Below are 57,671 nucleotides of genomic sequence, written 5' to 3'. Positions count from 1 at the left end.
GCCCGCCAAATCGGATATTTATCATTTTGCCCATGGAACGGATGCTGCTAACGGTATTTTTGCGGCTAAGATCACGGAGGCAGGATATGACAACGGACGAGACTATCTTGATGGAGAACGCGGTTATTGGAGCATGGTTTCAGATAGTGATGATTCGACTTGGTATACCCTTGATTTAGGCGAAAGATGGCTGATTAATGAAACTTACATCAAACACTGGCCTGCGAATATGTGGGTGCAGACACCGTTAGAAATTATTGATGCAATCTATAAAGAGCATCCGTTTACGGCAGATCAGGTAAAGAAGATTTCCTTGTCTCCATATAATACACTTACAGGTTCCGATTATCTTGCCTCGACAAAAACAACATTGGATGCACAGTTCAATGCGGCATTCTGTATTGCTGCCTATATTTTGAATCCGGTTTCAGATGCAAATTGGTTTGCGGAAGATCAGCTTGAAAGAAAAGAAATATTGGATTTGATTGCCAAATTTGAAGAAGTGGGAGAGACAATCACTCCAAGCACTAATTTTGCGATTTTTCAGAAAGGCAGCTTTCCGGAGATGACGATGAGAGTGGAACTTAATGACAAAACTGTACTTGAAAAAACAATAGTATATCCTAAAGGCCATCCAAGGAACAATACAACACTGGAAGAAGAGTATGAGTTATTTGAGAGAATTACAACTCCTGTAATCGGTAAAGAGAATGCAAAAGCATTTATTCAGGCTGTTGATAATCTGGAGACTCTGGGAAATATAGGCGAGGCTGCTAAATATCTTATAAAGTAATAAATGCGAGCCGGAATAAAGTGTAGAATACAGAAAGAAGGATTTTAATTTGAGTAAAGTTTATCATAACATTATAGAATTAATTGGAAATACTCCGTTATTGGAATATGAGAGAATCGAAAAGGAGTTGGGTACAAAGGGAAGACTGTTTGGTAAGCTGGAATGTTATAATCCTGGTGGAAGTGTCAAAGATCGAATTGCAATAAATATGATTGAAGCTGCTGAGAAAGCAGGAGAACTAAAACCGGGAGGGACAATTATAGAGAGCACGTCGGGCAATACGGGAATTGGTTTAGCAGCCATCGCGGCTGCAAAGGGATACAAATCTATTATCTGCATGCCGGAGAATATGTCAAAAGAAAGAGTCAGCCTACTGAAGGGATATGGTGCTGAGGTAGTTTTAACAAAAGCAGAAGACTATATGCCCGGTTCCAATAAAAAAGCAGAAGAAATACATGCTGAAACAGAAAATTCAGTGTATATCAGACAAGGGGAAAATCCCAATAATCCTGCAAAACATTATTGTACGACAGGTCCTGAAATCTGGGAAGCTTTGGACGGAAAGGTGGATGTGTTTTTAGCAGCAATAGGAACGGGAGGAACAATTACCGGAACGGGACATTTTCTTAAGGAAAAGAATCCCAATATTAAAATTATTGCTGTTGAGCCGGCGGCATCGCCCATCTTATCCGGAGGCAAACCGGGAGTACATAAGATACAGGGAATCGGGCCGGTAGCGCCTCCGGCGGTGCTCGATTTAAATGTATTTGATGAAGTCATTGACGTATCGGATGATGAAGCGTATGAGATGGCAAGATATTGCACCAGGACAGAAGGATTCTCGATTGGAATATCGGCGGGAGCAATCTTGTGGGCGGCTGTTCAAATTGCAAAAAAAGATGAGTATAAAGACAAAAACATAGTGTTTATACAGCCGGATAAAGGAGAAAGATATTTATCAAGCGGTTTGTATGACTAATATTCACTTTACATATCATAATGACAAAGTATATGGTTGATTTCCAGTTCGGCAGGAGATTTTTATAAGATAGTTAACGGTTATAGCGAATCGGCTTAGGCGTCAGGTTGACCTCATCCAGGGAACCACGCCTAAGCTGATTCGCTTTTCCTCATTGGATCACAATAATAAATGCTGGCATGCTGTATTGCTTGTCTGCGCCGAGCGCTGTATGTATTGTTTGACTTTAAGCCTTAAACAGAGCTATAATTTATTCAGTTATTAGTATGAAAAATAAGGAGTAATTAAACTGCTTAGTTATAGAAGGTGAAAGATGAGGCCGATATGGTTAAGCGGGAAGTGTTTCAAACGCTTTATATAAGCATTGATTCACAAGGCATGAGATAAGACTAATAGCTATGCATATCTGCTTGAAAATATAAATTTATGGAGGGAAATACAATGTTGGAATTTAAATATGATACACAGTTATTGATCGAAGGAAAAAATCTCGATGAAGATATCATTACTGATTATTTTACAAACAATTTTAATGGGGATTGTCTCTTGGCAGTGGGAGATGAAGAGCTCATTAAAATACATTTTCATACAAATGAGCCTTGGAAGGTATTGGAGTATTGCTCTTCGTTAGGTGAGATATATGATATTGTCGTTGAGGATATGGATAGACAGTCAAGGGGATTGCAAGGTTAATAGCTGCCGGTTTTATAAAAGTGAGAATAAAAAGGCATGGAAATAACTCAGAGTTGATAAAAAGAAGGTGTAAAGATGCCAGAGGGAATTATTATTTTCGGATCAGCCGGTTCTCCATGCATGAAGACACATAAAGAATGGGCCGATTCACTGCCTTGCAAAGTAATTCGTCTTAACGGAGAAGAGGAGTTAAATAAGAGCGCAGAGATAATAGTCAGGGAATTTTTTCTCATACTAAAATGTTGTCGATGAGGGTGAAATAGAGGCTTATGAAATCGGGATTTTTCCGGAGGAAATCAGGATGAGCTACGAGAAACTTGAAAAAAATATAATTGACATAATAAAAGAGGAGCAAGCCAAATTAGGATACCGGAAGGAAACGGTGCGGCTGTACTATCCGCTGCGCTCATTGAACCATTTTTTTGATGGAGAATACGACATTCGGCGAATGAAAGAATTATTGCAAGACTTTTGTGAGCGGGTAAAAGATAAATTAGGTGATATCCAAGTCACAAATGAAAAGGAAAGATTTTGCTTTGCCATTCCCGAAAAAGGAGTTGAATGCATCCATGATAACATGGGGAAGAACGAGTTTATAAGGGATTTGGTGGAAGCTGTACAAAAACATGGATGTACCATAGAAGATGTCGTACACGTGTTTTATAGCTATTCCCAAGATATTCATTATGAAAAAACGAATAACGGCGAATTCGATTATCTCATTTATTTCAAAGGCCAGCATCCGGACAGCTATTATTATTGCTTTACGGTAGAGGAGAACCATATGATATATCATCGATTTCTGCCGGAGGATTATGAAGATTTTGAATTTTAGACGGAGGATTACCTATGAAGGATGAACTCGAAAAATGTCTGAACGGAGAATGGTACGACTGCCATGCACCTATTTTTTTTGAATATAAGGAAAAAGCAAGGCGGCTGCTGAAGGAGTACAGTATTCTTGAATACAGCCAAAAGAAAGAAAAAAGAGCAGTGTTGGAACAGTTATTTGCCGGTATAGGTGAAAATGTTTCCGTCGGACTGCCGTTTATCTGCGATTACGGGCGTAACATCAGCATAGGAAGTAATGTTTCGATTAACATGAACTGTACCTTTGTCGACTGCAATAGGATAACGATCGGAAGCAATGTACTTATTGCCTCGAACGTTCAGATATATACAGCGTCTCATCCGGTAGAGCTTAGCGATAGGCTCACTCCGGATTGGAGCCCTGAAAGCGAAGAATATTTCTGCCGTACCTATGCACTTCCTGTTATTATCGGCGATGGCTGCTGGATTGGGGGTGGCGTCATTATTTTGCCTGGTGTTACTATCGGAGCGGGAACCGTTATTGGTGCAGGAAGCGTAGTGACAAAAAGCATACCTGATAATTGTGTTGCAGTGGGCAACCCTTGCAGAGTGATACGGAAAATAAATGATGCAACTGAGAGTGATACTAGTGTTGACATTTAATCAGAACTTCATTAGGAATCTATTAGAAAATAGAAATATGAAAGAGACTACAGAATGTGCGAATGTATGGTATGTGAGCGAATCAAGTTGATTTTGCAAGGAAATAATCCTAATTTTGTGCGAGAGCTTCAAACAGGATATGTGGTTATAGGTGATTATCAAAGATTTAAAGGCTATACGCTCTTTCTATGTAAGGAACATGCGACAGAGTTGCATTTCTTAGATCGGAACTTTAGGTATCTGTTTTTGCAGGAAATGTCATTGGTTGCAGAGGCTGTATACAACGCCTTTCATCCCCATAAACTCAACTATGAATTACTAGGCGCGGGGAATGCGGTCCATATGCATTGGCACTTTTTTCCGAGAAGAGGAGGAGACACGCCAGAGGCTGGCCCGGTATGGAAACTAAGTAAAGCGGAAATGTATGGGGAGGAGTATCTGCCGGACGAGCAAGAATTATTTGAGCTGAAAAAGAAGCTGGATGAAGAATTGACCAAGCTGCTCGACAAGCAGTAAATCAACTGAGCTGTTTTAGTTTTGTGTTATCACAATCGATTATGCCTCATATCATGTAGTAGAGGTGTTATTATGAATTCTTGTGAATTGGTTACTTTTATTTCTGCCGCTGCCTGCGCTATAAATAATTGCTGCGACAAGGATGAGGTCACAATGTTAGCGGCCATTTTTTCTCAGCTGGGCGATACGCTGTCCACAATACTTACCCATGATGAAATATGCAGTCAAAAGGAATGATCGGCCTTTTGGGCTGCATTTTTTGTCGAAGGTGTATTTTTGCGTTTTTCTCCGTCCTATGGTAAAATAAATCAAAGAATGACCGCAGAGGCTAATGCGGTCTCAGGGAGGAGAGTATGCGAGAAGGCAATACTCTGATTTAGGGAGTGAAGTAGAGTATGAAAAAGAGAAAATGGATGACACTGGCAATGCTGTTTGTAGGCGTGACATTTGCGGCGTGCGGCAATTCCGATAATTCCGAGGAGGCCGTCCCGGAGGTAATGCAGGCGGAGGATTCCTCTGCTGTGTCACCGGAGGAGGTAGGAGCCGAAGCCGGAATGGGAAGCATCGTGGATGAGCTTATAAGCCTCAGAGAAGATGTTCAGGCACAAGAGCAGGCTGCGGCTTCAGAAATGGAGCAGACAACAGATGAGACGATACCGCAGAACGAAGCGCAAAGCGGAGAAGCTGGACGCAGCGGCAAAGCGGCGGATTTACAAAGTGCGGTCGAATACGAAAATGATGTAACCGACTCACAGAATTTGCAGGAGCTGGTAATTTATTACAGCAACAGCAAGGCGGACGGTTTGGAAACCGAGACAGTACTTGTAGAGGAAGTAACTCCTGATGCCATCATAGGCTATCTGGCGGGACATAACATCGTTTCCATAGATACACGCGTGAACGGCTTTGAGGCGGAGGAGGAAAGCGGTCTCCTTCAGTTGGACCTTTCGAAAGCCTTCGGGGAATATTTAAAGACCATGGGCAGCAGCGGAGAAGCTGTAATTATGGCAGCGCTTACAGATACCTTCTTGCAGGCATATGAAGCGGAATCCATTCGAATCACAGTAGAGGGGGAAACGATAGAGACCGGCCATGCAGTATACGATGAGCCGCTGACATTTACGGAGTCCAAGCTTAGTACATCGTTTTCAAATTAGCTAGACCGATGAAAATTTATCCAAGGAGATAGCAGATGGCAGAAATTACGGAAAGAGAACAGTTGATTTTTGATATTGTACAAATTGAATGGGATATGTTTCAGAATGTCTATAATACCGGAGGAAGGGCTTCCTGCCAGGAGGATCCGGATACATTCTTCCGTATGAGAATGAGCCAGTGGATGGTCTATGCTGACGAAATACTACTGAGTTATATGGAGGATTTGAAAGCAGCTTACGAAGAAGGAAGGAACCTTCTGTTCGAGAAATATGCGAGAATGATGGAGGTTACATATCCGGAGGAATACGAGAGGGTAAAAGAATATATACCGGAAGTTTCCGAAAGCAAAAAGGAGATGGTGGAGGAGATGGTGGCAATCCATCTGGAATGGGATGATTATATGACTTCTCATTATCCTAATCTGAGGGAAAGAGGAAGAGTGGCTAAGACGCAGGAGGATTCTCTGGCAAGCGGTTCTTCCATGGAAAGCTATTTCAGAGGAGAGCTTCTGACCTATTCCGAGGAAACGGTAAGCTTGTTATGTGCCCAGACGAAAGAAGCCTATAAAAAGGGCGAAAATCTGGAGAAGCAGATTATTGAGAACGAAACGAAATTCTATGGTTATAAGAGCATCGAAGAGGCGGAGAAAAAGCATGGATTTTCATAGGAATTCATACGGAATTTCCTATGATATTTAAAAGTGCAGCCTTCTTCTGACCTCATCGCGCAGACGCCTCTTGGATAAAAGCGTAATGAGTGCAATAACAATAATGCTGCATGCGGTCAGAACCACGGCGGACCATGACAAGCCCAGCGGTTTTTGCAGGAGTCCGTCAATGAGAAGTTCGATGCCTGCACATAGAACTGCGACTTCTGCGAAAAAGTATAGCGTCGTAGTAATGAAAGAATTGGGAAATATACGAATCAGGAAAGTAAATATTTCGACCAACAATGTTACTAATGCCGTAATCGGCAAAGCGAGCAGCCAGAACCAGTCCGGAGAGGGGGTAAGGTAGGTAATCATGTACAAATACCCTCCGACAGCAATTCCGTCAAATAAAAGTGATAGATAAATGGGCAGCTTCGTGTATATGACGGCCGGAATAGCGAGTACGAAAAGAATAATACATATACCGATAATCAACAGCGACCACATGCTGCTATTGAATACCAGCAGATTAAGAAGCGCACAGCTTACAGAGGCAGCGCCGAGGACTACCGACAAAAGGATTCCCAAATCCTTTCTTTTTACGACCTCCACCTGCCCTTTTTCATGAGGGTAAGAGGAGGGGCGTTCCATTACCTTCAGCTCGCTTGGGTTGATGACTGGCGTATGGCAGAGCGGGCACTTTGGCAATTCCGCGTCCAATTCCACGCCGCAATTTACACAATATGACATATAATGACCTCCTATCGGTTGCTTTCTATTTTAACATGAATTCCATCCTGAACCAGCTTGCGGAAGAAGTACCTCTCCACGTCCGCCTCGATGATGCTGCTGGCGAAGTTGATAGTAAGGGTATCTTCGAAACTGGAAATAGCGCAGTTGGTACGGGAGGAAAAGGGTTGTCCCATATAAATATCAAACCGCTCGATATGCTGCTTCATATCTTCCGGTACCCTTAAGGCACCCATATTGGTTAGCCCTGCCGAAGAATTCTTATCCTGAATCTTCATGTAAAAAAGGCGGACGGTAAAATCTTTGATAAAAAGAGGAACGACGCGTATTACCGGATTCCGCTGAGTTGCCGCATTCGTGGTAATATCTCCCCTCAAAAATTTCTCATTGATATAATAACGCATATAATTGTGTACATGTACGACGATTTCATCGAAGGTATATTCCCCAAGCCTCGGGTCGATGGAGGGATATACCATGGTTATGAAATTACGCAGGGTCTTGGAAGGGAAAAAGCGCCTTAGATTGACGGGCATGGCGATTTTTACCGGACGCAGCTTCCAGTGCCATTCGTCCGCCTGCTTTTGCAGCAAAGCGTATAAAAGTGCGGAATTCAGATATTCCGTAATCGTAGCATGATATTTGGATGCAACATTCATGACTTCCTTCACGGACATGATACCGTCAATGATATTAAGCGTATAAAAGGGTTCCTTTGTGCCGCGTATCCGGTAAGTCTTTTCTCCGGGACGAGGCGGACATACCTTCGCATTGGCGTAACGCATGTAAGCGTCCTCCAGCTCTTCGGGATCAGGCTCCCCATCCACATCCAGAACGAAGCCGCCGCAGGAAATCTCATGCCCTAACAGACGTAAGTAAACCGCAGTAATGGTCTGCAGTACGCACATGCCGCCGCTGCCGTCCCCTAAGCTGTGATGTGCCTCCAGCGCGATGCGGCATTCGTGATAATAGATTCGGATCAAATAGCGATTATTGGCCTTGAAAGGCATGGGCATGCAGGGATTTTTGATGTCGGGCTGGACGAAGGGTCCAGGCCTGTTGTTCGGCTCCAGGTAGCGCCAGAACAGCCCCTTTCGGATTGCTACCTTGTAGGTGGGAAAGCGTTTCAGAGCAATATCCACCGCCTGCTGCAACACATCGGGACGTATAGTCTCCTTCAGCACCACGGAAAGCCGGTAAACAGAAGAGAAATCCTTACGCTGAAGGGTGGGATATACGATGGCGGACAGATCCAGCTTATACCAGGTCCGTTTCTCGCCTTTTTTATGCAGTGTGGTTTTGTTCTTGCGTACGGTCATACATATCTCCCGAAAATAGTGATAAGATTTATACTCTAATGTATAGAGTATACCACAAAATGCAAATTATGTGATAGAATTGACTTAAAAAAATGATAGATTATGGTTGCTATGAGTTACTGAGAACGGAGTGAACAGTAACAGACTATGAGAAAGGTATGGCGATTCATATGGCAAGGACGGAAAAAAGAAATCAGAATCTGATGAATCTTATCAAGCGTGTTCATAGTGTGGTGGAAAATGCGGATATCGAGAAGCATAGGCAGTCACAGGATTATTTCGGCGCTCTTTTGGGAAACAGTAAGGAAACTACCGTGAAGGCGGTTCGTGTCGGTGAGATGTACGGAGAATGGATTGCTGTAAATAGAACCCATATGAAAAAACATGTGATACTATACTGCCATGGCGGAGGTTACTCTACAGGCAGCAGTCAGTATGCCAGAACCTTGACTACAAAGCTGGCTATGTCAACCTCGATGGATGTGTTCAGCTTTGACTACAGGCTGGCGCCGGAGCACCCTTATCCTGCGGCAGTGGAAGATGCTGTAGCTGCATGGGACTATCTTATGCTCTTAGGTTATGGAGCCCGGGACGTGGTGATAGCGGGAGATTCGGCGGGAGGGAATCTGGCTCTCGCCCTTACCTTTAAATTAAAAGAAGAAGAAAGACTTCTGCCCAGAGGACTTGTTCTGATGTCTCCCTGGACAGACCTTACGTCTTCCGGAAAGTCCTACGAGAATAAAAAAGAGGTAGACCCTGTACTGGGCGAAGAGTATATCGGGCAGATGATACAAAATTATGCCTCCGGCCAGGATTTGGAAAATCCTTTGATTTCTCCGGTTTTTGGAGATTTTGAAGGTTTTCCCTCGACTTATATACAGGTGGGTGATAATGAAATGCTGCTAAACGACGCCACCTTGCTCCATAAGAAGATGGTAAAGGCCAATGTCCCTGTGAAAATCGATATATTCAAAGGGATGTGGCATGTGTTCCAAATGTCGCCCTTTAAGACAGCATATGAAGCTATGGATAAAAATGCGGAATTTATTTATGATATATGCCGTTAAAGTGCAAAACAAAAAAATAACTGTAAAATACAGAAAAAATAAAGGAATTTTTAAACGGGCCGAGAATATTTAATACAGTGGACGTTTTTGGTGTGACAGTGAAAGGTAGAGGTAAAAGCCGGGTGACCATTTTGATTCGAGAGAAAATGGAACAGTGGGAAAAAGAATATTTAAGTCCCTATGCATCATTAAGCATGAATTCCAGAGGCAGGCTGAGGGAGGAGGAGCAGTGTGACATCCGTCCGGTCTATCAGCGGGATAGGGACAGAATACTGCATAGTAAGGCATTCAGGCGTCTGAAAGATAAGACACAGGTCTTTTTAACGCCGGAGGGCGATCATTATAGAACGAGACTGACCCATACACTGGAAGTATCTCAAAATGCCCGCACCATTGCCAAGGCCCTTCGTATGAACGAGGATTTGGCAGAGGCCATTGCTTTAGGCCACGATTTGGGTCATACACCCTTCGGCCATGCGGGAGAGCGTGCCCTTGACAGAGTGTGCCCGTACGGTTTCTGTCACAGTGAACAAAGCGTCCGTACGGTTGACTGCTTAGAAAAGGATGGGCAGGGGCTTAATCTGACGGAGGAGGTCAGAGACGGGATCCGCAACCATCAGACAAAGGGAATGCCCTTTACATTGGAAGGAAAAATTGTCCGATTTTCGGATAAGATTGCATATATCCATCACGATATGGACGATGCTATTCGTGGCGGGATTTTGAAGGAGTCCGATGTTCCCGGGGAAATCGGAGAAGTAATCGGAAAGACCACGGGAGAGCGTCTGGACCATTTCATTCACGATTTGGTAACCACCAGCTATGACAGAGACGATATCATGATGTCGCCTCCGGTAGCCGAGGCTATGAAGAAGCTGAGAGAATTCATGTTTGAACGAGTGTACAAGAACAAGGAAGCTAAGAGCGAGGAGAAGAAAGCAGAGATGCTGATGGAGTCGCTTTATGAATATTATCTTCGTCATATGGAGCTTCTTCCGGGGCATCTTACCGCCCGGATGGAGGAGTATGGGGAGCCTGCTCAGATTATCGTGTGCGATTTCATCGGAGCAATGACGGACCGCTTCGCCATTGCCAAATATGAAGAGTTGTTCATACCGAAATCATGGCATTATTGAGCTTTAAGCGGCGTATAACTTTTTGAGATATATTTACAGATAAGAAGGGAAATGAGCGTGTACTATCCTGATGAGTTAGTTGAAGAAGTACGGTTGAAAAACGATATAGTAGATGTGATTTCCGGTTATGTGCGTTTGCAGAAAAAAGGGAGCAGCCATTTCGGTCTTTGTCCCTTTCATAATGAAAAATCCCCCTCCTTTTCCGTTTCGGGAAGCAAGCAGATGTATTATTGCTTCGGTTGCGGAGCGGGCGGAAATGTATTTACTTTTATTATGGAATATGAGAACTTTACTTTTCCTGAGGCGGTTAAGATGCTGGCGGACAGAGTGAAGGTGGATCTGCCCGAGATAGAATATTCGGAAGAGGTAAAGAAAAAGGAAGGCAAAAGAAATAAGCTGTTAGAAGTGAATAAAGAGGCGGCGAAATACTTTTATTATCAGCTCCGGTCCCAAAGGGGCAGCATAGGTTACCGCTATTTGGCGGACAGGCAGCTTAGCGACGAGATGATGAAAAAGTTCGGACTGGGTTTCTCCAATGTATCCAGCAACGACTTGGTACAATACCTGCGCACCAAGGGTTACCAGGACGAGCTGATACAAGAAGCGGGACTTGCGAGTTTCGATGAGAAATATGGAGTTCACGACAAGTTCTGGAACAGAGTCATGTTCCCCATTCAGGACATCAATCATAGAGTAATAGGCTTCGGCGGACGCGTGATGGGCGATGCCAAGCCGAAATACCTAAACTCGCCGGAGACGATGATTTTTGATAAAAGCCGCAATTTGTACGGTCTGAATTTCGCGAGAACCTCCAGACAGAGCAACATTATTCTTTGCGAAGGCTATATGGATGTTATCGCCATGCACCAAGCCGGATTTACACAGGCGGTAGCCTCCCTTGGAACAGCGTTTACTGCAGGGCAGGCGAATCTTCTGCGCCGTTATACGGAGGAAGTTCTGCTCGCCTATGACAACGACGGAGCAGGAGTGAATGCAGCGCTTCGGGCTATCTCCATATTGAAGGAAGTGGACTTGAGCGGTAAGGTACTCAATCTGGAACCCTATAAGGACCCGGATGAATTCATTAAGAATCTGGGAACGGAAGCGTTTCGGCAGAGGATGGAAGAGGCGGAGAACAGTTTTTTCTTCGAGCTTCGCATCATGGAAAAGGAATATAACCTAAAGGACCCGGAATCCAAGACCAAATTCCATAGGGAGATCGCAAAGAAGCTGTGCGGGTTTCCTGAGGAGGTGGAACGGGAGAATTACATAGAAGCGGTGGCGGATAAATATAACATAGGTTTTGATAATCTCAGGAAGCTGGTAACCTCCTATGCGGCGCAGACAGGGCTGGTAAGTCCGATTGTTCGCCCCAAGTCCGGAATCGTAGAGAAGAAGAATACGCCGGAAGAGAACCGGAAGAAGTCACAGAGGCTTCTTATCACATGGATTGCGGAGGAACCGGAGGTATTTGCGAAAATTGTAAAATATATATCTCCCGAGGATTTTACGGAGGAGCTGTACCGGAAAGTAGCGGACAAGCTGTTCGAGGGCCTGGAGCAGGGGAAGCTGAATCCGGCTTATATCATCAGCCTTTTTACGGATGAAGAGGACCAGCGTGAGGTGGCTGCGCTTTTTAATACCAAGCTGGAGGAGCTGGAGACGAAACAGGAGAGGGAAAAGGCTTTCCACGATATCGTTTATACTGTAAAAAAGAATAGCTATGAATATTATTCCGGCAGGCTTGGTGCCGACGTAAGTTCGTTAAAGCAGGTAATTGCGGGAAAAAAAGCGTTGGAAGAACTTAGCAAAACGCATATTTCTTTAGATTAAAGATAATACTATGACTACATGAGGAAGGATGGAACCTAAAATGGATGAAAACACACAAGCAAAGTTTGATGAGCATTTGAAGGAGCTCTTAGGCGCTGCTAAAAAGAAAAAGAATGTACTGGAGTATCAGGAGATTAATGATTTCTTCGCCGACATGGCGCTGGAAGAGGAACATTTCGATAAAATAATGGAAACTCTGGAACAGAATAACGTGGATGTACTTCGCATCACGGAGGAGGATGACGTGGATGACGAGGAGATTATCCTCACGGAGGAGGATGAGGTCGATGTGGAGAATATCGATCTTACTGTTCCGGATGGCATCAGCATCGAGGATCCTGTCAGAATGTATCTGAAGGAAATCGGTAAGGTTCCCCTTCTGAGCGCAGAGGAGGAAATCGAGCTGGCGAAGAAGATGGAGATGGGTGATGATGAGGCGAAAAAGCGTCTTGCGGAGGCGAATCTTCGTCTCGTTGTCAGCATAGCCAAGAGGTATGTGGGCCGCGGTATGCTTTTTCTCGATTTAATTCAGGAGGGCAATCTTGGCCTTATTAAGGCTGTGGAAAAATTCGATTATAGAAAAGGATACAAATTCTCTACCTATGCGACGTGGTGGATTCGCCAGGCGATTACAAGAGCTATAGCCGATCAGGCGAGAACGATTCGAATTCCTGTCCACATGGTGGAGACAATCAATAAGCTGATTCGTGTCAGCAGACAGCTCCTTCAGGAATTGGGCAGAGAGCCTTCTCCGGAAGAAATAGCTGAGGAAATGAATATGCCGGTGGACAGGGTAAGAGAGATCCTCAAAATTTCCCAGGAACCGGTTTCCTTGGAAACCCCTATCGGCGAAGAAGAAGACAGCCATCTGGGCGATTTCATTCAGGACGATAACGTGCCGGTCCCCGCGGATGCGGCGGCTTTTACTTTATTAAAGGAGCAGCTTGTGGAGGTTCTTGGCACCTTGACGGAAAGAGAACAAAAGGTGCTTCGCCTTCGCTTCGGTTTGGATGACGGACGTGCCAGAACGCTGGAGGAGGTCGGAAAGGAATTCAATGTTACCAGAGAGCGAATCAGACAGATAGAAGCGAAAGCGCTTCGTAAGCTTCGACATCCCAGCAGAAGCCGCAAGCTGAAAGATTACTTGGATTAATCGGATAAAAGCATGAATCTTAAGGGAAATTTAAATGTTGATTTACGGCCCAGGGAAGTCGGGCTGTCGGATAGAATGCTCTGCGTAGCCGGCATGGTGACAAAGGGAAATGTTGTGTGCGACGTAGGCTGCGACCATGGATTCGTACCCATATATCTGGTAAAAAACGGAATTAGCCCGAGGGCATTGGCTATGGATGTGGGAAAAGGCCCCCTGGAGGCTGCAAATGAGCATATAAAAGAGTATGCTTTGACAGACTACATAGAAACCAGATTGTCCGACGGAGTAACGGCTTTGCGCCGGGGAGAAGCGGACACCTTGATTTGTGCGGGAATGGGCGGCAAATTGATGAAGCGGATCATGGAAGAAGGAAAGGACAAGATACGCTTTATGCAGGAGGTGATTTTGCAGCCTCAGTCGGAGATACAAGGCATAAGGGAATTTTTGCGAAAGCAGGACTATCATATAATGGATGAGGACATGATTTTGGAGGACCGCAAATATTATCCGGTCATCAAAGCTTGTCCCGGGACGGGGAAGGACGAAGACTCAGCTTTACAGCCGGTGAACAGGCGGGTGTCAGATAAATATGGTCCTATCCTTTTAGAGAAAAGGAATCCGGTGCTTCACGGATTTCTCATGAAAGAACGTGCGTTATGCGAGGAAATTCTTGCCGGCCTTAAAAAGGCAGCCGGAGGGAATGAACAGCAAAGCAGCAGACGGGATAGAAGGCAGAAAGAAATAGAAGGCAGAATAAAGGATATTGATTCGGCGCTTTCTTATTTTTTATTCTGATTAACAGTATGAATGCCGGTTTATGTGCCGGTATGAATGCCAGAGCCGGAATCTGTATGCAGAAAGCGCACGGGAAAGGCAGCTGTATATGAGATGTGATAAAATCATAGAAAGCCTGGAACGGCTTTCGCCCTCTTCCTTTGCGGAAAGCTGGGATAACGTAGGGCTCCTTGCGGGGAGAGCGGATAAGGAAGTGAGCAGACTATGTATCGCGCTGGATGCTACCGACGAGGTAATAGACGAGGCAGTGCGTGTGGGAGCGGATATGCTTCTGACCCATCATCCGCTTATATTCTCTCCTATGAAAAAAATTACGGCGGAGGATTTCATCGGACGCAGACTGATAAAGCTGCTGCAGAATGATATCAGCTATTATGCCATGCACACGAATTTCGACGTAATGGGAATGGCGGACGCGGCGGCGGACGAGCTTGGACTAAAAGACAGGCAGGTGCTTGACATTACCTATGAGGATGAAATTGCAAAAGAAGGACTGGGCAGGTATGGAAGGCTTATTCAGATTATGACGCTGGAGGAGTGTGCTTCCTTTGTAAAAGAAACCTTTGAACTAGAGCATGTAAAAATATACGGGGAGCAGGATACGCCTATCGAATGGGCGGCAGTGTCACCGGGTTCCGGCAAAACCATGATAAAGCCTGCGGTATCGGCGGGAGTGGAGGTGCTCATTACCGGAGATATCGAGCACCACGAGGGGCTGGATGCGATGGCGCAGGGACTTGCGATCATAGATGCCGGACATTTCGGCTTGGAGAAGATATTTATTCCGTATATGAAGGAATATATTAGAAGAGAGCTGCCGCAGCTTACCGTATTTGCAGCGAAGGAAAAGAATCCGTTTTGGATATTATAGGCAGCAGGATTTTGGAGGACAGCATGGTTACAGTTATGATAGACGGTGAGAAGAGACGATATGAAGAGGGTATCTCGTACGAGGAAATCGCGAAGGAATACCAGAGCCGGTATCAACAAAAGATTGGTCTTATAACCGCCGATGGAAAGATAAGGGAATTGATTAAGGAAGTGAAGAAGGACTGTGAGCTGACCTTCATCACTTTGGGCGATCCGGTAGGACATAAAACCTACGTTCGCACGGCAATCATGCTGCTGATTAAGGCGCTTAGGGATGTTGCGGGACAAGATATGCTTAGGAAAATCAAGGTGGAATTCGCCATCGGTCCCGGTTATTATTGCAGTATTGACGGTGATTTCAAAATAGAATCCGAGTTTATCCGCAGGCTGAACGAGAGAATGCGAAAGCTGGCAGAGGAGAATATACCGATTACAAAGAAGTCTTATCCGATTAACGAAGCCATGGAAATCTTCCGGGGACAGAATATGAAGGATAAGGAAAAGCTGTTCCGTTACCGTAGAAGCTCTTATGTGAACGTATATTGTCTGGACGGTTATTACGACTATTATTACGGTTATATGCTTCCCAGCACCGGCTATGTTAAATATTTTGAGGTGTTTGCTTACGAGGATGGACTGATGCTCCTCCTTCCTGAACAGCAGGTGCCTGATAAGCTTCCGATGATGGAACCCAGAGAAAAGTTGTTCGAGACCTTGAAAAAATCGGATGAATGGGGTATCATGGTGGGTGTCGACACTGTAGGAGACTTAAACGACCAGATTTGCATGGGGAATATCAACGATTTAATACTCGTTCAGGAGGCGCTTCAAGAGCGGAGAATCGGCGAAATAGCCAAGGACATTGTGAAGCGCCAAGGCGTAAAGTTCGTAATGATCGCGGGTCCGTCATCCTCGGGAAAGACGACCTTTTCACACAGACTGTCCATTCAGCTTCGCACATATGGCCTGACTCCTCATCCCATCGGCCTTGATGATTATTTCGTCAACCGGGATAATACGCCTATAGACGAGAATGGAGATTATAATTTCGAATGCCTGGAAGCGATAGATGTCGAGCAGTTCAATGAGGATATGACGAGATTGCTTAGAGGAGAGACGGTGGAACTGCCGAGCTTCAACTTTAAGACGGGGCTGCGGGAATATCGGGGAGACTATAAAAAGCTTGGGCCGGAGGATGTCCTTGTAATAGAAGGAATCCACGGACTGAACGGAGATACGTCTTATTCTCTGCCGGATGAAAGCAAGTACAAGATTTATATCAGTGCCTTGACGAGTATCAATATCGACGAGCACAATAGGATTCCAACCACGGATGGCAGACTTCTGCGGCGTATGGTGAGAGATGCCCGGACGAGGGGAGCTTCGGCAAAGCGAACGATAGAGATGTGGAACTCCGTCAGAAAGGGCGAAGAGAAATATATTTTTCCGTTTCAGGAAAGTGCAGATGCTATGTTTAATTCTGCATTGATTTACGAGCTGGCAATTTTGAAGCAATATGCGGAGCCTCTTTTATTTGGAATAGAAAAGGGTGAACCCGAATATTATGAAGCGAAGAGGCTTTTAAAATTTTTAGAATATTTTATCGGTGTGAGCAGTGAAAACCTCCCGAAGAATTCCATTTGCCGAGAATTCGTAGGAGGGAGCTGTTTCCATGTTTAATGCGTGGAATATGCTATATAAGTTAAGTAATGCTAAGTAGAATAAATGATCGCGGCTGCAATTCCGAAAGGAAGCAGGTGAGGAAAGTCCGGGCTTCATAGGGCAGGATGCCGGATAACGTCCGGTGGAGGTGACTCCAAGGATAGTGCAACAGAAATGAACCGCCCCGCTATGCGGGGTAAGGGTGGAAGGGCAGTGTAAGAGACTACCGTCCGGCTGGTAACAGGCGGAGCCATGTAAACCCCATCCGAAGCAAGACCGAATAGAAAGCGATAGGCCGGCCCGGCCTGCTTTCAGGTGGGTCGCTAGAGATTGCCGGCAACGGCAATCCAAGATAGATGATCATTCACGACATAACCCGGCTTATCGTTCTGCTTAGTATGAAAATAAATAAAAATGTAAAAATCTCTCCATATCGGGGAGATTTTTATGAATATCGCGGACAAACAGCAGTAGAAAACCCGCTAGCCCGATAAATAAAAGAAGGTTGATCGATGAAGTATGTTAGCGCATGTCTTAGGAAGCAATGCTTTTTGAAGCATGGAAATAAAAGGTATGGAAAATGCTGCTGCATAAATATTATGTTCATGAGCTTTATGTTCATAGGCATTGTTTGCTTGTGTCTTTCGGTATTTTGTCCGGGCGATTCTTTGACGGTTCATGCGACCGGAGAGGCGCTTCGCCGCCCGCTTATCCAGACTACCACATTTCAGGATCAGTATGAAGGCATGGTGCGCTATGGCGGAACGGCGCTGCACGCCTTGGAGGAGGCCGATGTAATTTCAGCCTATGAAAATGTAAAGACAGGAATTGTTCAAATAAATGCGGGGAATTTATATGGCAGCGGAGTGATTTGGGAGATGAACGAGAAGGAAATCGTCATCATATCCAATAAGCATCTCCTGGAGGACTGGGGAGAGGATGACAGCATCATATTCTGGAATGGCAGGACTTCCGGGGGGAAGCTGCTCAAGCTGTCGCAGAAGTACGATCTTGGTTTTCTTAAGGTGGAAGTGAATGACCTTGGCTATGAGGAACTCATTTCCTTAAAAGAAGTAAAAAGAGAGGATACGGCATACAGCAGGCTGAAAGCCGGGGATGTTATCTTTACGGCAGGTTCGGCGGACGGAGCGGGGGAGAATATGTATGAGGCATCGGTGGCGTCTCCCTCATGGTACATAGAGGAATTCGATTCCTATATGTTGTACGGCTTTGGTTTTGCCAAACCGGGAATGTCTGGAGGCGGCACATTTGACGCTTACGGTAATTTTGTGGGAATGCTAAGCGGAGGAACGGGCGGAGATGAAACGGTAAGTCTTCCTGTCACAGCGATTTTGGAGGAATATGGGGAGCCCGCCGTAGAATAAATCAGGAAATGGAATGCGAGGAGGAGAATGGAGGAGCTTACGGTAAAAGAGCAAAAAACTTCATATGTGATAGGCGGCTTCATCGTTTGCAGTGCCATATTCCTGTTAGTTATGGAAATCTTGTTTCATGCTGAGGTCATACCGGTGTGGATATATCTGATGATTTTGGCGATTTTTTTATCCGGCATCCTCTTATGTATGGAGGGAAGGAACCGGAGGCTGGAGGTAAAGGGGGAAAGGCTATGTTATGTAAATCTTCTTCGTAAAAGAAAAGAATTTAAGCTTCAGGACATCGGATTTGTAAATGCAGCATGGGATGTGCAAAGAGGGCAGGATTATCTGCGCCTTTATGATAAGAGCGGCCAAAAGATATGCGGGTTGGCCTTCCGAATGAAAAATGCGTATTCCTTTTTTACTTATTTATACGATAACGGAATTACTATCGATACGGCGAAGGATACGGGAACGGCGCTTTCGGATGTAACGTCGCAGCAGCAGATGGAAACAGACGACATTGCGAAGCTGACAGAGAAAATATATGGGGAAACGGCCCTTCAGCTTAAAGAGTGGATGGAAAAAAATCGGAAGTTGGATGCACAATTTCAATATGGCTTTGCCGAATACGCAAGTGCAGGTATGGAAAAAGGGAAAATGCCGCCCGGGTATTCCTGCATGCTGGAAATCTATGTGAAGAAAGAAGGAAGCTTTGTCAGAGACAGAAAAGGCAAGCTCGTTTCTATGACCTTTCCGGTTATTTATATGAGAAGGTCCAGCTCTGTATCGGATAAATATAAGCTGTGCTATAATAAAGATTATAGCAGGAAGATTGCGGAAGCCTTGGATATTCTGGCGGAATATCTGCCACGACATAAATTTACGCTGTCGGAGTCGGGGATTTCTCATGATTTAAAAAATATAGTGGAAAAATGACGTAAAAAGAAATAAAATGGTGAAAGGGAGAATAGATAAAAATAAAAGAAAAAAACGATAGCTTGGAGGATAAGTTATGGACACGAGAATATTGACGGGAATATTGATTCCTTTTTTGGGAACGTCGCTGGGAGCCGCCTGCGTCTTTTTGCTGAAAAAGGAAATGAATGCAGTAGTGCAAAAGACTATGTTAGGATTTGCGGCAGGAGTCATGGTAGCCGCATCCGTATGGTCGCTGCTTATTCCGGCGATGGATATGTCAGGAGAAATGGGAAAGCTGGCATTTATACCGGCGGCCAGCGGTTTCATGGTGGGAATTTTATTTTTGCTTGGATTGGATAAGGTCGTACCTCATCTTCATTTGGACGGAGAAGAACAGGAGGGGCCTAAGAGCAGTTTGAAAAAGTCCACGATGCTCATGCTGGCGGTGACGATTCATAATATACCGGAGGGCGCATCGGTAGGTATCGTGCTGGCGGGAGCATTAAACGGCGACAGCATGATTACGATGGCCGGAGCTATTGTCCTTTCCATAGGTATTGCCATTCAAAATTTCCCGGAGGGAGCCATTATATCTCTTCCCATCAAGGAAGAGGTGGGAAAGAAAAAGGCTTTTGCTATGGGAGTACTTTCAGGAGTTGTAGAGCCTATTGCCGCAGTGTTAACGCTGCTGCTGGCAACCTATGTTACGCCCTTTATCCCATACATGCTGGCATTTGCGGCAGGAGCAATGATTTATGTGGTCGTGGAGGAATTGATTCCCGAATCGGCGGAGGGGGAACATTCCAATATGGGGACCATCGGCTTTGCGATCGGATTCGTGATTATGATGATATTGGATGTTGCACTGGGGTAAGGTCAAAAGTGAGAGAAGTAAAAGACGAATGAAGTAGAAATCGGAAGGAACAGAACACGGAAGAAAGCAAAATTACGAAAGGCGGGAATGAATATGTACGAGATGAAAGATGAGTATTTGACGGGAATTGAGCAGATTGATAACGAACATAAGGTGCTGTTCGAGATTGCAGAGGAAATCTATCAGCTATGCGTGAATGATTTCGTGCCGGACAAGTATGATCATATTGCAAATCTCATTCAGCGGCTGAAAGATTACGCTGCGATGCACTTTAGAAATGAAGAGGCCTACATGGAGAGCATTCAATATAAGAGAATGTTCACGCAGAAGATTCAGCATGACAATTTCATCCGTAAGCTGGACACAATGAATTTGGAAGTTGTGGATGAGAATCAGTCAAAGACCATAGAAGATTTACTGAAATTTGTCACGGACTGGATGATAGAGCACATAATGGAAACGGATAAGCGAATTGCCGAATAAAGAAAAGGAAACCTTACTGATACTCATGGTATAAGTAAGGTTTCCTTAATTATCTAATTATCTGCAATTAAAACAAAGCAAGGATATCTTTTCGAGATCCGGAAAGTGAGCCTTGTACCATTTCCTTGCCGCCGCCCTTGGCATTCAGACTTTGTTTCAGCTTTTCATTTATGGGGCGGACATCCTCATATTTGGAGGCGATGATATAACGGTATCCGTCTCCGTCGTTTCCCACGAATACGCCGCAGATACCGGAGCATTTCTCAGCCAGCATGTTTACATATTTTCGATGGGCCGGAGCATCCATGGATTCCTCGAACAGGCAGCAGTTCTTCGTGCCTTCGGCAATCTGAGAAACCTTAAGCTGTGTTAAAGTTTCCTGCAAGCTGAGAATTTCACCCTTCAATGAAAAGTTCTCGTCTTTCAACCGTTCCACCGCTGAGGCGATAAGTTCCGGCTTGGCGGATAACAGTTTAGAAACGGCGTAAACCTGTTCCTGCTTCTGCTTGAAATCTTCGATAGCGCGGCTTCCGCAGAGAATGCTGATTCGGATGCCGCCTCTGTGCCTGATGGCATCAACGATTTTAATTATGCCGATTTCTCCGGTTCTTTTCACATGAGGCGCGCAGCAGGCACAGACGTCATAACCTGGAATGGTTACAATGCGTACTTCCTCGTTCAGCTCGATTTTGCTGCGATAATTTAAACTTTTCAGCGTTTCCTCTGAGGGGTATTCGGCAAGTACTTCGATATTGCGATATATGGCCTTGTTGGCGAGATCTTCCATCTGGAGGAGCTGTTCTTCCTCCAGAAATCCGTTAAAATCGAGTGTAACTGCCTGAGAACCAAGATGAAAGCCTACATTATCATAGCCAAAATGAGAATGGATCAGACCGGATATAATATGCTCTCCGGAATGCTGTTGCATGTTGGAATAACGGGATTCCCAATGTATTTTCCCTGCTACGGAATCTCCGATGGAGAAGGGCGCATCTGTTACATGTGTTATAACACCGTTTTCTATGCTAACATAGGAGACCGACACCTCGTTCAGCGTACCTGTATCGGAGCTTTGACCGCCTTCTTCGGGAAAGAAAAAAGTCTGGTCCAATATGACCTCATATAAGGGAGAGAAAGTGTTTTTTTCCCCTTCAGTGAACGGTACAGGGCGGCAGGAGATTACTGTCGCGGTGAAATGAGTCTTATATGAATCGGCATCGTAAAGCTTTCGAGTTTTTTCCATAATAAAAATAACCACACTTTCTTGATAAAATTTATCGGATATAGGTATACTTTAAATATCATACCCCGTATTTTAAAAGTGTGCAACCTGTAAAAGGGCTTATGAGGTTACTATGATACTATCCGGCATTCAATGTCAATCCGGTAAAGCTGGTCGGCGGCCAACCCGAAAAACTTGACATAAATAGAATTTTAGAGCAAAATACATAGATAGCAAACAGGAAGGAGAACGATTGTTGACATGACAAAAATTGATATAGTATCCGGTTTTTTGGGCGCCGGTAAAACAACATTAATAAAAAAATTATTGAAGGAGGCTTTGGCGGATACAAAGGTTGTACTCATAGAGAACGAATTCGGTGAAATCGGAGTTGACAGCGGCTTTTTGAAGGAAGCCGGAATTGAAATCAAGGAAATGAATTCCGGTTGTATCTGCTGCTCTTTGGTTGGAGATTTCGGTACCTCTTTGAAGGAAGTATTAAAGACCTATTCGCCGGAGCGGATATTGATTGAGCCTTCGGGTGTAGGCAAGCTATCCGATGTAATGAAGGCTGTCCAGGATGTGACGGACGAAAGCGGGATAGCGCTTAACAGCGCTGTAGCGGTGGTAGATGCATCAAAGTGCAGAATGTATATAAAGAACTTCGGAGAGTTCTTTGTCAATCAGATAGAAAATGCGGGAACGATTATCTTGAGCCGTACGGCAAAAATCAGTGCGGACAAGCTGGATACGGCAGTGAGCATGATTCGGGAATATAACCAGAAGGCGATAATAGTTACGACTCCGTGGGAGGAGTTGGACGGCAAAGCTATTTTGGAGACGATAGAGGGAGCAAAGGATCTGGAAGCCGAACTGATGGAGGAAGTGCGCAAGGCGCATGAGCATAATCATGAACACGGCGAGGATTGCACTTGTGGCTGTCATGGACATCATCACGAGCATGACCATGATGGAGAACACCATCATCATGAGCATGACCATGAATGCGGCGAACACCATCATCATGAGCATGACCATGAATGCGGCGAACACCATCATCACGACCATGACCACGAATGCGGCGAGCACCATCATCACGAGCATGACCACGGTGATGAACACCATCACCACCATCACGATCACGATGGGGAGCATGACCACCACGATCACTCCGGGCATCATCATGCGGATGAGGTATTTACGAGTTGGGGAATGGAGACGGCTTCGGCTTATGCTGCGGCGGATATTGAGGCACTTCTTGGAGAATTGGAGAACGAGGATGAATACGGAATCGTGCTTCGGGCCAAAGGTATGGTTCCTGCCGGAGACGGCACATGGGTATATTTCGATTATGTGCCTGGAGAAAGCGATATACGCGCCGGACGTCCCGATGTAACGGGCAAGATTTGTGTGATAGGCGCACAACTTAAGGAAGAGAATCTGAAGAAGCTGTTTCATAAGTAAAAGATAGATGGATGGAGAGGAAGCATATGAAACCGGTTTATATAATCAATGGTTTTTTAGAGAGCGGGAAGACGGAGTTTATTACCTATACGATGGAGCAGTCTTATTTTCAGGTAAAAGGAAGGACGCTCTTGATTCTGTGCGAAGAAGGAGAAAATGAATACGATGTAAACCTGCTCAAGATGAGCAGAACCGACCTCGAATGGATAGAAGACGAAGAGGATTTCAATCCTTCGCATTTGCTTGAGCTTGAGAAAAAATACAAGCCGGAGCGCATCATTATCGAATATAACGGAATGTGGAATTATAAAAATATGAAGCTGCCGTGGCACTGGAGTATCGAGCAGCAGGTAACGACTATTGACGCTTCCACATTTCCCATGTATTTTAATAACATGAAGTCTTTGTTAGCGGAGATGATAAGAAAGTCAGAGCTTATTATTTTCAACCGCTGTGACGGAGTGGAGGATTTAAACAGCTATAAGAGAAATATTAAGGCGATTAATCAGAAGGCAGAGATCGTCTTTGAGGACTCTAACGGTGAAGTGGATGAAATCATGGAGGACGATCTTCCTTACGATTTGAAAGCAGAGACCATCGGTTTGGATGATAAAGGCTATGGAATCTGGTATCTGGATTCTCTGGATCATTTGGAGCGCTATATAGGGAAAAAGGTACGCTTTACAGCTATGGTGCTGAAGCCAGAGAGCTTTCCCAAGGGATATTTCGTACCGGGAAGAATGGCAATGACCTGCTGTGCGGACGATATGGCCTTTTTGGGCTTCGCCTGTTCTTACGATAAAGCGGATAAGCTTACGGATAAGCAATGGGTTAAGGTAACGGCGGTGGTAAAAAAAGAGTATTTTGCCGAGTATAATGGAGAGGGACCGATACTGTCTGCGTTAAGCGTGGAGCAGACGAAGGCGCCGAAAGAAGAAGTGATAAGCTTTGTATAACGATGATAAAGATTTACAACAATTGAAAAAGCGCATAGCGGAGTTGGCAAGAAAATCCTATGAACATAATATATATACGTATATAGGATTTTTGAGCATGGCGGAGCAGGATGCGTTCTATAGTATCGAACAGGAGATAAGGGGAATCCCATATGTAATGTTCGGCGGTAACGAAGACTGCGAGCGGCAGATGCTCCGGTTCGGGAGTGCAGAAAGTCTGGGATATGAGGAGGAATTCCCTATCGCCTGCCTTTCGGTTAAGCCTCTCATTGAGAAATTCGCAGACGAGCTGAGCCACAGGGATTTTCTTGGAGCGCTCATGAATCTGGGAATTGACCGAAGTACCGTAGGTGACATATTCCTTCAAGGAAAAAATGCTTACTTATTTTGTACGAACAATATCGCCCCCTTTATCATGGAGAATCTGGATAGGGTAAAGCATACCAACGTAAGATGCGTGGCGGAGGATGCGGCCATATGCGTTCCGTCAAAAGAGCCCGAGACGGTAAAAGTTACGGTTTCTTCGGAGCGCGCTGATGCGGTGGCATCAAAAGTATACCATATGTCTAGAAATCAGAGCCTCTTACTCTTTAGAGAAAAACGGATATACATAAACGGCAGGGTAAATGAGAACAACAGTTATCTGCTAAAAAAAGGCGACATTGTTTCCGTGAGGGGCTATGGAAGGTTTATTTACTACGGCTGCGAATATGAAACGAAAAAAGGAAAGCTGAGCGTGCTGGCCGGAGTGTATGGATAGGAAAAGGCGCGGGGAGCTGATTCTTTATGAATGAGGAGGGTTTATGTATTCCTATACGATGGCACAATGGTTATTTTTCTTTTATTTCTATTGTTTTTTCGGGTGGTGTTTTGAATCGGCATTTGTTTCCTTGAAAAAACGAAGCTGCGTTAACCGAGGCTTTATGCGAGGGCCTTTTCTCCCGCTGTATGGAAGCGGTGCGATTATGATGCTGGTAGTATCCATGCCCTTTCAGCACAATGTATTATTAACGTATGTAGCGGGATGTATTGGAGCTACGGTGCTGGAATATATAACGGGCGTGGTTATGGAGGTGCTGTTCAAAGTGAGGTACTGGGACTACTCCAATCAGAAGTTTAATTTCAAAGGGTATATATGCCTGACGTCCACTCTCGCGTGGGGCGGTCTGACCATATTGATGACAAGAATCGTACATAAGCCTATTGAACAATTGGTGGGGGATATTCCTCATAATATCCTTATGTCAATAGTATTCATCCTTACGATATATATCGTAGCGGACTTTACATTATCCTTCAAGGCTGCTATTGATCTGCGTGACATTCTTGTGAAGCTGGAAGCAGCGAAAGAGGAGCTTGAGCGTGTACAGAAACGTCTGGATGTAATTATTGCCGTATCCAATGAAGGCCGTGAAGCGAAGAAACAGGAGAGAGGAGAAAGAGCGGATGAACTGCTCTCCAGCATTGAAGAACGGTTGCTGGGATTAAAAGGGAAGATTCAAAGCGGTGTTTTGACATATCCCGAGAGTATGCGGGAAGAAATTCTGGATTTGTGGATGAAATACAAGATAAATCTGGAAAAGAGCAGACAGCTTAAGAACCTTATGGATATCTATAAGCGACGCTTGATCAAGGGCAATCCTACCATGGTTTCCGCCAAATTTAAGCATGCCTTTCAGGAAATAAAGGATGTTGTATACGATAGATTGAAGAAGTAAAAAATAATTTTTCACAGAAACTTCCGCCATAAATGAAAATGGGGCGGAAGTTTTTTTGTGTAATAGGATCAGGGTGTCAAAAGGTCCTTTTGCGAACGTCTCTAAGCAATATGCTCAAAGCAAAAAGACTCCTGCTCCGAATTCCAATATATAAGAAGTTCTAATTCTCAGTCTATTCGCGCCAAACATACCAGAAAACAAAAAACTCGCTGCGCTCAAACAGTTTTGTTTTCTGTTATGGCTCAAATATCCAGAGAAAGAACTTCTAAATATTTACATAGGCGCAGTCGTTCTTTTTGTTTTGGTCATATTGACCAGAATGTATTTATAAAGGACCTTTTGACACCCTAATCGTAATAGGAAAATGTGAGAGCACATGAAGCATAGCTTTTATTAAATATAAAAAGAATATAAAATATATAAATAATATTTATAGTACTAAAGTAACAGAAAAATACGCCGATATATAATATGAAATAGTACTATAGTACTATTTCGCCCTGTGAAACATGCACTTAGAAGGGAGGCAAATGTATGAGTTATGATACATGGATGGTACAATCGGTTGTTATTGTGCCTAAACTGAGAGATTATAAAACCGGTAAATCCGTAAAGGAAATGAAAAAGGAGAAAAAGGAGACTGCCGGTAAAAAGGATTTTGAAGCGATTCTCAGACAAATGATGAAATGACAGAAGGAGAATCAGAAATTATGGAAGAAAGTTTAAACGGAGGCCCTGACCACGGGCTGCCGCTACAATATATTATGGAAAGTCTGCCGGAAGCCTTTCACATCATTGATGCTGAAGGTGTGATTCTTTATGCTAACCCGAAGTGTCTTGAACTGTATGAAGTTCGTCCGGAGGATATCGGAAAACAGAGTTTTTTCTCCTATTGGGCCGAAGAAAATAAACGCGTCCATTGGTTTGACAATATCATGAATGGTGGACGAAGCGACGGTTTTGAAATGCGGCTTAAGAATCCGTCAGGAAAGGAGATATGGACGGTTGCAAGCAGTATTACAATACAATACCAAGGTCAGACCTGCATCCTGTCTACTGTAAGCGATATAACGGAGAAAAAGCGGCTAGAGGCAGACCTTAAGCGTAACGAGGAGAAATATAGTCTGCTTACAGAATTTACGGCCGATGTAATATGGGTATATAACCTTTGGTCAGAGAGATTTACTTATCTTAGCCCTTCCTATTTCGAATTGACCGGATTTACTGTAGAGGAAGGCCTGGCAAATAAACTTTCGACACATGTAATGCAAGAGTCCTATGCAGCGACGAGGGAATTTCTTGAGAAAAGTCAAAATGATTTTTTGGAGGATCCTTCCGCTCAAAAGAACTGCCTTATGGAAGTATGCCTTCAGTGCAAAGACGGAAATGGAATCTGGGTAGAGATTTCTATTAAAAACAGATACAATAAGGACGGTGAAATCGAGACGGTAGGAGTCAGCCGTAATATTGAGGAGCGGAAGCAGGCGGAAAACGAAATACGCTACTTAAGTTATCATGATCAATTGACGGGACTTTTTAACAGAAGATTTTACGAGGAAGAGCTGGGAAAGATGAAGTTTCAAAAAAATCTTCCATTTGCTCTGATTCTTTGCGATATAAATGTCATAAAGCTGACGAACGACGCTTTTGGGCATATGACAGGAGATGATTTGCTCAAACGCTTTGCAGACGTATTGACAGGGGAACTGCGTTCCGGCGATGTGGCGGCCCGTATAGGAGGAGATGAGTTCGTGCTCCTTCTGTCTAAGACCGACCGAACTGGTGCGGAGAAGCTGGCGGCATGTATCAGAGAGGGAATAGAGCGGTCCAATGCGGAAAATCCCGATTCTCCGATTCTATCGGTTTCCTTCGGATGGGCGGTAAAGGATAATGCAGATGAGAGGTTCGAGGCGATTTTTTTGCAGGCGGAAGAGCGGATGTATAGTCAGAAGCTGAGGGAAGGAGATGCAAGAAAGAAGGAAATGGTTCAGCTTGTATTACAGAAACTGTTTGCCAGAGAACGTTGGGAGCTTGTGCATTCAGAAAATGTAGGACGACTGAGTATGGCTATCGGAGCAGCAATGGGGTTGGAAATCGCTGCGTTAGAACAACTGTGGGCTCTTGGCAGGCTGCATGATATCGGTAAAATAGGAATTTCCGAAAAGATTTTGAATAAGCATGAGGCTTTGAGCCAGGAGGAATGGATGGAGATCAGGAGACATCCCGAAATAGGTTATCAGATACTTCGCTCCGTCGACAAATATGCTCCTATTGCGGAGGCCGTGCTTTCGCATCATGAATGGTACGATGGGAGCGGTTACCCCAGGAAGCTAAAAGGACAGGAGATTCTGCTTGGTGCAAGGATCGTAGCGGTAGCGGAGGCTTATGATAAAATGGTGAGCGGAGACAGCTTCAGTAAGCCCGTAAGCCGCGCAGTCGCGGCAAGCGAGCTTCTGGCGGGCTCCGGAACGCAGTTTGATCCGGAAATCGTAGAGTTGTTTCTTTCCGAGGTCATAGAATGAACCGGCTGCAGTTTGAATTTATAGGTGCTTTTCGTGTCCTGATACAGATTAAGCGCCTTTTTTGTAAGCTTCGTGCCCGTTGCGGTTTGGTGCGTATTCATACAAGTGGCTTTTTAGAATTTCCATGTTACGTTTGTGCCGTTTGAACAATGCGAGAAATTTATTATAAAACCAGAAAGAATATATTAAAACGTTATTTATTTTGCCAATTCTTTGCTTGGTCGTGAACATATATCTCTCACCGCCTGAAGAAATCGCAACGTCGGAGCGGAGGGCATAGATGAAATCTGTTTCATTTTTTATTACGGTTTCAATCATCGTGTAGCCGAAGCCAACACTTTCCTCCCTGTGCGAGTCACTGCCGCCGATTCCCGGTTTTTCGAACCGTTTGGCTAATTCACTTGCGGCCATGTTGGATTGGGGAGATTCACAGGCATTGTAAGTTTCGATGAAATCGAAACGGGTAATGAGGCTGCGGGATTTCTTTCCGCGCCTTGTATTCATCAGACTTAGATATTTCTCTCCGCAGGGATGGGCGGGACCCAGAATTCCTCCGAAATGATGCACGATATCGATCAGCAAGTGGACGGGAAGCCCACGAAGCTCTAAAAGCGGCAGATGAACGTCTGTAGGCATGATAATAATGATATGTCCGGCATCGATGGTGTCGTATTCGATGCCCTTTAGAACGACAAAATCAGGGAACTCTTTGTCCATGTTATTTTTTTTATAATAACGGTATGCCTTGTAGGAGTTATGATCCGTGATGAGCATACCCTGATAACCTTTTTCCTGAAGCAGACAAATCGTGTCTCGTATGGCAATTTTCCCATCTAAAGAACCTTCCTTAGTATGGCAGTGCATGTCGAATTTCAAAAATATACCATCCTTTCGTATGCTTGTGCAAAACAAAATTCGCACCTTCGTTGATGCCATCAATTGAATATCTTGTCAATCGATGGTAAAGTCTCAATATTCACATTGTACCCTAATTGGACAGGAAGTAAATATATTTTTTAAAAATTTTTACCTTTGTTTATCGGTTACTGTTCACTCCATTCTCAGTAATGATATGAAATTTAGGCTTGACAATCATAAAAATTTAGATTAATGTAAATAAAAGAGAAATAAACGACAAACCTATGAGAAAGAGTAGTAGGTATCAGGAACTATTGCAGAGAGCCGTCGGTGGTGGAAGGCGGTATAGGGAATCTTACTGAATGGACTTTCGAGGCCGGGCTGAACTGATAGTAGGTGCCGGCGGGATTCGGACCCGTTATCCATCCGACGTGTATGACAGTACATGAATAAAGTGGTCGATGCCTATGGCATGTCAATTTGAGTGGTACCGCGATAATGAAACTTATACTAAGTTTGCTTATATTAAGTTTATTACCGCCTCAAGCAATTAGCTTGAGGCGGTTTTTTGCGCGCTTGTTTTGTGGAGAACATTTTTCTGCAGTGGGATGCGCTTGACATGCTGTCAGGATGCGTTTTTGGATGGAATACACAGAGAGTAGTTTTTCTTGTAAATGGAGGCATAATAAAAAAAGGAGAGTGGAGATTATGAAACAGAAATTATTATCAGTACTTTTAGCGGCGGTAACTATGACGGCAATGTTCACAGCTTGCGGAGAAAAAGCTTCGGATGGATATACCATCGGTATTTCACAATTTGCGGAGCATGGCTCTTTGGATAATTGTAAGGAAGGCTTTCTGGCCGGACTTGCGGAAGAAGGGATTAAAGAAGGTGAGAATCTGACCGTGCTTTTCGATAATGCGCAGTCCGACACAGGAACGGCCAGTACGATTGCGGATAACTATGTATCTCAGAAGGTGGATATGATTTGTGCCATTGCTACGCCCAGTGCCATGAGTGCTTACAATTCCTGTCTGAATACGGATATTCCAGTTATCTATACGGCAGTATCAGACCCGGTGGAAGCGGGGCTTGCAGGGGAAGACGGAGCACCGACTGGAAATGTGACAGGTACTTCCGATGCGCTGGCAGTATCCGAGCAGCTTGCGATGATTCGCGAGGTTATGCCTGAGGCGACGAAAATAGGTATTATTTATACGACCAGCGAAGTGAATTCCGTCAGTGCCATCGAAGAATATAAGAAATATGCAGGCGAATATGGATTTGAAATCATAGAGACAGGAATCAATACTATTGCTGATGTGGGTATGGCGGCAGCGGATATCGTGACTAAGGTTGACTGTATAACGAATTTGACGGATAATACAGTAGTATCCGCATTACAGACAGTAATCGCAGAGGCAAACAATGCTGGAATCCCGGTATTCGGTTCCGAGGTGGAGCAAGTAAAAGCGGGCTGTGTCGCATCTATGGGGCTGGAATATTATGAGCTCGGCAAGCAGACCGGTAAAATGGCGGCTAAGGTATTAAAAGGAGAAGCGAAGGCTTCCGAAATGAATTTTGAAGTTATTTCGAAGCCCAGCTTGTATGTAAATACGGCAGCAGCAGAAAAAATCGCTCTTGCGCTGGACGATGCGTTTGTAAACGGAGCGTATGAAAAATTCGATGAAATAATCGTAGAATAAAAAATTACCGGAGGAATTACAGTGACTTTATTACTCAGCGTGTTGGAACAAGGTATGATATATGCCATTATGGCTTTGGGAGTATATATAACCTACAAAATATTGGATTTTCCCGATTTGACGGTAGACGGAAGCTTTCCTATGGGAGCTGCGATTACCTGCATGCTGATCTCTTCCGGAATGAATCCGTTAGGAGCGCTGCCCATAACGTTTGCGGCGGGAGCGCTGGTAGGTATATGTACGGGACTTATCCATGTTAAGCTGAAGGTACGGGATCTTTTGTCAGGCATCATCATGATGACTGCTCTCTATACGGTAAACTTAAGGATTGCCGGAAGGGCGAATCTACCGATCTACAACATGGACACGATTTTTGACAATGGCTTTATTAATGCTGTTTTTCCGGAAGGCATGTCGGCGTATAAGACGGTAATCATTATTTTCATTCTTACTATGATCACCAAATATCTGCTGGATGGTTATATGAGTACAAAGTCCGGATTTCTCCTTCGGGCGGTGGGCGACAACGACATTATCGTCACTTCTTTAGGAGTGGACAAAGGGCTGGTGAAGATAGTCGGACTCGCCATCGCCAACGGTTTGGTTGCCTTAAGCGGATGTATATTTGCCCAGCAGCAGAGATATTTCGATATTTCTATGGGAACGGGAACGGTGGTTATCGGACTCGCCAGTGTTATTATTGGAACGAGTCTTTTTAAGAAAGTGACATTTTTCAAGATAACCTCCAGCGTGGTGATCGGTTCCCTTCTATATAAAGGGTGCGTGGCGCTGGCTATCAGGATGGGACTTCCGTCCACGGACCTCAAGCTGATTACCGCGGTGCTGTTCCTCATCATACTGGTGATAGGAATGGAAAGAAAGAGGACGGGAGGCAGATATGTTAGAACTAATTAATATTAATAAAAATTATAACGCCGGTTCCGTCAACGAGCTTTGTCTCTTTCAGGATTTTTGCCTTAAGATAGATGACGGGGATTTTGTGGCGGTGGTAGGCAGCAATGGCTCCGGTAAAACCTCCATGTTGAATATTATCTGCGGCAGCATCGATATCGACAGCGGGAGGATAGAGGTAAACGGAGAGGATATGTCAGGGAAAAAGGATTTCTTCAGACACCGCAAAATCGGCCGCGTGTATCAGGATCCTTCCAAGGGGACCTGCCCCAGCATGAATATTTTGGAAAATATGTCCATTGCCGATAACAAAGGAAAGAAATACGGCTTGGGACGCGGCGTGAACAAGACGAGAACCGACTATTATAGAGAGATGCTTAAGTCTTTGAATCTGGGTCTTGAGGATAAGCTGTATACGCAGGTAGGTTCTCTGTCCGGCGGACAGCGGCAGGCATTGGCTTTACTTATGTCAACCATGTCTCCTATAGAGTTTTTAATATTGGATGAGCATACGGCGGCGCTGGATCCTAAGACAGCGGAAGTCATCATGGAGCTGACCGATAAGATCGTCCGGGAGAAAAAGGTGACCACCATCATGGTAACCCATAATCTACGCTATGCGGTAGAATATGGGGATAGACTTTTGATGATGCACGAGGGCAATGTGATTTTGGATAAAAAAGGTGAAGAGAAGAAGATGCTGCAAACGGAAGAGATCATGAGCCTCTTTAATAAAATCAGTGTAGAATGCGGTAATTAACGATAATTTTATTTTAATAAATATTTCCGGTAGGTTATTTATGGCAGAAGGATATTCTGCAATAAATAACCTACTTTTTTTCTATATTGATGACTTTTTGTACCCAATCTTTGTAGAACGTTTCTTCGTGTGAAACGAGCAGGACAGTACCTGAAAATTCAGATAAAGCTGTCTTAAGCGCTTCCTTCGCCTGAACATCCAGATGGTTAGTTGGTTCGTCCATGATCAGGAAGTTACATGGAGTCAGTGCAAGAAGGCACATTTTTACCTTTGCCTGTTCGCCGCCGCTTAAGGTGCCGATGGGCTGCATCGCATGCTTGCTGGAAATTCCACAGCGTGCAAGGTATTTGCGTATCTCCTTTACGACTAAGCTTGTATAAGCGTCTGACATAATTTGTATCGGTGTATTCGTTTCGTCCATCCATGTTAAGTCCTGTTCGAAGTATCCAATGGTCACCTGTCCGGAGAAGCTATAGCGGCCCTGCATTGCCGGAAGCTGACCGACCAAGGTCTTAAGTAAGGTGGATTTACCGATCCCGTTAAATCCGGTTATCGCTATTTTTGTGCCTCCGGTCACGTTAAAGTTAATGTCGGATAAAACCGGATAGTGATAACCTACCGATAAATGCTTTACCGATAGATGTTCGACATTGGTTGAGGGCAATCCCATGAAATGAAAGTGAGGTGTGATTTCCTTTTGTTCCAGGGCCTCCATTTTATCCATGCGTTCTAGTTGTGTTCTGCGGCCTCTGGCCATTTTCGATTTTCTTCCTGCAATGTTTTTTTGAATGAATTCTTCCGTCTTTTTGATTTCCTTTTGCTGAGCGGTATATTGTCTGATGTAATCCTCCCTTAAAAGCGTCTTTTTTTTCAGGAATTCCGAATAGGTACCGTAGTATTTTGCCAATGTATTATTATCGATATCGCATATACGGTTGGCGATTTTATCCAAAAAAGCATAGTCGTGAGATACGACCATAAAAGCATTTTCCAAGGAAGAGAGGTAATCTGCAAGCCATACAACATGCTCTTTGTCCAGGAAGTTGGTGGGTTCGTCGAGAAGAAGGACATCAGGTTTTTCTAAAAGAAGCTTTGCAAGAATTACTTTTGCTTGCTGGCCGCCGCTCATTTGCCCGATGGGGCGGCTCAGTCCTATAGCGAGCAGTCCTAATCCTGATGCCACTTGATCGATTCTTGTATCTATGGAATAAAAGCCATGAATATCAAGTTGTTCCTGCTTTTTAGCTGCAAGATTTAAGCATTCCATATTGCCGCAAGCCGCTTTTTCGTATAGCATCGACATTTCTTTTTCTATTGCGTAGAGCCTTGAAAAGGCTGACTTTAAAAAGTCTTTTATGGTGGTGAGTCCATTTATTTTAGCATATTGATCCAGATAGCCAATAGATATATTAGGGTGCCAGATAATTCGACCGGAATCAGGAATAATCTGCTCCGTGCAGATCTTGATCAGGGTACTTTTTCCCGCACCGTTTTGCCCTACGATGCCGAGGTGTTCCCCTTTGTTTAGTGATAAGTTAGCATTTTTATAAAGGGAGGTGTCTCCGAATGAATGTGTTAATCCTTCAATTTCTAATAAGCTCATGTTGGGCATAGTCCTTTCTGTTTCTGTATAAGTTCTCAGTTAAAGATGTATTTCTATTACATAAAAAAGACAGAAGACAATAATACACGAGTGTATTTGCCTTCTGCCTTTCCGAGTCTGAAATGGCTGGGATGGAACAACGAACAACACGCTTGGCTAGTTGCTCTTATGTTCGAACAAAAGGCTATGGACAAAAACATTGTCCATAGCCTTATTTACGCATTAACGATATACGGGAAACAAGAAATAAACATACTGTGCTGCGATTGCCGGCGGCGCGGGTATGCGTATTACACTGTTTCCCGATGAAATCCTATTGCGTTATTTTATCGCTATACTCTGCACAATGTTTCATCGGTATGGATTGTACAGAGCTGAGCTTCCTTGTAAGCTGATTTGTTATATAATAGTTCATGATGATTCTCCCTTTCGGGCATTGCCCTTGACACTTATAATACTTCATCAAAAGTCATCTGTCAATCCTCACGAAAAGAGTCTCCTGCCGTTGAAAAATACATCGGTTAATTAAAGAATATAAAGTAAAAAAGCGGGAATTATAGAAATTATAAAGGTATATCGAAAGCCTTTGCATAAATTATAAAGAAAGTGGTAGTGGGAGCAGTCAGCTTCCAATGTGGAATATGAAAAGTTTTCAATATAAAATAAAGGATTATCCGGGGATGATCGAGGGTCCGGCGGGGCAGCTGGTGAGAAAGGCTCTAAAATACGCGTCGGCAATTTCTGTCAGTGTGAACGACAGATTCGGAAATGCAAAGAGGATCCTCAGCGTGATGGCGCTTGGACTTGCGGCAGGAGACGAGGTCCTGGTGGAAGCGGAGGGACCGGATGAGGCGAAAGCCGTAGTTGATCTGGCAGAATTTTTTAAAAATAATTTATAGAGGAAGCCCTTTTATGATAGTAGGGTCAAAAGGTCATTTGTTTCATGCTTGCATGAAAAAACATGACCTTGGGACCCCCGGCATCATTTCGTAATATCTTCGTACTTCTCTTCACAGTATTTACATCGGTAAACTTCCTTCTTCTCATCGGCGAGCACGAAGATGTGAGGAAGTCCCTGCTCGATGGAAGTAATACATCTTGGATTTTTGCATTTGATAATGTTTCTGATTTCCTTAGGGAGCACCAGCTCCTTTTTATCTACGATTTCTCCGTCTTTGATTACATTTACTGTAATGCAGTGATCGATAAAGGCAAGAACATCCAGGTCCAGAGTATCGATATCGCATTCCACCTTGAGAATGTCTTTTTTTCCCATCTTATTGCTTTTCGCATTTTTTATGATGGCCACGGTGCAGTCCAGCTTATCCAGCTGAAGGTGATGATATATGGAAAGGCTCTTGCCGGCCTCGATATGGTCGAGAACGAAGCCTTCCTCGATTCTTCCTACATTTAACATGATATTTTCCTCCCTTCTAATTCTATACTTGGATTTCTAACAATGTAAGTATGAGTGCCATCCGGACGTATACACCGTATTGTACCTGCTTGAAATATGCAGCGCGGGGATCGTCGTCAATTTCCACAGAGATTTCATTGACGCGGGGAAGCGGGTGGAGTACAAGCATATCGCTTTTGGCCAGTTCCATTTTGGGTTTATCCAATATGTAGAAGTCTTTGAGCCTTACATAATCTTCTTCGTTGAAAAAACGCTCCTTTTGTACGCGGGTCATATATAGGAAGTCCAGTCTCGGCATGATTTCCTCCAGGCGAATGACTTCCTCATAAGGGATATTCTTTTCTTTTAGCATATCGGTAAGGTAATCGGGAACCTTCAGCTCCTCAGGCGATATGAAGATGAAATGAATATCAGGATAGCGCATCAAGGCGTGGATAAGAGAATGAACGGTTCGGCCGAATTTCAGATCTCCGCACAGGCCCACGGTAAAGTTTCCGATATTTCCCTTTAAGGAGCGGATAGTCAGCAAATCCGTGAGTGTCTGGGTCGGGTGCTGATGTCCGCCGTCTCCGGCATTGATGACCGGGATCGCGGATTTGCTGGCAGCAACCATGGGAGCGCCCTCCTTGGGGTGACGCATAGCGCAGATGTCCGCGAAACAGGAGATAACGCGTATCGTATCCGAAACGCTTTCTCCCTTGGAAGCGGAAGAGGAGCCGGCATCCGAAAAGCCGATAACACTTCCTCCCAAGTTCAGCATTGCAGATTCAAAACTAAGTCTCGTTCGGGTGCTCGGTTCATAGAAGCAGGTGGCGAGCTTTTTTCCGTCACATGCGTGAGCATATTTAGCCATATTGTGCTCGATATCATTTGCGAGGTCGAAGAGCTTATCCAGCTCCCCGGCTGTAAAGTCGAGAGGGCCCATTAAATGTCTCATAGTGTTATCCGTCCTTTCTGCGGGGTGGTTTACTTGATTTTGTGTCAGGGGGTGTCTGAAATAGTAGCCGTACATACAAAATCGAAGAGAAATAATTCTCTTCGATTCAAAGTTTAATTATGAACGATATGGATAATACGAATAGGAAAAAAATAAACAGCTAAGCGGTATCTGGGAAAATTTGAAACATTCGTTATGCGCTCTTGCTGCCATGGGATACCTCCTTAAATTCGTTCATTTTAAATATGTGCTCTAAAATTTCTTCTATGATACCACAATGATTCTTCTCTTTCAATGTAAAAACTTATAAAAATTTCTAAAATCAATGAAAAGGCTTTGCATTATGATTAGCTATCTAATATAATAAGTAAAGTATAAAATAATGAGGAAAGGAATGGTCATTATTATGGAATATATAGAACGAAAAAGGCTTTTATTTTTTGGACTTCCATGGACGTTTACAAAATATACTGTGGGAGAAGAATACATTGTGGTCAATAGCGGCCTTTTTAAGACCCACGAGAATGACTGTTATATGTATAAGGTTCAGGACGTGGAGCTTCAGGCTACTTTATTAGAGAGAATATTCGGACTTGGAACCGTCATGTGTTTTACCGGAGATACGACGCATCCTAAGCTGCAGCTTATACATATCAAACATGCGAAAGAAATCAAGGATTACATTCTGAAGACCTCGGAGGAAGCGAGACGAAAAAGAAGAACCCTCAACACGCTTGACATAGGCTCAGGACTAAGGGATGATACGGATACGGACATTTTATAAAAAATGCGGCGGTATGGATGAATTTTCATACCGCCTTTTAAAGGTAATTTGAAAGGCTAGTAGAGATATGGAACTGGATATGACGAAGGGAAGCCCTTCCAAGCTAATTGTTAAATTTATTATCCCGCTTATTATAGGAAATATTTTTCAACAGTTATACACCATGGTGGATACGATTATCGTAGGCCGCTTTCTTGGCGTACAGGCGTTGGCGGCAGTAGGCGCTACAGGTACGATCACATTTTTGATTTTCGGTTTTATGCAGGGACTTACTACGGGTTTTACGGTACTCACCGCCCAGCGTTTCGGAGCAGGAGATATTGAGGGGCTAAAAAAAAGCGTGGGCAATGCCGTTTTTTTATCTGTAATAGTTACTATTATTATGACTTTTGTAAGCATCGCCGGTATGGACAAGCTCTTGAGTATTATGAATACGCCGGAAGATATTTTCGAGATGTCAAGGACCTTTGTTGTGATTATGTGTATAGGTATGATGTGCACTGTTTTTTATAATTTACTGGCCAGCTTTTTAAGGGCGGTAGGAAACAGCAAAGTACCTCTTTACTTTTTAATGATCGCAGCGGTGCTCAATATAATATTAGATTTATTCCTGATTCTCGTCATACCATTGGGGATAGCAGGGGCGGCCATAGCTACTGTTATCTCGCAGGGGGTGTCGGGAGTTCTCTGTTTGATCTATATTATGAAAAAGGTACCGATACTATGTATTCGAAAGGAGCATCGGAAGGTGGATTATATCTGTTGTGTCAACCAGCTTAGTATTGGTCTGCCTATGGCGCTTCAATTTTCCATCACTGCAGTAGGAACGATGATGGTGCAGGCGGCGCTTAACCTGTTTGGCTCAACCGTAGTGGCGGCCTATACCGCGGCGTGTAAGGTGGAGCAGTTCGTGACACAGCCGTTTGTTGCTATGGGAATGACGATGGCGACTTACTGTGCGCAGAATAGGGGAGTCAGCGATTTTACGAGAATCCGAAGGGGTGTTAGAATTGCCAATATAATGTCGGCAGTATATGGAATTGTCATTTATGCTGTGATAATGCAGATACTTCCCTATGCGATCGGTCTGTTTGTGAGCGGAGATATTACGGAGGTGCTGGGCTATGCAAGAACCTATGTAATGATTTGCGGATTTTTCTTCATTCCCCTCGGCATGATATTCATTTTCCGAAATGCCATGCAGGGCAGCGGATACTCTGTGCTGCCGGTACTGGGAGGCGTTGTTGAGCTGGTCTGCCGTGCCACTCTTGCCTTCACCTCGGCATATTATCAAAGCTATGTGGGCGTTTGCTTTGGAAATGCCAGTGCGTGGATAATGACAGGTATTTTCTTAGCGATTGCATATATTTTCGTAATGAGGAATGCACAGAGGCGTAACGATGCGCGCGTTTGTGAGCAGAGCTTATGAATCGCCTGACTCGTCACTTTCCTTTATAAGGCGCTCGAAAAGAAGGCCTGCGAATATCCAGCAGGGGAGATAGTCCAGGCGGACGATTTTATTAATGTTCCATTTGGAGCGGCAGTAATCCCAAGGGCATATTTCTTTTCGCATTAAAAGCGAACCGGTGATGAACTCGCCGACAAAAATGAGAAGGGCATAGACAAATCCACGTATGAGAAAATGCTGCTTCTTTACGATTTTGCACACCGGAGCGAGGAAGGATGCCATGCCATATATGGGAAACATCCAAATGGAAGTATTTCCCGTCAGTTTAAATTCTCTGCGCCGGAAGGAACTCAGCGCGGTAAAGGTAATTTCCAGGCACCAGCCAAGGATGCCACAGTGAATAAAGTTATGGATTAGTTTTTTCATGAGGATAATTATTTCCAAATAAAAAAATATTATTCTCTGCGTATTTTTACAGTCAGAAAAATTGTACGTAAAAATAGACAGGAAAGGAGCGGATATGAACTATAAGGAAGCTATGGAATATATGGAGGAAGTAAATCAATACGGGAGTGTACTCGGTCTCGACAATATGAGAGAACTTTGCGGACGGTTAGGAAATCCGCAGAATGATTTACGCTTTATCCATATTGCAGGTACTAACGGAAAGGGTTCTGTTCTTGCATATCTTTCAACGGTTTTTAAAGCGGCAGGATATAAGATAGGAAGATACATATCGCCTGTTATTTTTGAATATAGGGAACGGATACAGGTCAATGGGCGTCCAATTACTAAACAGGCATTGTGCGAATGTCTGGAAGAGATCAAGCAGATGGTTGACGAAATCGTGGAGGAAGGTTTGCCGCATCCAACGCCTTTTGAAATCGAGACGGTTATGGCCTTTTTATACTTCAAAAAAATGAAATGCGACATTGTAATATTGGAAACAGGGATGGGTGGCTTGTCGGATGCGACCAATATCATTTCAAACACTGTAGCGGCAGTGTTCGCATCGATCAGCATGGATCATATGCAGTATCTTGGAAAAACACAGGAAGAGATTGCCGAGAATAAGGCCGGAATCATAAAAAACGGTTGTTATGTAATTAGTGCGGTTCAAAAAACGGAGGTTTTATCTATTTTAATGAAACGGGCAGAAGATAAAAACAGCCCTTTTTTTGTAGTAGAAGAAGAAAGAATTACGCGGGTCAAATATGGTGTGGAAAAGCAGCGGTTTTCTTATGAAGGTTACAAGGATTTGGAAATTGGACTGGCAGGGAAACATCAGATTACGAATGCGGCGCTTGCAGTAAAGGTGATTGATGTATTGGGGCAGGCAGGCTATCCGGTTAAGGAAAAAGCGCTCAGGACGGGGCTTGCGGATACGGTGTGGCGAGGGCGGTTCAGCGTGATAGGAAGAAAACCGCTATTCATTGCTGACGGTGCGCATAACGAGGATGGAGCGAAGAAATTAGCCGATTCTATTCGCTTTTATTTTACAAATAAAAAGATAATTTATATAATGGGAATATTGAGGGACAAGGAATATGATAAAATTATAGGCGAAACCTATGGGTTGGCGCAGGATATCATTACGATCACGCCCCCGGGGAATCCCAGAGCTATGCACGCTTATGACTTGGCTAAGGAGGCGGAGAAGTTCCATCCGAGAGTGACGGCTTCCGACAGCTTGGAGGAAGCCGTGGAACTTAGCTACTTGCTGGCGGATAAGGACAGCGTCATTATTGCCTTCGGCTCCTTGTCTTATCTTGGGGGATTAATTAGAATTATAGAGAATAGAGATAGAATCAGGAGTGATACACATGGTAAATCGGAAAAAAGTTGAAGAAGGTGTCAGATTGCTTTTAGAAGGGATTGGAGAGAATGTTTCGAGAGAAGGACTGATAGATACGCCGGACCGGATGGCGAGGATGTATGAAGAGATATTCGGCGGAATGGGAGAGGATGCTGCAGAACATCTAGCAAAAACCTTTACGGCGGAAAATAATGAAATGGTAATAGAAAAAGATATCGTATTTTATTCTACCTGCGAGCACCATATGATGCCTTTTTATGGAAAGGCCCATGTGGCTTATATTCCTGACGGGAAAGTGGTAGGAATTTCCAAATTGGCGAGGACAGTGGAGGTATATGCGAAACGTCTGCAGATACAGGAGCAAATGACTGCGCAGATAGCGGATGCAATTATGGAATATCTGAATCCTCAGGGGGTAATGGTCATGATAGAGGCGGAGCATATGTGCATGACCATGAGAGGAGTGAAGAAGCCGGGCAGCAAGACGGTAACCTTTGTGACGAGGGGTGCTTTTGCAGAAAATGAGAAACTGCAGAACACCTTTTTCCAGTTGGTTAATTCCCATTGATATGTCTCCGCCAGAAATAATATGTATTGATAGAAGAAGCGAGGTTATGGCCGGATGGAGAATATAAGCAAGGAAAGAGTGAACAAGATATTAGAGCACACATCTTATAAAGAGTATGTATGTAAAAATGAAAAAGCGGAAGCCGGACGCAAGTTCTGCCGTCACGACATGGTTCACTTTCTCGATGTGGCTCGGATTGCCATGATATTGAAGCTTAAGGAGGGGCAGCAGGCCGAGGAAGAACTTATATATGCGGCAGCTCTGCTTCATGATGTCGGAAGGCATGTTCAATATGAGGAAGGAACGCCTCATGAAGAAGCAAGTGCTGTGTTAGCAGCACCTATCCTTGCGGATTGCGGGTTCGATGATAAAGAAACAAGTGTTATTTTAAAGGCGATTGCTTCTCATAGAAACCCGCAGACGGCTTTGGAATCTGGACTTTCCGGTTTGTTGTACCGTGCGGATAAGTTGAGTAGAAGCTGTTTTTGCTGCGAGGCGGAGAAGGAATGTGACTGGAAAAAGGACAAGAAAAATATGCGTTTGATATGGTAGTTCTGACAGAACAGAAAATATATAAAGAGAGAGGACAGCACAAATGCAGACGATGAAAATAGGCAGTAAGGATTTCGAAGTGAATAAGCATACTTACGTAATGGGAATCCTCAATGTAACGCCGGATTCTTTTTCTGACGGCGGGAAATTTAACGACATGGACAAGGCGTTAATGCGTGCGGAAGAAATGATTTCGGAGGGCGCGGATATCATAGACATAGGCGGCGAATCCACCAGACCCGGTTACATACAGCTTTCCGACGAGGAAGAAATCGAACGAACCGCACCCGTGGTAGAGGCGGTAAAGTGCCGTTTCGATATTCCGGTATCGCTGGATACATATAAAAGTAAGGTGGCACTTGCAGGAATAAAGGCCGGAGCCGATCTCATCAATGATATTTGGGGACTGAAATACGATAAAAACATGGCGGCGGTAATAGCAGAAAGCGGGCTTCCCTGTTGTCTCATGCACAATAGGAGCAAGCCGGATTATAACGATTACATGCAGGATGTAGCTGCTGATTTGGCAGAGACAATCCATCTTGCGGGAAAAGCAGGTATTGCAGATGAGAACATCATTCTTGACCCGGGGGTGGGATTCGGCAAGACTTATGAAAACAATCTGGAAATCATCCACTGTCTGGAAGAACTTAGAATATTCGGCTATCCTATACTATTGGGAACGAGCCGAAAGTCGGTAATCGGCCTTACTCTGGATCTTCCTGCGACACAGCGGGTGGAAGGAACGTTGGTAACTACAGTATTTGCGGTAATTAAAGGCTGCTCCTTTGTCAGAGTGCATGACATCAAAGAAAATGTGCGGGCAATCCGTATGGCGGAAGCGATACTTATGCAGGGTAACAGCTGAATAGTGGAAGGAATATCACAATAAATATGGAAAATAGATCATACGATATTATCAAAATAGAAAACCTTGAGGTATTCGCCCATCATGGCGTATATTCGCAGGAGACGGCAGAGGGTCAGAACTTTTATATCAATGCGGCCTTGTACGTGAATACGAGGGGGGCAGGACAAGCTGATAATTTAGAACTATCCGTTAATTACGGTGAGGTATGTCATTTCATGAACGATTATATGAAAAATCATACCTATAAGCTGATAGAAGCGGCAGCGGAGCATTTGGCGGAGGCGGTTCTTCTTTCTTTCCCGCTTTTGAGGCAAATAGAGCTTGAGATTCGAAAGCCTCACGCTCCCATAGGCCTGCCCTTCGAATCCGTATCGGTAAAGATTAGAAGAGGATGGCATACTGTTTATCTCGCCTTGGGATCCAGCGTGGGGAAACGGGAGGAATATATAAGCGGTGCAATAGAGTCCATGGGGGAAGAAGCGAAAATCCGCGTAAAAAGAGTATCGGACATAATTCGGACAGCTCCCTACGGCGGAGCCGCAAAGGAAGAATTTCTAAACGGAGCGCTTAAAGCGGAGACCTTGTTTACGCCTGAGGAGTTGCTTGATTATCTCCATATGTTGGAAGAAAATGCGGGAAGGGAGAGAACGATCCATTGGGGTGACCGTACCTTGGACGTGGATATTATCTTCTATGATGATATTGTTATGTCAACCGACAGCCTCACGATACCCCATAAAGATATGCAGAATCGTGATTTCGTACTGATTCCGCTGATACAAATAGACCCGTACATTCTACACCCTCTGCTGCATAAGACCGTAAGCTCTTTATTAAAGGCGCTGCCAAAATAGCCGTTAATTTACTTGCTATCAAGTAGGTTTTGTTATAAGATAAAATTTGATAAATTATGAGTGATTCCGTAAGCACAAATGAGTGTGAAACGCGGTAAAGTATAAGTAAAATGCAGGTAAAAAGCAGGTTGTGAAAGGAACCCATAGTATGGATTTGACGAAATTAAGGGAACAAATAGACGCTATTGACGGGCAAATCGTAAGGCTGTATGAACAGAGGATGGAGATATCCAGACAAGTAGCGGAATATAAAATCGAGACGGGCAAAAAAGTTTTCGATAAGGATCGGGAAGCGCAGAAGATCCGCAGCGTGAAGTCCATGACCCATAATGAATTCAACAGTCATGGAATCGAGGAGCTGTTCGAGCAGATTATGTCTATGAGCCGTAAGCTGCAATACCAGATGCTGACAGAAAAAGGGAGCATAGGAAGGCTGCCGTTTATTGGGATAGACCGTCTGGATATGGAAAATGCGAGGGTAGTATTTCCCGGCGCCGAGGGGGCCTATACGCAGGCGGCTATGCAGCAGTATTTCGGTAAAGACGTGAATAATTTCCATGTGGAAACTTTCCGAGATGCGATGATAGCCATCGATGAAGGAAGCGCAGATTATGCGGTGCTTCCTATCGAGAATTCCACCGCAGGTATCGTAAGCGAGATTTACGATATGCTCGTTGAATTCGAGAACTATATCGTAGGCGAACAGATCATAAAAATCGAGCATTGTCTGATGGCGGTTCCGGGTACGAGGCTTGAGGATATTAAGACTATCTATTCCCATCCCCAGTCGCTGATGCAAAGCTCCAGATATCTTCAGGAGCATGCGGCATGGAAGCAGATCAGCATGAATAATAACGCTTTTGCGGCCAGAAAGGTATCTGAGGATAAAGACAGCACGCAGGCGGCCATCGCCAGCGCTTATGCAGCAGAAACATATGGGCTTGAGATATTGGAAAAGGGCATCAATCGCTCCAGCACCAATTCAACGCGTTTTATCATTGTGACCAATCAGAAAATATTCTTAAAAGACGCCAAGAAGGTTAGTATCTGCTTCGAGGTGCCTCACGAGAGCGGCTCTCTTTATCATATGCTGTCGCATTTCATTTACAACAATCTCAATATGAATAAAATCGAAAGCCGTCCCACTCCGGATCGCAACTGGGAATATCGGTTCTTTATCGATTTTGACGGTAACCTTGCGGACAGCGCGGTAAAAAATGCGCTGAGGGGTCTGAGGGACGAAGCGAGAAATATGAAAATACTAGGAAATTATTAGAGGTAGGATGACAATGCGGGAAAATGAACTGATTGTATATAAAGACTTCGAGGAAGAAGCGTTGCTTTATGATATGGCATGGCTGATGAGCCATTACGACGACGATTTTTTTAATATAGAGGACAAACGGGCACTTTTATACGAATGTATGCACCATCTCATCGACCTGGCAGGGCATCATGGATTCTACGGGAATCTGTGGCACTGCTATCTGACCAACCTTCTTGTGAATAACGAAAATAGCTACAGCAAGGCATGTGAAATAAGGGGCGAGGTGGGAGGAACCATCAATCAGGCCGTTCTTCATGATATTATAATATTTAAGGAGTTTTACGACTTCGACTTTTCCGGTATGATGGAGCTTTTGGGAGTGGAGGCTTTTTCTCTCATTCTTTCTTATGACGGCTGCGAGCAGGAAAGCAAGGTATATAACGAGCGCATTTGCAAAAGCATCTGTACGCTTGCGGTGAAATTCACGCAGAATGATTCGCCGGAAGAAATGAAGGCAACCCTTACGGAATTCTATAAGGAATATGGAGTAGGGAAGTTTGGTTTACATAAATCATTTCGTGTATCCCATGACGAGGACGGTGTCTCCATTGTTCCGATATTGAACATCGCTCATGTGTATTTGGATGATTTGATAGGCTATGAGCTTCCCAAGCAGAAGCTCATAGAGAATACGGAGGCCTTTGTGGAAGGAAGAAAAGCCAATAACTGCCTGCTCTTCGGTGATGCGGGCACCGGCAAATCCTCCAGCATCAAGGCGATTGCCAATGAATATTATGACAGAGGACTGCGCATTATCGAGGTGTATAAGCATCAGTTTCAGGATTTGAACGATGTCATTGCTCAGATTAAGAACCGGAATTATAAATTCATTATTTACATGGACGACCTTAGTTTCGAGGAATTTGAAATTGAATACAAATACCTAAAGGCGGTAATCGAAGGCGGGCTGGAGAAAAAGCCCGATAACGTGCTTATATATGCTACTTCCAACAGAAGGCATCTGATAAAGGAGACCTTCGCGGATAAGGAGGGGCGCAGGGATCAGCTCCATGCCAGCGATACGGTTCAGGAAAAGCTGTCTCTCGTCTACCGGTTCGGCGTGACGATTTTCTTCTGCTCGCCGGATAAGAAAGAGTTTCAGGAAATTGTCCGAAAACTTGCTATTCGGTATAAGATTACGATGCCGGAGGAAGAGCTTTTGTTGGAGGCAAATAAATGGGAGCTTTCCCATGGCGGGCTTTCAGGACGTACCGCCCAGCAGTTTATCGATTACCTGCTGGGGAAACGTGAAAATAAATTCTAGATCAGAACGCCGCACTGCGGGGGAATTTCTATTTTTACGTCAAAAGATAAAAGGAGGATTGCTATCGGCATGAAAACATTTGCGGCAATAGACGTAGGTTCCTTTGAGTTATCCATGAAAATATTTGAAATATCGGCAAAAGACGGAATGAGGGAAATTGACCATATCAGGCACCGTATCGATTTGGGGTCGGAGACATATGCTGCGGGAAAAATGGCTAACGATAAAGTGGATGAATTGTGCCATTATCTGAATGAATATACGAAAATCATGAAATCCTACAGAGTGTCGGAGTATAAGGCGTATGGTACCAGTGCGATAAGAGAGTCGGAGAATACGATCATCGTTCTCGACCAGATCCGTCAGCGGACGGGCATCGATATTGAGGTGCTGAGCAATTCGGAGCAGCGCTTTCTGGATTATAAATCCATCGCTTTTATGGGAGAGGATTTTAACAAGTTCATTGAGAAGGGGACGGTCATCGCTGATATTGGAGGCGGCAGTATCCAGATTTCCCTTTTTGACAAGGACGCACTTGTGGCGACTCAGAATCTTCGTCTGGGTGTGCTTCGTCTGAGGGATTATATGAATCAGCTGGGAGCAGGAAGCGGGCAGTACGAGGCGCTGATAGAGGAGATGGTGAACGCCCAGCTTTCGGTCTTTAAAAAGCTGTATTTAAAGGAACGCGAAATCAACAACATCATCATCGTGGACGATTATATCTCCGCTCTTGTACAAAAAAGCATCTTTTTGGAAAAAGTAAACGGATACGTGGATGCGAAGAATTTTGAGTACCTTCTCGAAGTATTCCGGGAAAAAACGGTACAGGATCTGACAAAGCTCTTCGATATGCCGGAGGAGAATATCACACTGCTCTATATCTCCTGCATTTTGCTGAAAAGAATGATAGAGGTAATGAATGCGGAACTGCTCTGGGCTCCGGGTGTAACGCTGTGCGACGGCATCGCTTACGAATATGCACAGAGTAATAAAATTGTCCTGCCGGAGCATGATTTTGAACAGGACATCATCGCTTGTGCCAGGAATATCAGCAAGAGGTATATGGGGAGCAGGAAAAGGGGAGAAACCTTAGAAAAAATAGCGCTCACCATATTCGACAGCATGAAGAGAGTGCACGGGCTTGAAAAAAGAGACAGATTACTGCTTAGAATCGCTACGCTTTTGCACGACTGCGGAAAATATATCAGCATGGTGAATCTGGGTGAGTGCTCTTACAGCATCATCATGGCGACGGAGATCATAGGCCTTTCCCATGCGGAGCGGGAAATCGTGGCAAACGTGGTGAAATATAATCATTCGGAGTTCGTATACTACACGGAAATGGGGAGAGAATCGGAGCTTAGCAGAGAGACCTATTTGAAAATGGCCAAGCTGACCGCCATACTCCGGATAGCTAACGGTTTAGACCGAAGTCATAAGCAGAAGTTCAAGGACGTTAAGACGGCCCTCAAGGACAATGTACTAACAATTACAGTAGATACCAACGATGACATTACGCTGGAAAAAGGAATGTTCAGCAGTGGAGCTGAGTTTTTTGAGGAGGTATACAGTGTCAGGCCGATTATCAAGCAGAGAAGAAGCTTAAAAGCGTAAACAGAGTGGAGGATTTTATGAACGGCAAGGAAAGTGAAAAGAAAAAGGTTGCGGATTATAATAACTACACGAACCGGGAACTGAGCTGGATCCTCTTTAACAAGCGGGTGCTCAGCGAAGCGAGGGACAAACAGAATCCACTTTTTGAGAGGCTGAAGTTTTTGAGCATAACGGCCTCTAATTTGGATGAATTTTTTATGGTACGGGTCGCTTCCTTAAAGGATATGGTAAATGCGGGTTATACCAAGCCCGACCTTGCGGGAATGACGCCGGAAGAACAGCTTCAAAGGCTGAACGAGGCGACTCATGAGCTGGTAAACCTTCAATACTCTACATATAAGCGGTTGCTGGTACCCCTGTTATTGCAAAGCGGCCTTCGTATCATAGAGCATCATGAGGACATGACGGTGAAGGAGGCGGAATATGCGGATAAGTATTTTATGGAAAACGTATATCCTGTCCTTACCCCTATGGCAGTGGATTCCTCCAGACCTTTTCCTCTGATTCGTAATAAATCCTTGAATCTGGGAGCTCTGGTAAGAAAAAAAGACGGGGAAGAAGAATTGGAATTCGCCACGGTTCAGGTACCCAGCGTGCTTCCGAGAATCGTGCCGCTTAAGGTGGAGAATGAAAAGGAAAAAGTGGTGATTCTCTTAGAGGAAATCATCGAAAGAAATATAGAGAGGCTGTTCTTGAATTACAATATTGTCTGCGTTTACCCTTTTCGCATTATGCGAAACGCCGATTTGAGCATAGAGGAGGATGAAGCGGAGGATTTATTAAAAGAAATCGAGAAGCAGCTCAAAAAAAGACAATGGGGACAGGCAATCCGTCTGGAGGTGGAAAGCGGTATCGACAAGCGCCTCCTGCGTTTGATTGGCAGTGAGCTTTCCATTATGGAGAAGGACATTTACCAGATAGATGGCCCTTTGGATTTAACGTTCCTCATGAAGATGTACGGTCTCGATGGTTTCGACCATCTGAAGGAGTCCGGATACGAAAAGCCCCAGCCGGTGCCGGAGCTTCCGGCAGAGTGTGATATTTTTGAAAGGATACGGGAGGGAGATATCCTGCTGCATCATCCGTACCAGACCTTCGCTCCGGTGGTGGATTTTATAAGGCAGGCGGCGAGGGACCCTGCGGTTCTTGCCATTAAGCAGACACTTTACCGTGTCAGCGGGAACTCACCTATTATTGCGGCGCTGGCTCAGGCGGCGGAGAATGGAAAGCAGGTGTCTGTTCTGGTAGAGCTGAAGGCGCGTTTTGACGAGGAAAATAACATTGTATGGGCGAAGATGCTGGAAAAAGCGGGATGCCATGTCATCTACGGTCTCGTGGGTTTAAAAACACACAGTAAGATAACCCTTGTGGTAAGGCAGGAGGAAGACGGCATCCGAAGATATGTGCATCTTGGAACGGGTAATTATAACGATGCTACGGCAAAGCTCTATACGGATATGGGCATGTTCACTTGCAGCGAGGATATCGGGCAAGACGCTACTGCTGTATTTAATATGCTGTCAGGCTATTCGGAGCCGCGTACATGGAAAAAATTGTCGTTAGCGCCCCTTTGGCTGAAGGACAGATTCTTATATCTCATAGGCAGAGAAGCGAAATATGCGAGAGAGGGCCGGCCCGCCCGCATTATTGCAAAGATGAATTCCTTGTGCGACAAGGATATTATAGAAGCCTTATACGAGGCTAACGCAGCGGGAGTGCAGATAGAACTCATTATCCGCGGCATTTGCAGTCTTAAGGTGGGAATCCCCGGGATAAGCGATAATATTAGCGTGCGCTCTATCATAGGAAATTTTTTGGAGCACAGCAGAATATTTTATTTTGAAAACGGTGGCAATAAGGAGATTTATTGCGGCAGCGCGGATTGGATGCCCCGTAATCTGGAACGGAGGGTAGAGATTCTCTTTCCGGTGGAACGTCATGAGCTGAAGGAAAAAATAGTGCACATTCTGGAAGGCGAGCTTATGGACACGGTAAAAGCGCATATATTACAGCCTGACGGAAGCTATGAGAAGGTGGATAAGAGGGGAAAAGCGATTTATAATTCTCAGAAGGAATTCGCACTGGAGGCGGTTGCCGAGGCACAGGAAGGAAAAACGGCGGAGGACGATCGTATATTTATACCGGAGACTCATCATGAATAGAATAATATTAGCATCGGCATCGCCGAGAAGAAAAGAACTGTTAAAACAAATTGGTATAGAGTATGAAGTGATTCCATGCCAAAAGGAAGAAAAAATGACCAAAAGTCTGCCCTATGAAATTGTTCAGGAGCTGTCCTATCAGAAAGCGGAGGAGGTCTGCAGCCTCCTTACGAAACAGGGAGAGGAAGCATTTACGGTTATCGGAGCGGACACGGTAGTATCCTTTATGGATATGGTAATGGGAAAACCAAAGAGCGGAGAAGATGCCTGCGAAATGCTGAATAGACTTCAGGGCAACGTACACCAGGTATATACCGGTGTGACCATTTGTTCCAAGGAAAGGAACGAGCCGGCCATATTTTATACTTTTTATGAGAAGACAGATGTTTCCATGTATCCAATGAGTTCAGAAGAAGTTTGTGCATATGTGGAAAGCGGTGAGCCTATGGATAAGGCCGGCGCCTATGGTATTCAGGGAAGATGTGCCGCATATATCCAAGGGATCTGCGGAGACTATAATAACGTAGTGGGATTGCCTGTAGGAAGGCTCTATCAAGAGATGAAAACAAGGAATTTATTGTAAAGGTAAGGTTTGATAATGATAAAATTAATCGCATCAGATATAGATGGAACTTTAATTAAAGACTCTACGCCGGATTTATATCCTGAAATGATGAAGGCCATAAAGTCTTTGATCGGTCAGGGAATCGTTTTCTGTGCAGCAAGCGGCAGGCAGTATGACAGCATCAAGAATGTGTTCCGCCTCGTCGATGAGGATATTGTATTTATAGCCGAGAACGGTGCGCAGATTCGCTATCAGGGAAAGGACATCAGCATAACGCCTATGAACAGGCAATATGCGGAAGAGATTATAAAGCAGTTGCGGGAATATGGCAGGAACTGCGATATCCTCGTATCCACACCCGATGGATCTTTGCTGGAAAGCAGGAATAAAGAGTTCATCGATTTGATAACCTATGGATATCGCAATAAGTTCACTCTCGTCAGAGACGTTCTTGAGGAAGATGTCCAGATTATTAAAGTATCCGTTTATCAGAAGGAGAGTATCAGAGATCTGGGAGAGGGAGTCTTGATCCCCCGCTGGAAGGATAAAGTGAAAGCCTGTATGTCGGGTGAAGAGTGGGTGGATTTCATGGATGCCTCTGTAGACAAAGGGCATGCGCTGGCTTTTGTTCAGGAATACTTTCACATAAAAAGGGAAGAAACAATGGCTTTTGGTGACAATCACAACGACATCGGAATGATGCGTGCCGCGGGAGAGAGCTATGCGGTGGAAACTGCCAGAACAGAGGTGAAAAATGCCGCAAAATACATCTGCCCTTCTTATTTGGAAAAAGGTGTATATCAGGTGGTAAAAGGCTTGATAAATGAGCAGTGACAGTATATAGTAATGGTAATAGATAATGTGTTGTGCCTGTGGAAAAGAGCTTGCAGGCCATAAAGAAAGGAATGATTATTTAGATGCACGAATATGATGATGTTGTACTATCATGCTTTCTAAAGAAGCAAAAACAGTTATTTCCCGAGAATGTAGCGGAGACTCTTGAGGAAGCAGAAGCGTTTCTGGAGGACTGTATGGCGGTAGTAGTGAACTCGGTGCAGGAGGTATGGGAATATTTCGATGAAGAAGGTGTCGATATGGAAGGCGCGGATGAAGAAGAAATTTTAAGTGCACAGGAAGTGTTCGATGTCGGCGACGGAAGATACTTAATTGTGGAGGGGTAAAACCCCTCCGTTTTTTTGTAATAGGACTAGGTGTCAAAAGGTCTTTTTGCGAATATCTTTATAGACAGGACAAAAGGATGGCTGCAAGCCCGTCCTGATTGTTGTCGGCGGCCGTAATGATGTCGGCTGCTTTTTTCACGTCCTCTTTCGCATTCAGCATGGCAATGCCTACCCCTGCAGCCTGAATCATAGAAATATCGTTGGAAGCATCCCCTGCGGCGATAGTGTTTTCTATGGGAATATCCAGCAGCTCGCACAGTTTTACTACTGCGGTTTCCTTGCCGGAGGAAGCAGGAAAAATCTCCAGATATTTATCGTTGGAATAAAGAAGGCTCAGCTCTCCTTCCGTAAAAGGGAGTAATGACTGACGGAAATGCTCCAGCTTTTCCTTATCGTGGATCTCGATAGCGAGGCATTTGCATGGCTCCCTATCGAGGGGCTTCATAATATCTTCGCTTATAATGACGGGACTGTGGATGGATCTTTGATATACATGCAGTTCATCGTTGTCCGCAGGGCTGATAATATGGGTATCGGTATAGGTCTGGCAGTGGATGCCCTGCTCCTTAGCCATCCTCGCTACGATAGCCACCTGCTCCATGGAAAGGGAGATGCGGGAGACTACTTTCTGCGCTTCACAATCGTAGATTTCTCCTCCGTTATATCCGATGAGATACATGCCGGGAAAGTCCAGACCGAGAGAATCTTTTACATCTTTTATGCTGTCGATTGCTCTGCCGGAGGAAAGCGCCAGCTTGTTGCCCGCAGCAGTCCATTTTTTAAGCGCCTCCATAGTAGCAGGGGTTATTTTTTTTTCTTTCGTCAGTAAGGTGCCATCTAAATCGGTAAAAAATATCTTTGGTTTATTATTGTCCATTTGACGTGTCAAATTGTGCTCCATTTCTTTTCTCTTCTTTAAGTTGATCAGTATCTCCTCGGGAATCACCAGCTTTCCGTATCCTGTAGCCATCTCTAGTGAGGGCTTGGTGGAGCCGTGAAAGTCGGAACCGCCGCTGATACATAAATTGTACTTGTCGGCGAGCTTGCGCATCTTCCATTCTTCGGAATGACTATAGGTGCTGTAAACGGCTTCGATGCCCATGAGTCCGGCGGCTTTCAGCTTGCGGGTCAAAGTATCCAGTCTGGCATCACTCATGTGGTAAAGGATGGGATGGGCCAGAATGGGGATGCCGTCCGCCTGTAAAATAAACTGCACGGCCTGTTTCGGTGTGATTTTCTCTCTGGGGACAAAATATTTGGTACGGTCGCCTACATAACGGTCGAAGGCTTCGTTCATGCTCGTTACATAACCGTGCTCCAACAAATATTTCGCATAATGACCTCTGGTAATGACCGAACCGGGAAAGGCCTCCAGCAATTTTTCGTAGGAAATGTCTATGCCCGCACTGTTAAGGTTTTTACACATTTTCTCGTTGCGGGAAAGACGCGAATCTACGAAGGACTTGATGTGCTTCTTGAAAAATGGGGTTTCATAATCGATATACAGTCCTATAATGTGAATATCCTTTCCTTCGTATTCGGTGGATAGCTCGATGCCGGGAATGACCTCCAAAGAGTTTTCTTTTGGCAGCTTTTTGGCTTCCTCCATCGCTTCAGTGAGGCCGTCCGTGGTATCGTGGTCGGTCAGGGCGAAGGCGGACAGGCCTTTTTTTACGGCGAGATGCACGAGAGCGGCGGGAGAGAAGCTTCCGTCGGATTTATTGGAATGTACGTGTAAATCTACGATATTCATGAAAAATCTCCTTATGGTTATGAGGGCAGACAACGAGTAACACGCTTCACGAATTGCTTTTATGTTAAGACAAAGGAGCTGAAATTCCAGCCCCTTTTCTAAACCGAATATACATTCGGCTGCCGGAAATGAATTCCGGCTTTAATTATCGTCTTCTTCGTTTTTATTCGTATATACGGTACGTTTTCTCGCCATTTCATCGCTGGCAAGATATTCGTCGTAGGTAGTGATCTTATCGATGAGCTGTCCGCCCGGAAGGATTTCCATAATGCGGTTAGCGGTGGTCTGTACGAATTGGTGATCGTGGCAGGCGAACAATTCTACGCCCGGGAATTTGATAAGCCCGTTATTGAGTGCGGTGATGGATTCCATGTCCAAATGATTGGTAGGCTCATCTAAAATGAGGCAGTTAGCTCCGCTGATCATCATCTTGGAGAGAAGACACCTTACCTTTTCACCTCCGGAGAGAATTTTCACCTTCTTTACGCCGTCGTCTCCGGCAAAAAGCATACGGCCTAAAAAGCCGCGTACATAAGTTACGTCTTTAACGGGAGAATAGCCGGTCAGCCAGTCCACAATGGTGTAATCGTTGTCGAATTCCTTCGTGCTGTCCTTGGGAAAGTATGCCTGTGAGGTGGTAATGCCCCAGCGATAGGAGCCCTCGTCCGGTTCCAGCTCACCTGTAAGAATCTGGAACAGCGTTGTTTTTGCCAGCTCATTACTGCCTACGAATGCGATTTTATCGCTATGTCCTACAATAAAGGAAATATTGTCGAGCACTTTTTCGCCGTCGATGGTCTTGGAAAGCCCTTCCACCGTCAGTACCTCGTTGCCGATTTCACGGTCGGGACGGAAGTCCACATAAGGATATTTTCTGCTGGAGGGCCTGATGTCATCCAGTTCAATTTTTTCCAATGCGCGCTTTCTGCTGGTAGCCTGTTTGGATTTTGAAGCATTCGCGGAGAAACGGGAGATAAATTCCTGAAGCTCTTTGATTTTCTCTTCTTTTTTCTTATTTGCTTCCTTCATCTGCTTGATGAGGAGCTGGCTGGATTCGTACCAGAAATCGTAGTTGCCGGCATAGAGCTGAATCTTACCGTAGTCGATGTCCGCAGTATGTGTACAGACCTTATTCAGAAAATAGCGGTCGTGGGATACGACGATGACCGTATTCTCAAAGTCGATTAAGAAGTCTTCCAGCCACCCGATAGCATCGAGATCCAAATGGTTGGTAGGCTCATCAAGAAGGAGGATATCCGGGTTGCCGAACAGAGCTTTTGCAAGAAGGACTTTTACCTTTTCATTTCCGTTTAAACTTCCCATGATGGAGTAGTGAAGGCTCGTATCGATGCCGAGGCCGTTTAAGAGCATAGCAGCACCAGATTCGGCTTCCCATCCGTCCATCTCGGCGAATTCCGCTTCTAACTCGCTGGCACGGATGCCGTCCTCTTCCGAAAAATCTTCTTTTGCATAAATAGCATCCTTTTCCTTCATAATCTGATAGAGACGCTCGTTGCCCATGATGACCACATCGGTAACGTTGTATTCGTCATATTTGAAATGGTCCTGCTCTAACACCGACAAACGCTGGCCGGGAGTAATGGCGATATCTCCGTTAGTAGTGTCAAGCCTGCCGGATAATATTTTGAGGAAGGTGGATTTGCCGGAGCCGTTGGCTCCGATAAGTCCGTAGCAGTTTCCTTCGGTAAATTTAATGTTAACGTCTTCGAATAACGCTTTTTTTCCAATACGTAACGTAACGTTGTTTGCACTAATCATTGTTATAAGCCTTTCTGAAAAATATTTGGTAAGAATAGAGGTTTATCTCATCCTTTCTTATTGTACAGAAAATCGAGGATTTTGCAAGGGTTTCTTGGGATTGCGGTATATTTCCGGCGTATTTCACATAAATTTGACATGGATTTATGGATAACTGCATGTTATGATAGGAATAGCATGTAGAAAGGTATAGAATGAGGGAGGAATTTCACATATGAAATTAAATTATAGGAGAACGGTTCTTATTGGACTGGCGTTTCTGTCCATATCCGGTTTCTGGCAGATATATGACAGCATTATCCCGCTGATGCTCCAGAACACATTTCATCTGGGTGAGACACTGACAGGTACGCTGATGGCTATGGATAACGTACTGGCCATCTTTTTACTGCCGTTGTTCGGGCTGCTTTCCGACAAGGCGGATACGAGAATAGGAAAAAGGATGCCGTTTATCGTAGGCGGAACGTTGTTTGCGGTAACCTTTCTCATGATTCTTCCTATAGCGGACAGCGAAGAAAACCTGATTTTATTTCTTGTGATTATGTTTGCACTTCTGCTTTCCATGGGGTTGTATCGTTCTCCCGCAGTAGCGCTCATGCCGGATCTGACGCCAAACCGTTTGCGAAGTAAGGCGAATGCGATCATCAATTTGATGGGGGCCGTAGGTGGTGTCTATGCGCTGCTTATGATAAAGTTTCTCGTGGGTCCAGGCAAACGCCCGGATTATTTTCCGCTGTTTGTCAGCATAGGCGGTCTGATGTTCGTTGCAGTTGCCGTACTGTTTTTCGCCATTAGGGAGAAGAAGGTTGCGGCTTTGGTGGAAGCGGAGGTAGAGGCTTATGAGGCGGAAAGCGGAGAGATTATCGACGCGGCGGTTGGGGAGACGAAAGAGGATGTTGCGAAAGAAGCTATGCCGAAGGATGTTAAGCGAAGCATGGTTTTCCTTTTGGCTTCGATTTTCCTATGGTTTGCAGCTTATAATGCAGTAACCACTGCATTTTCCAGATACACGGGAGTTGTGTGGAATATGGAGGGAGGAGGCTTTGCGGATTGTCTGATGGTAGCGACGGTGGCGGCTATACTCAGCTACATTCCCATCGGAAGTATTGCGAGCAGGATAGGGCGTAAAAAGACGATAATGGGTGGCATTGTTGTGATGAGTGCATGTTATTTCGCGGCGATATTTGCAGGCACCTATCATCCGGCGATCAATATAGCCTTTGCGCTTATCGGTATAGGATGGGCGGCCATCAATGTGAATTCTTACCCTATGATCGTGGAGATGAGCAGGGGAAACGACATCGGCAAATCCACGGGAACCTATTATACCTTTTCTATGGCGGCGCAGATATTTACCCCGATTCTGTCGGGCTTCTTATTAGAGAGCATTTCCTATAGGACATTGTTCCCTTATGCATTTCTATTTTCGGCGGCGGCCTTTCTTACGATGATGCAGGTGCGCCATGGAGATTCCAAGCCGGTGAAAAAGAAGGCAGCATTGGAGAACTTCGATTTAGACGATTAAATTTTAAATGATACGAAGGACAGAAAAATGACAGTGATAATCAGCATTATAATAATTTTAGCGGTACTATATTTATTGGCTATCATGCCCCGTATGGTGCACAAGCCTGATAAGACTCCTTTTATGGGAGTCTTATACGCGCATAGAGGGTTGCACGATAACGAAGGAGACGCTCCTGAAAATTCATTAAAGGCATTAAAAAAGGCGATAGACAGAGGCTTCGGGGTGGAGCTCGACGTGCAGCTTACCAAGGACAAGATACCCGTCGTATTCCATGATTTCACGCTTAAGAGAGTGTGCGGTGAGGAAGGGAAAGTTTCGGACTATACGTATGATGAGCTTCAGCAGTTTCATCTGTACCGTTCCGATGAGAAGATACCGAGGTTCGAGGATTTTCTGAAACTGGCGGACGGTAAGATTCCTTTGATTGTGGAACTTAAAATTGAATGGACGGATGTTTCCGTCTGTGAGCTGGCTGACAGGCTGTTGAAGGAGTATAAGGGAGCCTATTGTATAGAATCCTTTAATCCGCTCGGACTTATCTGGTATAAGAAGCACCGCAAGGAGGTTATGCGGGGGCAACTTTCGGATGTATTTAAGAAGGAAAATGGTCTGAAGGGGCCGCTGTACTTTTCTTTGGAGCATTTGCTCCTGAATTGTGTAACGAAACCGGATTTTATTGCATATAATCATAAATATCATAGAATGCCATCCAGATGGATATGCAGAAGATTGTTTGGGAATCTTGCGGTGGCGTGGACTATAAAGACACAGCAGCAGCTCGATATGAGGAAGAAGGACTTCGATTTATTTATTTTTGATAGCTTCATTCCTGAAAAAAGAGTTAAATGAAAGAAGAGGTAGGAGAGGTAAAAGAAAAGGGAGGGGAATGACGCGGAAAAGCAGGTAATAAATGTTACTTTTGAAGAGAAAACCGAGGAATATACCGCGAAAGATAAGACGGTACTTCTTACTATCAAAGAAACCATACCTACGGTGGATATTGCCGGAAATAAAGAGGCATCACAGGCGATCAACAATTATATCAGAACCTTTAATTTGCATGGAATGT

The 57,671-nt window shown here is 44.5% G+C and carries 57 protein-coding genes and 1 other RNA gene (2 of these 58 only partly in view); 48 read left to right on the top strand and 10 right to left on the bottom strand.

Features of this window, described 5'->3' with window-relative positions; genetic code table 11:
• The 9 genes from V6984_RS14945 to V6984_RS14905 form a co-directional block, all read left to right on the top strand.
• Positions 1–793 carry the 3' portion of an MmgE/PrpD family protein gene (locus tag V6984_RS14945; RefSeq protein ID WP_342756411.1) on the top strand. 593 nt of this gene lie to the left of the window's left edge, so 793 of the gene's 1,386 nt are visible here — the last part of the coding sequence; its start codon lies beyond the left edge, outside the window; it ends in the stop codon at positions 791–793.
• Positions 794–842: 49 nt separating this feature from the next.
• On the top strand, positions 843–1,772 hold the full coding sequence (cysK, locus tag V6984_RS14940; protein ID WP_342756410.1) for a cysteine synthase A: 930 nt from the start codon (positions 843–845) through the stop codon (positions 1,770–1,772).
• A 441-nt stretch (positions 1,773–2,213) separates the two neighbouring features.
• On the top strand, positions 2,214–2,465 hold the full coding sequence (locus tag V6984_RS14935) for a kinase to dihydroxyacetone kinase (protein ID WP_342756409.1): 252 nt from the start codon (positions 2,214–2,216) through the stop codon (positions 2,463–2,465).
• A gap of 301 nt (positions 2,466–2,766) precedes the next feature.
• Complete coding sequence (locus tag V6984_RS14930) at positions 2,767–3,300, top strand: DUF3877 family protein (RefSeq protein ID WP_342756408.1); 534 nt, start codon at positions 2,767–2,769, stop codon at positions 3,298–3,300.
• A 14-nt stretch (positions 3,301–3,314) separates the two neighbouring features.
• Positions 3,315–3,938, top strand: a complete 624-nt coding sequence (locus tag V6984_RS14925; protein ID WP_342756407.1) for a sugar O-acetyltransferase — start codon at positions 3,315–3,317, stop codon at positions 3,936–3,938.
• Between the two features lie 66 nt (positions 3,939–4,004).
• Positions 4,005–4,454 (top strand): HIT family protein, encoded by a 450-nt coding sequence (locus V6984_RS14920; RefSeq protein ID WP_342756406.1) that lies wholly within the window; start codon positions 4,005–4,007, stop codon positions 4,452–4,454.
• A gap of 72 nt (positions 4,455–4,526) precedes the next feature.
• A complete protein-coding gene (locus tag V6984_RS14915) occupies positions 4,527–4,691 on the top strand; it encodes a DUF6774 domain-containing protein (RefSeq protein WP_342756405.1) in 165 nt (54 codons plus the stop codon).
• Between the two features lie 158 nt (positions 4,692–4,849).
• A complete protein-coding gene (locus tag V6984_RS14910; RefSeq protein WP_342756404.1) occupies positions 4,850–5,611 on the top strand; it encodes a GerMN domain-containing protein in 762 nt (253 codons plus the stop codon).
• A 35-nt stretch (positions 5,612–5,646) separates the two neighbouring features.
• The gene (locus V6984_RS14905) at positions 5,647–6,279 is read left to right on the top strand and encodes a DUF4125 family protein (RefSeq protein WP_342756403.1); all 633 of its coding nucleotides are present in this window, start codon (positions 5,647–5,649) and stop codon (positions 6,277–6,279) included.
• A 27-nt stretch (positions 6,280–6,306) separates the two neighbouring features.
• Here the strand turns inward: V6984_RS14905 and V6984_RS14900 are convergent, their stop codons facing one another.
• Together V6984_RS14900 and V6984_RS14895 are read right to left on the bottom strand one after the other, a co-directional pair.
• Entirely contained in the window at positions 6,307–7,011 is a 705-nt protein-coding gene (locus tag V6984_RS14900) for a DUF6320 domain-containing protein (RefSeq protein ID WP_342756402.1), read from the bottom strand.
• Positions 7,012–7,022: 11 nt separating this feature from the next.
• On the bottom strand, positions 7,023–8,330 hold the full coding sequence (locus V6984_RS14895) for an alcohol acetyltransferase (RefSeq protein WP_342756401.1): 1,308 nt from the start codon (positions 8,328–8,330) through the stop codon (positions 7,023–7,025).
• Positions 8,331–8,500: 170 nt separating this feature from the next.
• Between V6984_RS14895 and V6984_RS14890 the strand changes: the two genes are divergently transcribed.
• The 12 genes from V6984_RS14890 to V6984_RS14835 all read left to right on the top strand — a co-directional run bounded on the left by V6984_RS14890 (position 8,501) and on the right by V6984_RS14835 (position 20,500).
• Positions 8,501–9,397, top strand: a complete 897-nt coding sequence (locus V6984_RS14890) for an alpha/beta hydrolase (RefSeq protein WP_342756400.1) — start codon at positions 8,501–8,503, stop codon at positions 9,395–9,397.
• 128 nt (positions 9,398–9,525) lie between these two features.
• Entirely contained in the window at positions 9,526–10,533 is a 1,008-nt protein-coding gene (locus V6984_RS14885) for a deoxyguanosinetriphosphate triphosphohydrolase (protein ID WP_342760021.1), read from the top strand.
• A gap of 57 nt (positions 10,534–10,590) precedes the next feature.
• Positions 10,591–12,366 (top strand): DNA primase, encoded by a 1,776-nt coding sequence (gene dnaG / locus V6984_RS14880; RefSeq protein WP_342760020.1) that lies wholly within the window; start codon positions 10,591–10,593, stop codon positions 12,364–12,366.
• Positions 12,367–12,406: 40 nt separating this feature from the next.
• Positions 12,407–13,519 (top strand): RNA polymerase sigma factor RpoD, encoded by a 1,113-nt coding sequence (gene rpoD / locus V6984_RS14875; protein WP_342756399.1) that lies wholly within the window; start codon positions 12,407–12,409, stop codon positions 13,517–13,519.
• 12 nt (positions 13,520–13,531) lie between these two features.
• Positions 13,532–14,314 carry a class I SAM-dependent methyltransferase gene (locus tag V6984_RS14870; protein WP_342756398.1) on the top strand — a complete coding sequence of 261 codons (783 nt, stop codon included), beginning with the start codon at positions 13,532–13,534 and terminating at the stop codon, positions 14,312–14,314.
• Between the two features lie 88 nt (positions 14,315–14,402).
• Complete coding sequence (locus V6984_RS14865; protein WP_342756397.1) at positions 14,403–15,185, top strand: Nif3-like dinuclear metal center hexameric protein; 783 nt, start codon at positions 14,403–14,405, stop codon at positions 15,183–15,185.
• A 23-nt stretch (positions 15,186–15,208) separates the two neighbouring features.
• Positions 15,209–16,864, top strand: a complete 1,656-nt coding sequence (locus V6984_RS14860) for a nucleoside kinase (protein WP_342760019.1) — start codon at positions 15,209–15,211, stop codon at positions 16,862–16,864.
• A gap of 33 nt (positions 16,865–16,897) precedes the next feature.
• Positions 16,898–17,246: RNase P RNA component class A (gene rnpB / locus V6984_RS14855), an RNA gene on the top strand.
• A 112-nt stretch (positions 17,247–17,358) separates the two neighbouring features.
• A complete protein-coding gene (locus tag V6984_RS14850) occupies positions 17,359–18,231 on the top strand; it encodes a serine protease (RefSeq protein ID WP_342756396.1) in 873 nt (290 codons plus the stop codon).
• A gap of 27 nt (positions 18,232–18,258) precedes the next feature.
• On the top strand, positions 18,259–19,161 hold the full coding sequence (locus tag V6984_RS14845; RefSeq protein ID WP_342756395.1) for a hypothetical protein: 903 nt from the start codon (positions 18,259–18,261) through the stop codon (positions 19,159–19,161).
• A gap of 76 nt (positions 19,162–19,237) precedes the next feature.
• A complete protein-coding gene (locus V6984_RS14840) occupies positions 19,238–20,017 on the top strand; it encodes a ZIP family metal transporter (protein ID WP_342756394.1) in 780 nt (259 codons plus the stop codon).
• A gap of 93 nt (positions 20,018–20,110) precedes the next feature.
• Entirely contained in the window at positions 20,111–20,500 is a 390-nt protein-coding gene (locus V6984_RS14835; RefSeq protein WP_342756393.1) for a hemerythrin family protein, read from the top strand.
• A 67-nt stretch (positions 20,501–20,567) separates the two neighbouring features.
• Here V6984_RS14835 and V6984_RS14830 read toward each other — a convergent pair whose 3' ends face one another.
• The gene (locus tag V6984_RS14830) at positions 20,568–21,743 is read right to left on the bottom strand and encodes an alanyl-tRNA editing protein (protein WP_342756392.1); all 1,176 of its coding nucleotides are present in this window, start codon (positions 21,741–21,743) and stop codon (positions 20,568–20,570) included.
• A 240-nt stretch (positions 21,744–21,983) separates the two neighbouring features.
• Here V6984_RS14830 and V6984_RS14825 point away from each other — a divergent pair, with 240 nt between their 5' ends.
• The 6 genes from V6984_RS14825 (at position 21,984) to V6984_RS14800 (ending at position 28,382) form a co-directional block, all read left to right on the top strand.
• Positions 21,984–23,186 carry a GTP-binding protein gene (locus tag V6984_RS14825; RefSeq protein WP_342756391.1) on the top strand — a complete coding sequence of 401 codons (1,203 nt, stop codon included), beginning with the start codon at positions 21,984–21,986 and terminating at the stop codon, positions 23,184–23,186.
• 26 nt (positions 23,187–23,212) lie between these two features.
• The gene (locus tag V6984_RS14820; RefSeq protein WP_342756390.1) at positions 23,213–24,142 is read left to right on the top strand and encodes a GTP-binding protein; all 930 of its coding nucleotides are present in this window, start codon (positions 23,213–23,215) and stop codon (positions 24,140–24,142) included.
• Positions 24,135–24,902 (top strand): YlmH/Sll1252 family protein, encoded by a 768-nt coding sequence (locus tag V6984_RS14815; RefSeq protein WP_342756389.1) that lies wholly within the window; start codon positions 24,135–24,137, stop codon positions 24,900–24,902. Before V6984_RS14820 ends, V6984_RS14815 begins: the two co-directional genes overlap by 8 nt.
• Positions 24,903–24,945: 43 nt before the next feature.
• Positions 24,946–25,860 carry a putative ABC transporter permease gene (locus V6984_RS14810; protein WP_342756388.1) on the top strand — a complete coding sequence of 305 codons (915 nt, stop codon included), beginning with the start codon at positions 24,946–24,948 and terminating at the stop codon, positions 25,858–25,860.
• A 534-nt stretch (positions 25,861–26,394) separates the two neighbouring features.
• The gene (locus V6984_RS14805) at positions 26,395–26,550 is read left to right on the top strand and encodes a hypothetical protein (protein WP_342756387.1); all 156 of its coding nucleotides are present in this window, start codon (positions 26,395–26,397) and stop codon (positions 26,548–26,550) included.
• A 20-nt stretch (positions 26,551–26,570) separates the two neighbouring features.
• On the top strand, positions 26,571–28,382 hold the full coding sequence (locus V6984_RS14800; protein WP_342756386.1) for a diguanylate cyclase: 1,812 nt from the start codon (positions 26,571–26,573) through the stop codon (positions 28,380–28,382).
• A gap of 48 nt (positions 28,383–28,430) precedes the next feature.
• Here V6984_RS14800 and V6984_RS14795 read toward each other — a convergent pair whose 3' ends face one another.
• Positions 28,431–29,258, bottom strand: a complete 828-nt coding sequence (locus V6984_RS14795; protein ID WP_342756385.1) for a PHP-associated domain-containing protein — start codon at positions 29,256–29,258, stop codon at positions 28,431–28,433.
• A gap of 690 nt (positions 29,259–29,948) precedes the next feature.
• Between V6984_RS14795 and V6984_RS14790 the strand changes: the two genes are divergently transcribed.
• From V6984_RS14790 to V6984_RS14780, 3 genes are read left to right on the top strand one after another with little or no spacing between them, the layout of a single operon-like run.
• Positions 29,949–30,947 (top strand): ABC transporter substrate-binding protein, encoded by a 999-nt coding sequence (locus tag V6984_RS14790; protein ID WP_342756384.1) that lies wholly within the window; start codon positions 29,949–29,951, stop codon positions 30,945–30,947.
• 21 nt (positions 30,948–30,968) lie between these two features.
• Entirely contained in the window at positions 30,969–31,862 is an 894-nt protein-coding gene (locus tag V6984_RS14785) for an ABC transporter permease (protein WP_342756383.1), read from the top strand.
• The gene (locus tag V6984_RS14780; protein ID WP_342756382.1) at positions 31,846–32,619 is read left to right on the top strand and encodes an ABC transporter ATP-binding protein; all 774 of its coding nucleotides are present in this window, start codon (positions 31,846–31,848) and stop codon (positions 32,617–32,619) included. Before V6984_RS14785 ends, V6984_RS14780 begins: the two co-directional genes overlap by 17 nt.
• 70 nt (positions 32,620–32,689) lie before the next feature.
• On the opposite strand, the gene V6984_RS14775 is transcribed toward V6984_RS14780, so the two are convergent.
• Positions 32,690–34,222: an ABC-F family ATP-binding cassette domain-containing protein gene (locus V6984_RS14775; protein WP_342756381.1), complete on the bottom strand. Its 1,533-nt coding sequence runs from the start codon at positions 34,220–34,222 to the stop codon at positions 32,690–32,692.
• Between the two features lie 632 nt (positions 34,223–34,854).
• On the opposite strand from V6984_RS14775, the gene V6984_RS14770 reads away from it, so the two are divergent.
• Positions 34,855–35,121: an HPr family phosphocarrier protein gene (locus V6984_RS14770; protein ID WP_342756380.1), complete on the top strand. Its 267-nt coding sequence runs from the start codon at positions 34,855–34,857 to the stop codon at positions 35,119–35,121.
• 83 nt (positions 35,122–35,204) lie between these two features.
• Here the strand turns inward: V6984_RS14770 and V6984_RS14765 are convergent, their stop codons facing one another.
• Both V6984_RS14765 and pyrB read right to left on the bottom strand, forming a co-directional pair.
• Positions 35,205–35,639 carry an aspartate carbamoyltransferase regulatory subunit gene (locus tag V6984_RS14765; RefSeq protein WP_342756379.1) on the bottom strand — a complete coding sequence of 145 codons (435 nt, stop codon included), beginning with the start codon at positions 35,637–35,639 and terminating at the stop codon, positions 35,205–35,207.
• A 22-nt stretch (positions 35,640–35,661) separates the two neighbouring features.
• Positions 35,662–36,576: an aspartate carbamoyltransferase gene (gene pyrB, locus V6984_RS14760; protein WP_342756378.1), complete on the bottom strand. Its 915-nt coding sequence runs from the start codon at positions 36,574–36,576 to the stop codon at positions 35,662–35,664.
• A 406-nt stretch (positions 36,577–36,982) separates the two neighbouring features.
• Here pyrB and V6984_RS14755 point away from each other — a divergent pair, with 406 nt between their 5' ends.
• Positions 36,983–37,360: a PH domain-containing protein gene (locus V6984_RS14755; protein WP_342756377.1), complete on the top strand. Its 378-nt coding sequence runs from the start codon at positions 36,983–36,985 to the stop codon at positions 37,358–37,360.
• A gap of 67 nt (positions 37,361–37,427) precedes the next feature.
• Positions 37,428–38,789, top strand: coding sequence for an MATE family efflux transporter (locus V6984_RS14750; protein WP_342756376.1), 1,362 nt, complete (start codon positions 37,428–37,430; stop codon positions 38,787–38,789).
• Here V6984_RS14750 and V6984_RS14745 read toward each other — a convergent pair.
• Positions 38,784–39,194 carry a putative ABC transporter permease gene (locus tag V6984_RS14745; RefSeq protein ID WP_342756375.1) on the bottom strand — a complete coding sequence of 137 codons (411 nt, stop codon included), beginning with the start codon at positions 39,192–39,194 and terminating at the stop codon, positions 38,784–38,786. The genes V6984_RS14750 and V6984_RS14745 overlap by 6 nt on opposite strands.
• Before the next feature lie 94 nt (positions 39,195–39,288).
• Between V6984_RS14745 and V6984_RS14740 the strand changes: the two genes are divergently transcribed.
• The 12 genes from V6984_RS14740 (at position 39,289) to V6984_RS14685 (ending at position 51,542) form a co-directional block, all read left to right on the top strand.
• Complete coding sequence (locus tag V6984_RS14740; RefSeq protein ID WP_342756374.1) at positions 39,289–40,614, top strand: folylpolyglutamate synthase/dihydrofolate synthase family protein; 1,326 nt, start codon at positions 39,289–39,291, stop codon at positions 40,612–40,614.
• Positions 40,592–41,152 (top strand): GTP cyclohydrolase I FolE, encoded by a 561-nt coding sequence (gene folE / locus V6984_RS14735; protein WP_342756373.1) that lies wholly within the window; start codon positions 40,592–40,594, stop codon positions 41,150–41,152. Before V6984_RS14740 ends, folE begins: the two co-directional genes overlap by 23 nt.
• A 54-nt stretch (positions 41,153–41,206) precedes the next feature.
• Positions 41,207–41,704: an HD domain-containing protein gene (locus V6984_RS14730; protein WP_342756372.1), complete on the top strand. Its 498-nt coding sequence runs from the start codon at positions 41,207–41,209 to the stop codon at positions 41,702–41,704.
• A gap of 52 nt (positions 41,705–41,756) precedes the next feature.
• On the top strand, positions 41,757–42,572 hold the full coding sequence (gene folP / locus V6984_RS14725; protein ID WP_342760018.1) for a dihydropteroate synthase: 816 nt from the start codon (positions 41,757–41,759) through the stop codon (positions 42,570–42,572).
• A 26-nt stretch (positions 42,573–42,598) separates the two neighbouring features.
• Positions 42,599–43,429 (top strand): 2-amino-4-hydroxy-6-hydroxymethyldihydropteridine diphosphokinase, encoded by an 831-nt coding sequence (folK, locus tag V6984_RS14720; RefSeq protein WP_342756371.1) that lies wholly within the window; start codon positions 42,599–42,601, stop codon positions 43,427–43,429.
• Between the two features lie 148 nt (positions 43,430–43,577).
• Positions 43,578–44,705, top strand: a complete 1,128-nt coding sequence (gene pheA / locus V6984_RS14715; protein ID WP_342756370.1) for a prephenate dehydratase — start codon at positions 43,578–43,580, stop codon at positions 44,703–44,705.
• 13 nt (positions 44,706–44,718) lie between these two features.
• The gene (locus V6984_RS14710) at positions 44,719–46,020 is read left to right on the top strand and encodes an ATP-binding protein (protein ID WP_342756369.1); all 1,302 of its coding nucleotides are present in this window, start codon (positions 44,719–44,721) and stop codon (positions 46,018–46,020) included.
• Positions 46,021–46,089: 69 nt separating this feature from the next.
• Complete coding sequence (locus V6984_RS14705; protein ID WP_342756368.1) at positions 46,090–47,634, top strand: HD domain-containing protein; 1,545 nt, start codon at positions 46,090–46,092, stop codon at positions 47,632–47,634.
• A 17-nt stretch (positions 47,635–47,651) separates the two neighbouring features.
• Entirely contained in the window at positions 47,652–49,796 is a 2,145-nt protein-coding gene (locus V6984_RS14700) for an RNA degradosome polyphosphate kinase (RefSeq protein WP_342756367.1), read from the top strand.
• On the top strand, positions 49,789–50,379 hold the full coding sequence (locus V6984_RS14695; RefSeq protein WP_342756366.1) for a Maf family protein: 591 nt from the start codon (positions 49,789–49,791) through the stop codon (positions 50,377–50,379). The genes V6984_RS14700 and V6984_RS14695 overlap by 8 nt, the downstream gene beginning before the upstream one ends.
• A gap of 15 nt (positions 50,380–50,394) precedes the next feature.
• Positions 50,395–51,195 carry an HAD family hydrolase gene (locus tag V6984_RS14690; protein WP_342756365.1) on the top strand — a complete coding sequence of 267 codons (801 nt, stop codon included), beginning with the start codon at positions 50,395–50,397 and terminating at the stop codon, positions 51,193–51,195.
• Between the two features lie 83 nt (positions 51,196–51,278).
• Positions 51,279–51,542: a glyoxalase gene (locus V6984_RS14685; protein WP_342756364.1), complete on the top strand. Its 264-nt coding sequence runs from the start codon at positions 51,279–51,281 to the stop codon at positions 51,540–51,542.
• Between the two features lie 58 nt (positions 51,543–51,600).
• On the opposite strand, the gene V6984_RS14680 is transcribed toward V6984_RS14685, so the two are convergent.
• Together V6984_RS14680 and V6984_RS14675 are read right to left on the bottom strand one after the other, a co-directional pair.
• Positions 51,601–53,295, bottom strand: coding sequence for a Cof-type HAD-IIB family hydrolase (locus tag V6984_RS14680; protein ID WP_342756363.1), 1,695 nt, complete (start codon positions 53,293–53,295; stop codon positions 51,601–51,603).
• Positions 53,296–53,436: 141 nt separating this feature from the next.
• The gene (locus V6984_RS14675) at positions 53,437–55,074 is read right to left on the bottom strand and encodes an ABC-F family ATP-binding cassette domain-containing protein (protein ID WP_342756362.1); all 1,638 of its coding nucleotides are present in this window, start codon (positions 55,072–55,074) and stop codon (positions 53,437–53,439) included.
• Positions 55,075–55,288: 214 nt separating this feature from the next.
• On the opposite strand from V6984_RS14675, the gene V6984_RS14670 reads away from it, so the two are divergent.
• The 3 genes from V6984_RS14670 to V6984_RS14660 form a co-directional block, all read left to right on the top strand.
• Positions 55,289–56,599 (top strand): MFS transporter, encoded by a 1,311-nt coding sequence (locus V6984_RS14670; RefSeq protein WP_342756360.1) that lies wholly within the window; start codon positions 55,289–55,291, stop codon positions 56,597–56,599.
• Positions 56,600–56,626: 27 nt separating this feature from the next.
• On the top strand, positions 56,627–57,451 hold the full coding sequence (locus V6984_RS14665) for a glycerophosphodiester phosphodiesterase family protein (RefSeq protein ID WP_342756359.1): 825 nt from the start codon (positions 56,627–56,629) through the stop codon (positions 57,449–57,451).
• A gap of 144 nt (positions 57,452–57,595) precedes the next feature.
• Positions 57,596–57,671, top strand: the 5' portion of a protein-coding gene (locus V6984_RS14660; protein WP_342756358.1) for a DUF3298 and DUF4163 domain-containing protein. Its footprint extends 497 nt past the window's final position; the window shows 76 of its 573 coding nt (coding positions 1–76); it begins with the start codon at positions 57,596–57,598; the stop codon falls past the right edge of the window.

Origin of the sequence: Kineothrix sp. IPX-CK (assembly GCF_039134705.1) — a bacterium.
In the GTDB taxonomy this organism is placed as follows: Bacteria; Bacillota; Clostridia; order Lachnospirales; family Lachnospiraceae; genus Kineothrix; species Kineothrix sedimenti.
Note: the sequence above shows the minus strand (reverse complement) of the source record. Positions and strands in the feature narration are given on the sequence as shown.

Bases quoted from the DNA above. Each gene is read 5' to 3' on its own strand.
- folK (WP_342756371.1), top strand. From the start codon at position 42,599: ATGGAAAATAGATCATACGATATTATCAAAATAGAAAACCTTGAGGTA.
- V6984_RS14700 (WP_342756367.1), top strand. From the start codon at position 47,652: ATGAACGGCAAGGAAAGTGAAAAGAAAAAGGTTGCGGATTATAATAAC.
- V6984_RS14925 (WP_342756407.1), top strand. From the start codon at position 3,315: ATGAAGGATGAACTCGAAAAATGTCTGAACGGAGAATGGTACGACTGC.
- V6984_RS14800 (WP_342756386.1), top strand. From the start codon at position 26,571: ATGGAAGAAAGTTTAAACGGAGGCCCTGACCACGGGCTGCCGCTACAA.
- V6984_RS14780 (WP_342756382.1), top strand. From the start codon at position 31,846: ATGTTAGAACTAATTAATATTAATAAAAATTATAACGCCGGTTCCGTC.
- V6984_RS14825 (WP_342756391.1), top strand. From the start codon at position 21,984: ATGACAAAAATTGATATAGTATCCGGTTTTTTGGGCGCCGGTAAAACA.
- V6984_RS14805 (WP_342756387.1), top strand. From the start codon at position 26,395: ATGAGTTATGATACATGGATGGTACAATCGGTTGTTATTGTGCCTAAA.
- V6984_RS14870 (WP_342756398.1), top strand. From the start codon at position 13,532: ATGAATCTTAAGGGAAATTTAAATGTTGATTTACGGCCCAGGGAAGTC.
- V6984_RS14670 (WP_342756360.1), top strand. From the start codon at position 55,289: ATGAAATTAAATTATAGGAGAACGGTTCTTATTGGACTGGCGTTTCTG.
- pheA (WP_342756370.1), top strand. From the start codon at position 43,578: ATGGATTTGACGAAATTAAGGGAACAAATAGACGCTATTGACGGGCAA.
- V6984_RS14775 (WP_342756381.1), bottom strand. From the start codon at position 34,222: ATGAGCTTATTAGAAATTGAAGGATTAACACATTCATTCGGAGACACC.
- V6984_RS14865 (WP_342756397.1), top strand. From the start codon at position 14,403: ATGAGATGTGATAAAATCATAGAAAGCCTGGAACGGCTTTCGCCCTCT.
- V6984_RS14790 (WP_342756384.1), top strand. From the start codon at position 29,949: ATGAAACAGAAATTATTATCAGTACTTTTAGCGGCGGTAACTATGACG.
- V6984_RS14845 (WP_342756395.1), top strand. From the start codon at position 18,259: ATGGAGGAGCTTACGGTAAAAGAGCAAAAAACTTCATATGTGATAGGC.
- V6984_RS14680 (WP_342756363.1), bottom strand. From the start codon at position 53,295: ATGAATATCGTAGATTTACACGTACATTCCAATAAATCCGACGGAAGC.
- V6984_RS14765 (WP_342756379.1), bottom strand. From the start codon at position 35,639: ATGTTAAATGTAGGAAGAATCGAGGAAGGCTTCGTTCTCGACCATATC.
- V6984_RS14840 (WP_342756394.1), top strand. From the start codon at position 19,238: ATGGACACGAGAATATTGACGGGAATATTGATTCCTTTTTTGGGAACG.
- pyrB (WP_342756378.1), bottom strand. From the start codon at position 36,576: ATGAGACATTTAATGGGCCCTCTCGACTTTACAGCCGGGGAGCTGGAT.
- folE (WP_342756373.1), top strand. From the start codon at position 40,592: ATGGTAAATCGGAAAAAAGTTGAAGAAGGTGTCAGATTGCTTTTAGAA.
- V6984_RS14740 (WP_342756374.1), top strand. From the start codon at position 39,289: ATGAACTATAAGGAAGCTATGGAATATATGGAGGAAGTAAATCAATAC.
- V6984_RS14895 (WP_342756401.1), bottom strand. From the start codon at position 8,330: ATGACCGTACGCAAGAACAAAACCACACTGCATAAAAAAGGCGAGAAA.
- V6984_RS14860 (WP_342760019.1), top strand. From the start codon at position 15,209: ATGGTTACAGTTATGATAGACGGTGAGAAGAGACGATATGAAGAGGGT.
- V6984_RS14810 (WP_342756388.1), top strand. From the start codon at position 24,946: ATGTATTCCTATACGATGGCACAATGGTTATTTTTCTTTTATTTCTAT.
- V6984_RS14755 (WP_342756377.1), top strand. From the start codon at position 36,983: ATGGAATATATAGAACGAAAAAGGCTTTTATTTTTTGGACTTCCATGG.
- V6984_RS14850 (WP_342756396.1), top strand. From the start codon at position 17,359: ATGAAGTATGTTAGCGCATGTCTTAGGAAGCAATGCTTTTTGAAGCAT.
- V6984_RS14910 (WP_342756404.1), top strand. From the start codon at position 4,850: ATGAAAAAGAGAAAATGGATGACACTGGCAATGCTGTTTGTAGGCGTG.
- V6984_RS14750 (WP_342756376.1), top strand. From the start codon at position 37,428: ATGGAACTGGATATGACGAAGGGAAGCCCTTCCAAGCTAATTGTTAAA.
- folP (WP_342760018.1), top strand. From the start codon at position 41,757: ATGAAAATAGGCAGTAAGGATTTCGAAGTGAATAAGCATACTTACGTA.
- V6984_RS14685 (WP_342756364.1), top strand. From the start codon at position 51,279: ATGCACGAATATGATGATGTTGTACTATCATGCTTTCTAAAGAAGCAA.
- V6984_RS14830 (WP_342756392.1), bottom strand. From the start codon at position 21,743: ATGGAAAAAACTCGAAAGCTTTACGATGCCGATTCATATAAGACTCAT.
- V6984_RS14690 (WP_342756365.1), top strand. From the start codon at position 50,395: ATGATAAAATTAATCGCATCAGATATAGATGGAACTTTAATTAAAGAC.
- V6984_RS14770 (WP_342756380.1), top strand. From the start codon at position 34,855: ATGTGGAATATGAAAAGTTTTCAATATAAAATAAAGGATTATCCGGGG.
- V6984_RS14745 (WP_342756375.1), bottom strand. From the start codon at position 39,194: ATGAAAAAACTAATCCATAACTTTATTCACTGTGGCATCCTTGGCTGG.
- V6984_RS14730 (WP_342756372.1), top strand. From the start codon at position 41,207: ATGGAGAATATAAGCAAGGAAAGAGTGAACAAGATATTAGAGCACACA.
- V6984_RS14935 (WP_342756409.1), top strand. From the start codon at position 2,214: ATGTTGGAATTTAAATATGATACACAGTTATTGATCGAAGGAAAAAAT.
- V6984_RS14890 (WP_342756400.1), top strand. From the start codon at position 8,501: ATGGCAAGGACGGAAAAAAGAAATCAGAATCTGATGAATCTTATCAAG.
- V6984_RS14820 (WP_342756390.1), top strand. From the start codon at position 23,213: ATGAAACCGGTTTATATAATCAATGGTTTTTTAGAGAGCGGGAAGACG.
- V6984_RS14930 (WP_342756408.1), top strand. From the start codon at position 2,767: ATGAGCTACGAGAAACTTGAAAAAAATATAATTGACATAATAAAAGAG.
- V6984_RS14905 (WP_342756403.1), top strand. From the start codon at position 5,647: ATGGCAGAAATTACGGAAAGAGAACAGTTGATTTTTGATATTGTACAA.
- V6984_RS14705 (WP_342756368.1), top strand. From the start codon at position 46,090: ATGAAAACATTTGCGGCAATAGACGTAGGTTCCTTTGAGTTATCCATG.
- V6984_RS14695 (WP_342756366.1), top strand. From the start codon at position 49,789: ATGAATAGAATAATATTAGCATCGGCATCGCCGAGAAGAAAAGAACTG.
- V6984_RS14900 (WP_342756402.1), bottom strand. From the start codon at position 7,011: ATGTCATATTGTGTAAATTGCGGCGTGGAATTGGACGCGGAATTGCCA.
- V6984_RS14915 (WP_342756405.1), top strand. From the start codon at position 4,527: ATGAATTCTTGTGAATTGGTTACTTTTATTTCTGCCGCTGCCTGCGCT.
- rpoD (WP_342756399.1), top strand. From the start codon at position 12,407: ATGGATGAAAACACACAAGCAAAGTTTGATGAGCATTTGAAGGAGCTC.
- V6984_RS14665 (WP_342756359.1), top strand. From the start codon at position 56,627: ATGACAGTGATAATCAGCATTATAATAATTTTAGCGGTACTATATTTA.
- V6984_RS14920 (WP_342756406.1), top strand. From the start codon at position 4,005: ATGGTATGTGAGCGAATCAAGTTGATTTTGCAAGGAAATAATCCTAAT.
- V6984_RS14835 (WP_342756393.1), top strand. From the start codon at position 20,111: ATGTACGAGATGAAAGATGAGTATTTGACGGGAATTGAGCAGATTGAT.
- V6984_RS14675 (WP_342756362.1), bottom strand. From the start codon at position 55,074: ATGATTAGTGCAAACAACGTTACGTTACGTATTGGAAAAAAAGCGTTA.
- V6984_RS14710 (WP_342756369.1), top strand. From the start codon at position 44,719: ATGCGGGAAAATGAACTGATTGTATATAAAGACTTCGAGGAAGAAGCG.